The organism is Mucilaginibacter sp., from assembly GCF_039207105.1.
Classification (GTDB): domain Bacteria; phylum Bacteroidota; class Bacteroidia; order Sphingobacteriales; family Sphingobacteriaceae; genus Mucilaginibacter.
Genome location: NZ_JBCECK010000020.1, coordinates 1 through 57,671, shown reverse-complemented (window position 1 = coordinate 57,671; position 57,671 = coordinate 1). Strand labels below are relative to the sequence as shown.

Annotated in this window: 54 protein-coding genes and 1 pseudogene (1 of these 55 running past the window's edge); 33 read left to right on the top strand and 22 right to left on the bottom strand. The window is 43.1% G+C overall.

Annotation, left to right across the window (positions count from 1 at the left end):
• Together AAGC65_RS06600 and AAGC65_RS06595 are read right to left on the bottom strand one after the other, a co-directional pair.
• Positions 1-88: the beginning of an LLM class flavin-dependent oxidoreductase gene (locus AAGC65_RS06600; protein ID WP_343111632.1), read on the bottom strand. 959 nt of this gene lie to the left of the window's left edge; only the first 88 of its 1,047 coding nucleotides appear in the window; it begins with the start codon at positions 86-88; the stop codon falls past the left edge of the window.
• A 363-nt stretch (positions 89-451) separates the two neighbouring features.
• Complete coding sequence (locus AAGC65_RS06595; protein WP_343111631.1) at positions 452-826, bottom strand: DoxX family protein; 375 nt, start codon at positions 824-826, stop codon at positions 452-454.
• A 115-nt stretch (positions 827-941) separates the two neighbouring features.
• Between AAGC65_RS06595 and AAGC65_RS06590 the strand changes: the two genes are divergently transcribed.
• Positions 942-1,316 carry a helix-turn-helix domain-containing protein gene (locus AAGC65_RS06590; protein WP_343111630.1) on the top strand — a complete coding sequence of 125 codons (375 nt, stop codon included), beginning with the start codon at positions 942-944 and terminating at the stop codon, positions 1,314-1,316.
• A gap of 34 nt (positions 1,317-1,350) precedes the next feature.
• Here the strand turns inward: AAGC65_RS06590 and AAGC65_RS06585 are convergent, their stop codons facing one another.
• The gene (locus AAGC65_RS06585) at positions 1,351-2,526 is read right to left on the bottom strand and encodes an MFS transporter (RefSeq protein ID WP_343111629.1); all 1,176 of its coding nucleotides are present in this window, start codon (positions 2,524-2,526) and stop codon (positions 1,351-1,353) included.
• 95 nt (positions 2,527-2,621) lie between these two features.
• Between AAGC65_RS06585 and AAGC65_RS06580 the strand changes: the two genes are divergently transcribed.
• The 5 genes from AAGC65_RS06580 (at position 2,622) to AAGC65_RS06560 (ending at position 6,451) form a co-directional block, all read left to right on the top strand.
• Positions 2,622-3,005, top strand: a complete 384-nt coding sequence (locus tag AAGC65_RS06580) for a helix-turn-helix domain-containing protein (RefSeq protein ID WP_343111628.1) — start codon at positions 2,622-2,624, stop codon at positions 3,003-3,005.
• Between the two features lies 1 nt (position 3,006).
• Entirely contained in the window at positions 3,007-4,515 is a 1,509-nt protein-coding gene (locus tag AAGC65_RS06575) for an FAD-dependent monooxygenase (protein WP_343111627.1), read from the top strand.
• Positions 4,516-4,595: 80 nt separating this feature from the next.
• On the top strand, positions 4,596-5,009 hold the full coding sequence (locus AAGC65_RS06570) for a VOC family protein (RefSeq protein WP_343111626.1): 414 nt from the start codon (positions 4,596-4,598) through the stop codon (positions 5,007-5,009).
• Positions 5,010-5,119: 110 nt separating this feature from the next.
• Positions 5,120-6,022 (top strand): VOC family protein, encoded by a 903-nt coding sequence (locus tag AAGC65_RS06565; protein WP_343111625.1) that lies wholly within the window; start codon positions 5,120-5,122, stop codon positions 6,020-6,022.
• Positions 6,023-6,049: 27 nt separating this feature from the next.
• Positions 6,050-6,451 carry a DUF5655 domain-containing protein gene (locus AAGC65_RS06560; protein ID WP_343111624.1) on the top strand — a complete coding sequence of 134 codons (402 nt, stop codon included), beginning with the start codon at positions 6,050-6,052 and terminating at the stop codon, positions 6,449-6,451.
• On the opposite strand, the gene AAGC65_RS06555 is transcribed toward AAGC65_RS06560, so the two are convergent.
• Positions 6,439-7,785 (bottom strand): HAMP domain-containing sensor histidine kinase, encoded by a 1,347-nt coding sequence (locus tag AAGC65_RS06555; protein WP_343111623.1) that lies wholly within the window; start codon positions 7,783-7,785, stop codon positions 6,439-6,441. The two genes, AAGC65_RS06560 and AAGC65_RS06555, sit on opposite strands and share 13 nt — an antisense overlap.
• Before the next feature lie 113 nt (positions 7,786-7,898).
• On the opposite strand from AAGC65_RS06555, the gene AAGC65_RS06550 reads away from it, so the two are divergent.
• From AAGC65_RS06550 to AAGC65_RS06535, 4 genes are all read left to right on the top strand, one after another.
• Complete coding sequence (locus AAGC65_RS06550) at positions 7,899-8,399, top strand: endonuclease V (RefSeq protein WP_343111622.1); 501 nt, start codon at positions 7,899-7,901, stop codon at positions 8,397-8,399.
• Positions 8,400-9,191 (top strand): helix-turn-helix domain-containing protein, encoded by a 792-nt coding sequence (locus tag AAGC65_RS06545; RefSeq protein ID WP_343111621.1) that lies wholly within the window; start codon positions 8,400-8,402, stop codon positions 9,189-9,191.
• Positions 9,192-9,261: 70 nt separating this feature from the next.
• Entirely contained in the window at positions 9,262-10,815 is a 1,554-nt protein-coding gene (locus AAGC65_RS06540) for an FAD-dependent monooxygenase (protein WP_343111620.1), read from the top strand.
• 262 nt (positions 10,816-11,077) lie between these two features.
• Positions 11,078-12,892: a sugar-binding domain-containing protein gene (locus tag AAGC65_RS06535; protein ID WP_343111619.1), complete on the top strand. Its 1,815-nt coding sequence runs from the start codon at positions 11,078-11,080 to the stop codon at positions 12,890-12,892.
• Between the two features lie 71 nt (positions 12,893-12,963).
• On the opposite strand, the gene AAGC65_RS06530 is transcribed toward AAGC65_RS06535, so the two are convergent.
• From AAGC65_RS06530 to AAGC65_RS06520, 3 genes are all read right to left on the bottom strand, one after another.
• Positions 12,964-13,728 carry a hypothetical protein gene (locus AAGC65_RS06530; RefSeq protein WP_343111618.1) on the bottom strand — a complete coding sequence of 255 codons (765 nt, stop codon included), beginning with the start codon at positions 13,726-13,728 and terminating at the stop codon, positions 12,964-12,966.
• Positions 13,725-14,144 carry an ABA4-like family protein gene (locus AAGC65_RS06525; RefSeq protein WP_343111617.1) on the bottom strand — a complete coding sequence of 140 codons (420 nt, stop codon included), beginning with the start codon at positions 14,142-14,144 and terminating at the stop codon, positions 13,725-13,727. Before AAGC65_RS06525 ends, AAGC65_RS06530 begins: the two co-directional genes overlap by 4 nt.
• Positions 14,145-14,249: 105 nt before the next feature.
• Complete coding sequence (locus AAGC65_RS06520) at positions 14,250-14,834, bottom strand: Crp/Fnr family transcriptional regulator (RefSeq protein ID WP_343111616.1); 585 nt, start codon at positions 14,832-14,834, stop codon at positions 14,250-14,252.
• Between the two features lie 133 nt (positions 14,835-14,967).
• On the opposite strand from AAGC65_RS06520, the gene AAGC65_RS06515 reads away from it, so the two are divergent.
• From AAGC65_RS06515 to AAGC65_RS06495, 5 genes are all read left to right on the top strand, one after another.
• On the top strand, positions 14,968-15,558 hold the full coding sequence (locus AAGC65_RS06515) for a sigma-70 family RNA polymerase sigma factor (RefSeq protein ID WP_343111615.1): 591 nt from the start codon (positions 14,968-14,970) through the stop codon (positions 15,556-15,558).
• A 138-nt stretch (positions 15,559-15,696) separates the two neighbouring features.
• Positions 15,697-16,926 (top strand): FecR domain-containing protein, encoded by a 1,230-nt coding sequence (locus tag AAGC65_RS06510; RefSeq protein ID WP_343111614.1) that lies wholly within the window; start codon positions 15,697-15,699, stop codon positions 16,924-16,926.
• A gap of 252 nt (positions 16,927-17,178) precedes the next feature.
• The gene (locus AAGC65_RS06505) at positions 17,179-20,454 is read left to right on the top strand and encodes a TonB-dependent receptor (protein WP_343111613.1); all 3,276 of its coding nucleotides are present in this window, start codon (positions 17,179-17,181) and stop codon (positions 20,452-20,454) included.
• A gap of 20 nt (positions 20,455-20,474) precedes the next feature.
• Complete coding sequence (locus AAGC65_RS06500; protein WP_343111612.1) at positions 20,475-21,920, top strand: RagB/SusD family nutrient uptake outer membrane protein; 1,446 nt, start codon at positions 20,475-20,477, stop codon at positions 21,918-21,920.
• A gap of 75 nt (positions 21,921-21,995) precedes the next feature.
• Positions 21,996-23,192 carry an FN3 domain-containing metallophosphoesterase family protein gene (locus AAGC65_RS06495; protein WP_343111611.1) on the top strand — a complete coding sequence of 399 codons (1,197 nt, stop codon included), beginning with the start codon at positions 21,996-21,998 and terminating at the stop codon, positions 23,190-23,192.
• A 66-nt stretch (positions 23,193-23,258) separates the two neighbouring features.
• On the opposite strand, the gene AAGC65_RS06490 is transcribed toward AAGC65_RS06495, so the two are convergent.
• Positions 23,259-24,740, bottom strand: a complete 1,482-nt coding sequence (locus tag AAGC65_RS06490) for an MBOAT family O-acyltransferase (protein ID WP_343111610.1) — start codon at positions 24,738-24,740, stop codon at positions 23,259-23,261.
• A 30-nt stretch (positions 24,741-24,770) separates the two neighbouring features.
• On the bottom strand, positions 24,771-25,814 hold the full coding sequence (locus AAGC65_RS06485; RefSeq protein WP_343111609.1) for a hypothetical protein: 1,044 nt from the start codon (positions 25,812-25,814) through the stop codon (positions 24,771-24,773).
• A gap of 282 nt (positions 25,815-26,096) precedes the next feature.
• On the opposite strand from AAGC65_RS06485, the gene AAGC65_RS06480 reads away from it, so the two are divergent.
• The 3 genes from AAGC65_RS06480 to AAGC65_RS06470 all read left to right on the top strand — a co-directional run bounded on the left by AAGC65_RS06480 (position 26,097) and on the right by AAGC65_RS06470 (position 30,679).
• Positions 26,097-26,843, top strand: coding sequence for an SDR family NAD(P)-dependent oxidoreductase (locus tag AAGC65_RS06480; RefSeq protein ID WP_343111608.1), 747 nt, complete (start codon positions 26,097-26,099; stop codon positions 26,841-26,843).
• Between the two features lie 263 nt (positions 26,844-27,106).
• The gene (locus AAGC65_RS06475) at positions 27,107-29,482 is read left to right on the top strand and encodes a TonB-dependent receptor (RefSeq protein WP_343111607.1); all 2,376 of its coding nucleotides are present in this window, start codon (positions 27,107-27,109) and stop codon (positions 29,480-29,482) included.
• Between the two features lie 153 nt (positions 29,483-29,635).
• Positions 29,636-30,679 (top strand): DUF4097 family beta strand repeat-containing protein, encoded by a 1,044-nt coding sequence (locus AAGC65_RS06470; RefSeq protein WP_343111606.1) that lies wholly within the window; start codon positions 29,636-29,638, stop codon positions 30,677-30,679.
• 64 nt (positions 30,680-30,743) lie between these two features.
• On the opposite strand, the gene AAGC65_RS06465 is transcribed toward AAGC65_RS06470, so the two are convergent.
• Positions 30,744-32,030 carry a hypothetical protein gene (locus AAGC65_RS06465; protein ID WP_343111605.1) on the bottom strand — a complete coding sequence of 429 codons (1,287 nt, stop codon included), beginning with the start codon at positions 32,028-32,030 and terminating at the stop codon, positions 30,744-30,746.
• 306 nt (positions 32,031-32,336) lie between these two features.
• Between AAGC65_RS06465 and AAGC65_RS06460 the strand changes: the two genes are divergently transcribed.
• Together AAGC65_RS06460 and AAGC65_RS06455 are read left to right on the top strand one after the other, a co-directional pair.
• The gene (locus AAGC65_RS06460; RefSeq protein ID WP_343111604.1) at positions 32,337-32,969 is read left to right on the top strand and encodes an autotransporter outer membrane beta-barrel domain-containing protein; all 633 of its coding nucleotides are present in this window, start codon (positions 32,337-32,339) and stop codon (positions 32,967-32,969) included.
• 134 nt (positions 32,970-33,103) lie between these two features.
• Positions 33,104-34,624 (top strand): serine hydrolase, encoded by a 1,521-nt coding sequence (locus tag AAGC65_RS06455; protein WP_343111603.1) that lies wholly within the window; start codon positions 33,104-33,106, stop codon positions 34,622-34,624.
• Between the two features lie 76 nt (positions 34,625-34,700).
• Here the strand turns inward: AAGC65_RS06455 and AAGC65_RS06450 are convergent, their stop codons facing one another.
• Both AAGC65_RS06450 and AAGC65_RS06445 read right to left on the bottom strand, forming a co-directional pair.
• Positions 34,701-35,960, bottom strand: a complete 1,260-nt coding sequence (locus AAGC65_RS06450) for a condensation domain-containing protein (protein ID WP_343111602.1) — start codon at positions 35,958-35,960, stop codon at positions 34,701-34,703.
• A 96-nt stretch (positions 35,961-36,056) separates the two neighbouring features.
• Positions 36,057-37,286 carry a condensation domain-containing protein gene (locus AAGC65_RS06445; protein WP_343111601.1) on the bottom strand — a complete coding sequence of 410 codons (1,230 nt, stop codon included), beginning with the start codon at positions 37,284-37,286 and terminating at the stop codon, positions 36,057-36,059.
• Positions 37,287-38,071: 785 nt separating this feature from the next.
• Between AAGC65_RS06445 and modA the strand changes: the two genes are divergently transcribed.
• The 3 genes and pseudogenes from modA to AAGC65_RS06430 form a co-directional block, all read left to right on the top strand.
• Positions 38,072-38,824: a molybdate ABC transporter substrate-binding protein gene (gene modA, locus AAGC65_RS06440; RefSeq protein WP_343111600.1), complete on the top strand. Its 753-nt coding sequence runs from the start codon at positions 38,072-38,074 to the stop codon at positions 38,822-38,824.
• An 18-nt stretch (positions 38,825-38,842) separates the two neighbouring features.
• A complete protein-coding gene (modB, locus tag AAGC65_RS06435) occupies positions 38,843-39,514 on the top strand; it encodes a molybdate ABC transporter permease subunit (RefSeq protein ID WP_343111599.1) in 672 nt (223 codons plus the stop codon).
• Positions 39,511-40,000: pseudogene (locus tag AAGC65_RS06430) on the top strand (ATP-binding cassette domain-containing protein); the annotation flags it as partial. The gene modB and the pseudogene AAGC65_RS06430, both read left to right, overlap by 4 nt.
• Before the next feature lie 181 nt (positions 40,001-40,181).
• Here the strand turns inward: AAGC65_RS06430 and AAGC65_RS06425 are convergent.
• The 3 genes from AAGC65_RS06425 to AAGC65_RS06415 all read right to left on the bottom strand — a co-directional run bounded on the left by AAGC65_RS06425 (position 40,182) and on the right by AAGC65_RS06415 (position 41,378).
• Positions 40,182-40,424, bottom strand: coding sequence for a hypothetical protein (locus AAGC65_RS06425; protein ID WP_343111597.1), 243 nt, complete (start codon positions 40,422-40,424; stop codon positions 40,182-40,184).
• A 90-nt stretch (positions 40,425-40,514) separates the two neighbouring features.
• A complete protein-coding gene (locus AAGC65_RS06420; RefSeq protein WP_343111596.1) occupies positions 40,515-40,793 on the bottom strand; it encodes a hypothetical protein in 279 nt (92 codons plus the stop codon).
• Between the two features lie 12 nt (positions 40,794-40,805).
• Positions 40,806-41,378, bottom strand: a complete 573-nt coding sequence (locus tag AAGC65_RS06415; RefSeq protein WP_343111595.1) for a sigma-70 family RNA polymerase sigma factor — start codon at positions 41,376-41,378, stop codon at positions 40,806-40,808.
• 248 nt (positions 41,379-41,626) lie between these two features.
• On the opposite strand from AAGC65_RS06415, the gene AAGC65_RS06410 reads away from it, so the two are divergent.
• From AAGC65_RS06410 to AAGC65_RS06400, 3 genes are read left to right on the top strand one after another with little or no spacing between them, the layout of a single operon-like run.
• Positions 41,627-42,418: a DUF1223 domain-containing protein gene (locus AAGC65_RS06410; RefSeq protein ID WP_343111594.1), complete on the top strand. Its 792-nt coding sequence runs from the start codon at positions 41,627-41,629 to the stop codon at positions 42,416-42,418.
• 31 nt (positions 42,419-42,449) lie between these two features.
• Positions 42,450-43,157, top strand: coding sequence for a cytochrome b/b6 domain-containing protein (locus tag AAGC65_RS06405; RefSeq protein WP_343111593.1), 708 nt, complete (start codon positions 42,450-42,452; stop codon positions 43,155-43,157).
• Entirely contained in the window at positions 43,135-43,932 is a 798-nt protein-coding gene (locus tag AAGC65_RS06400) for a molybdopterin-dependent oxidoreductase (protein ID WP_343111592.1), read from the top strand. Before AAGC65_RS06405 ends, AAGC65_RS06400 begins: the two co-directional genes overlap by 23 nt.
• Before the next feature lie 10 nt (positions 43,933-43,942).
• On the opposite strand, the gene AAGC65_RS06395 is transcribed toward AAGC65_RS06400, so the two are convergent.
• The 4 genes from AAGC65_RS06395 to AAGC65_RS06380 form a co-directional block, all read right to left on the bottom strand.
• Positions 43,943-45,049, bottom strand: coding sequence for an alpha/beta hydrolase (locus tag AAGC65_RS06395; protein WP_343111591.1), 1,107 nt, complete (start codon positions 45,047-45,049; stop codon positions 43,943-43,945).
• A 42-nt stretch (positions 45,050-45,091) separates the two neighbouring features.
• Entirely contained in the window at positions 45,092-45,277 is a 186-nt protein-coding gene (locus AAGC65_RS06390) for a hypothetical protein (protein ID WP_343111590.1), read from the bottom strand.
• 100 nt (positions 45,278-45,377) lie between these two features.
• Positions 45,378-46,262 (bottom strand): sugar phosphate isomerase/epimerase, encoded by an 885-nt coding sequence (locus AAGC65_RS06385; RefSeq protein WP_343111589.1) that lies wholly within the window; start codon positions 46,260-46,262, stop codon positions 45,378-45,380.
• A gap of 81 nt (positions 46,263-46,343) precedes the next feature.
• Entirely contained in the window at positions 46,344-47,135 is a 792-nt protein-coding gene (locus AAGC65_RS06380) for an NIPSNAP family protein (protein ID WP_343111588.1), read from the bottom strand.
• 169 nt (positions 47,136-47,304) lie between these two features.
• On the opposite strand from AAGC65_RS06380, the gene epsC reads away from it, so the two are divergent.
• Together epsC and cysM are read left to right on the top strand one after the other, a co-directional pair.
• Positions 47,305-48,135: a serine O-acetyltransferase EpsC gene (gene epsC / locus AAGC65_RS06375; protein WP_343111587.1), complete on the top strand. Its 831-nt coding sequence runs from the start codon at positions 47,305-47,307 to the stop codon at positions 48,133-48,135.
• A 31-nt stretch (positions 48,136-48,166) separates the two neighbouring features.
• A complete protein-coding gene (cysM, locus tag AAGC65_RS06370) occupies positions 48,167-49,039 on the top strand; it encodes a cysteine synthase CysM (RefSeq protein ID WP_343111586.1) in 873 nt (290 codons plus the stop codon).
• Positions 49,040-49,156: 117 nt separating this feature from the next.
• Here cysM and AAGC65_RS06365 read toward each other — a convergent pair whose 3' ends face one another.
• Both AAGC65_RS06365 and AAGC65_RS06360 read right to left on the bottom strand, forming a co-directional pair.
• Positions 49,157-50,158, bottom strand: coding sequence for a glycoside hydrolase family 43 protein (locus tag AAGC65_RS06365; RefSeq protein ID WP_343111585.1), 1,002 nt, complete (start codon positions 50,156-50,158; stop codon positions 49,157-49,159).
• 1 nt (position 50,159) lies between these two features.
• Positions 50,160-51,389, bottom strand: a complete 1,230-nt coding sequence (locus AAGC65_RS06360) for a DEAD/DEAH box helicase (RefSeq protein ID WP_343111584.1) — start codon at positions 51,387-51,389, stop codon at positions 50,160-50,162.
• A gap of 378 nt (positions 51,390-51,767) precedes the next feature.
• On the opposite strand from AAGC65_RS06360, the gene AAGC65_RS06355 reads away from it, so the two are divergent.
• Entirely contained in the window at positions 51,768-52,166 is a 399-nt protein-coding gene (locus AAGC65_RS06355; protein ID WP_343111583.1) for an EthD family reductase, read from the top strand.
• 97 nt (positions 52,167-52,263) lie between these two features.
• Here AAGC65_RS06355 and AAGC65_RS06350 read toward each other — a convergent pair whose 3' ends face one another.
• Complete coding sequence (locus AAGC65_RS06350) at positions 52,264-52,692, bottom strand: CBS domain-containing protein (protein WP_343111582.1); 429 nt, start codon at positions 52,690-52,692, stop codon at positions 52,264-52,266.
• Between the two features lie 395 nt (positions 52,693-53,087).
• Here AAGC65_RS06350 and AAGC65_RS06345 point away from each other — a divergent pair, with 395 nt between their 5' ends.
• The 4 genes from AAGC65_RS06345 (at position 53,088) to AAGC65_RS06330 (ending at position 57,377) form a co-directional block, all read left to right on the top strand.
• Positions 53,088-54,026, top strand: coding sequence for a hypothetical protein (locus AAGC65_RS06345; RefSeq protein ID WP_343111581.1), 939 nt, complete (start codon positions 53,088-53,090; stop codon positions 54,024-54,026).
• A 154-nt stretch (positions 54,027-54,180) separates the two neighbouring features.
• The gene (locus tag AAGC65_RS06340; RefSeq protein WP_343111580.1) at positions 54,181-54,852 is read left to right on the top strand and encodes a DUF1080 domain-containing protein; all 672 of its coding nucleotides are present in this window, start codon (positions 54,181-54,183) and stop codon (positions 54,850-54,852) included.
• A 128-nt stretch (positions 54,853-54,980) separates the two neighbouring features.
• On the top strand, positions 54,981-56,714 hold the full coding sequence (locus AAGC65_RS06335; RefSeq protein ID WP_343111579.1) for a GMC family oxidoreductase: 1,734 nt from the start codon (positions 54,981-54,983) through the stop codon (positions 56,712-56,714).
• Between the two features lie 24 nt (positions 56,715-56,738).
• Positions 56,739-57,377: a gluconate 2-dehydrogenase subunit 3 family protein gene (locus tag AAGC65_RS06330; RefSeq protein ID WP_343111578.1), complete on the top strand. Its 639-nt coding sequence runs from the start codon at positions 56,739-56,741 to the stop codon at positions 57,375-57,377.
• The last annotated feature ends 294 nt before the right edge of the window (positions 57,378-57,671 follow it).

The following is a 57,671-nucleotide window of genomic DNA, read 5'->3' as shown; positions in this document are numbered from 1 at the left end:
CAATCCGTTCCAGCAGTTCATTTAAAACCTTAGCTGGCGATGATTGGTGCGATGCTATTACAGCAAAGCTGTCAATTCCTATTTCCATAAATTTTATGAATAATATTTTTTAAATACCCGAAGTGGGCTTGAAATTTCCTGTATTGATTTAATGTTTTATCCTTGAATGCCAATGGCGTGAAAATAGGAAGCCTTTTGAGAGAAACTTTGTCATAAACTAATGAATCATTGCTCGTGCAAAAACTTAAGGCACCTTAATTTTTTAATGACTCACAACCTGTTATATTGCAATCTTTTAGCTCTTGTATCACTAAAGACAAAATGCCATTAAAGAATATTTAAAAACACTAAGCTTATACAGATGGTTGCTTTGATTTGCTAAATAGCCCCTAATTACCGAGGCTATTTAACAGACCAAAAGCAATGAAAAAGAAAAGAGATTATTTCAGGATCATTTGATGATGATTCTGAAATTTTTATCAAGGTAAAGCATGATCGGGGTGGTTACGGTAACATACAACGCGTTGAAATAGTGGCTGAACTCGTGGTGAGCCATATGCGATGTGAAGGCACCAACGGCAAATGGGAACAATAGCAACATGCCCAGGTTTCTGAATTCGGCCTTATACAAACCGAAAAGAACAATAAGCCAGCCACCCAATTCGCCGTAACCGATCATTGTGGTCCAGAAATAATTAAAGCCCAGGAAATTCATGCCGTCCATCATTGATTTGGTATGAAATACTTTTTCAAGTGATGCGTAACCGAATACATAAATATAGTAAATGAGTAAAAGCCAGTAGGCTACTTTTTTGAAGGTTTCCATGATATTAAGATTATTAAATTAAGTTTTTATAAAATTGAAATTAGTTCCTATTCTTCTTATAAAGAAGTACTTACCAAATTGTAGGTGGCTAATCTAAAAGTAAGCTAACCCGATTATGAGAAAAGAAAATTCAACAAATAGCATAAACAAAAATTATTTAAATACGAACTGTGGTATAACCTATACCTTGTCGCGGATCTCCGGACGCTGGAAAATCAATATCCTGGCATTCCTGCTTAATGAAAAGCGATTGAGGTATGTTGAGATCAAAGAAAAGCTCGCCTGCGCCGGTGTGTCTGAAAAAGTTCTTGCTGCAAAACTTAAAGAACTGGAAACAGATGGTCTGGTTAAACGCGTTGTTCTTCAACAGGTGCCACCCAAAGTTGAGTACGAAGCAACCGGTTTGGCCTGTTCCCTTAAACAGATCCTTTTCTTGATGGATGAGTGGGGAGAGGCAAAACTCAGGGAGATTACGAAACCATTGATATAGATTCATCGCTTTTCTGATTAGAGGCCTTTATTAATTAATGTGCAAGAGCTGGTTTTACTGCTGTTTTACTACCGCTTTTGGCATCGGCAAACCTGACAAAACTGAGTACCAGTGTACCGCCCAGTAGCAGGATACTCAAAAGGGTAATATCCCGGGTACCCCAATTTGCGATCACCAGGCCGCCGAGAATAGTGCCTATGGTTACCCCTGCGTTTCCGAAAGACACCATTAAGCTGGCAGCGAGTTCCGGGGCATCGGGCGCTTCGGCTGTTGTCCTCAAATTTGATATCAGAAATCCGCCTGTATGTATAAATCCCCAAAGCGCGATGATACCTGTCATGGGCGCAAACCATCCGCCAAAGCTGAATGTCAAAACATTTACCATAGCCAGCGATATCAGGAAAACGCGGGTAGTAAGCAGCGCGTTCCTGCTCATTAAAATACCGGTAAGCCAGTTGCCTGCTATTCCCGCAGCGCCGAATATTAGCAGCATTACACTGATCTGTACGCCATTCATCCGGGTTATCTTTTCCAGAAAATCGGCCAGATAACTGTAACTTGAAAACATGCCAGCCAGCATCAGAACGGTAGCCGTAAGGTTTACCCACAGTTGCCTGCTTTTTAAACCATTTAGCTGTGCTTTCAGGCTTACATTTTCACTAACCGGCATAGAGGGTACACTGATCAGCAGTGCTATAAAAGCTACCAGGTTAATAATGCCGGATAATACGAACGAATAGCGCCAGCCCGCCAGGTCTGTTACATAGGTAGCCATCGGAACGCCCACTACCGTAGCAACACTTAAACCAGCCATGATCACAGCCACAGCTCTGGATGATTGCTCCGGAGCAACCTGGCGAGCTGCTGCAACGGTAGATACCGACCAGAATACCGGGTGTAATACCGCCGGAATTATCCTGGCGATCATGAGCATGGTAAAGTTATTGGCCAGAGCCGAAAATAAATTTGATAACACAAATAGGGCAAGAACAAACGCCATTGTGGTACGTCTGTTGACGCGTGATGTAGCGAGCATCGCGAATGGGCCGGTGATAGCTATGGTAAGTGCAAAACCACTTAACAGCCAACCAGCCCTTTCAATGGTGATATGCAGATCACGTGCTATAGAGGGCAGAATACCGATAACACCAAATTCGGTTGTAATGATACCGAAAGCGCCCAGGGCCATGATGTATATTGACTTTTTCATTTCTTTTTTTATTCTTTTCTTGAACAAATTTAAGTTGTATTTTATAATTTTGTATGTACTGATAAAATTGTCAAGTACTAACAAAAATGTAAGAAATGCGAAAAATTACATCTACGAACGCTTTTAATGAGAAGCTCATTAATGATAATTGTGGTATGGGCCGGGCTTTAAACATTATCGGAGGCCGCTGGAAGCCGGCGATCCTTTATAAGCTGAACAATGCCACCATGCGTTATGGCGAGTTAAAAAAATCTATTGAAGGAATTTCTGAACGAATGCTGGTAGCTCAGCTCAGAGAGCTGGAAGAGGATAAGGTGATTGAGCGCATCGTTTATCCGGAAGTACCTCCCCGTGTTGAATACCGCTTGACCGAATTAGGCAGAACTATGGGGCCGATGCTGGATGCCATGTCAGATTGGGGTGAACTACACCGGGAAAAAGTAGGTGACAATAGATTCCCGGAACCTGTGAAAGAGTAATATGGAAAATTTGCCGGTATTGATCGTTGGCGCCGGGCCAACAGGGCTAACCCTGGCTTGTGAACTGGTGCGCAGGGGCATCAATGTCAGAATAATTGATAAGGCTCCGCAATATCACCGTGGATCGAGAGCCAAGGGCATACAACCCCGTAGTCTGGAAATCATGAATGATCTGGGCCTTGCCGATGCGTTTGCGGAAGCGGGGATAAGCGACCTGATTATCCGGCAATATAATGGAGCTGAACTCATAGGAGATATCAGACGGGAAGTATTTTTAAGGTCTGATACACGCTTTCCGCAAGGGCTGATATTACCCCAGTGGAAAGTAGAAGAAATACTGAGAGGTAAATTGAAAACCTTTGGTATTGAAATAGAAACCGGTACCGAACTGTTAAGCTTTGATCATGACGATCAACATGTTATTGCATTACTCCGTAGTGATATTGGTAATGAAAAGCTGACTTGTGCCTACCTGGTGGGATGTGACGGCGGAAAGAGTACGGTTCGGAAAATGGCCGGGATAACATTTGAGGGAGAAACGCATGAAGATGAAAAGATGTATGTGGGAGATGTGGAAATTGAAGGCCTTGTACCGGATGCCTGGCATATATGGCTAAGCCCCGAACTGGGATTTGCCTATGCTTTGTGCCCGTTTAAAGGCACCGATAGCTGGCAGGTACAAGCGGTTGCCGTTCCGGATGCTGCAGGTGATCTGGCAGAGCCCGGCCTGGGTGTTTTCCGGAAACTATTTGCAGAGCGCACGGGGATGACTAACGTTGTTCTTAAAAACGAAACCTGGGCATCATTATATAGGGTAAATGTACGCATGGCTAACCGTTACCGCGAAGGCCGGGTTTTTATTGCCGGCGATGCCGCCCATGCACATACCATAGCTGGTGGTTTAGGCATGAACACCGGGATTCAAGATGCCTATAACTTAGGCTGGAAGCTGGCACTTGTATTACAACAATCTGTAGGTGAGTCACTTTTGAATACTTACGAGGAAGAACGACGGCCTATTGCCGCCTGGACTTTGAAAACGAGTTCGCAACGGCAGAAAATAACAGCAGATTCCATTAAATCAGGAGGTAACGGCAGGTTGCAAAAAATGGGATCAAGAGATACCACCCAATTGGATCTCAACTACCGTTCAAGCTCCTTAAGTGTCGATATCGCTAAAAACAGTAAAGCATTGCATGCCGGAGATCGCTCGCCTGATATGTTGTTATCAAGCGGAAGCTGGTTATCTGATTTTTATCGGGGCACACATTTTTCGGTTGTGCTATTTACCGAAGATCATGAACTGACACAGCTATTAAGCTTAAGATTCAATGATGCGGTTAAAACCATTTTATTAAATAGCGAACCTGCTGCATACTTCGGCGATACCCAAAATATGTATGTCATCAGGCCCGATGGCCACATCGGTATGATCGCTCCTTATGGTTTTAACGAAGAGTTGGTTGAGTATTTAGATAGTTTTCTCAGTAATAATACAGGTCGCAATTAGCCCCTTAATTTGTCGTTTTCAGGCATTTGAACGTAGGTGGCATTACTGTACCTTTGAGTAAACTAAATCAGAAAACACTTATGGCAACTCAAATTTTTGTGAACCTATCGGTTAAAGATCTCAACAGATCTGTAGCATTTTTTACCAAACTTGGTTACACATTTAACCCGAAATTTACCGACGAGAAAGCAACCTGCATGATCATCAGCGATACCATTTACATCATGCTGCTGACAGAAACTTTTTTCCAGACCTTTACTGAAAAACCAATTGTTGATGCTCATAAATCGATAGAGTGTTCGGTTTGTTTATCTGCCGATAGTAAAGATGAAGTTAACGAAATGGTAGACAAAGCAGTGGCTGCGGGCGCTACAGTACCTAACCCGGCCAGCGACTATGGCTTTATGTATCAGCATAGCTTTGACGATCTTGATGGCCACCACTGGGAATATGTATGGATGAACCCCGATGGCATGCCGGAGCATATGGCTTAAAAGTTGTAGCTTCAAAAAGCTGAGCAAATTTTAGCAGGAATAATTAATATATCAAACAATTAACGCCTGCGAGTTTTTAATGTCTACATCACCACCTAAATTATTTACTTATGTTACCTATAAAACCACACCTCTGGTTCGACCAGGATGCAAAACAAGCAGCTGAATTTTACGCATCATTTATGCCCGATTCAGTAGTCAATTATTCCACCCGTTTTCCAATGCCAGGCGGCGAATGTGAAGTAGTTGAGTTTACTATTGCCGGGCAATCATTCCTGGGTATCAGTGCCGGGCACAAGATGGGCATCAATCCATCCATATCATTTATGGTAAATTTTGACCCCTCGCGTGACCCAGATGCTGCCCAACATATTGATGAAATTTGGAATAAGTTAAGTGAAAACGGTAAAGTACTAATGCCATTGGATAGCTACCCTTTCAGTAAACGTTACGGGTGGATTGAGGATAAATATGGTGTGTCCTGGCAGTTGATCCTGACTAATCCAGAAGGAGAGGAACGGCCTGTGATTGTTCCAACATTGCTGTTTACCGAACCGATGGCTGGTAAGGCTGATGAGGCAATTGACTTTTACTGTTCAGTATTTAAAGATAGCAAACGTGGTACCACTGCGCCACGTCCGGAAGATATGGGGCCGGATAAAGCAGGCACGCTCATGTACGCAGATTATTATATTGATCAAACCTGGCTGGCCGCTATGGATAGCGCGCATCAGCATGGTTTCAGATTTAACGATGCTGTGTCACTATTAATCCCATGTGAAACCCAGGAGGAGATTGATTATTACTGGTCGGCGCTCACCGCTGGTGGCGAAGCCGGACAGTGCGGTTGGTTAAAGGACAAATACGGCGTATCCTGGCAGGTGGCGGCCACAGTGATGTTTGATGCGCTTAAAAATGGAACTCCTCAACAGGTTGAGCGGGTTACACAAACTTTTATGACCATGACAAAAACAGACATTGAAACCTTGCAGAAAGCATATAACGGTGAATGATCAATTCATTGAAAAAATAGATCACCAATGAGCTGGATTTGTCCGAAATGTGATCGGGAACTCCCTAAACCGGCGCAACCGCATTATTGCGCACGGGTTAGCCTTGATAGTTTATTTGCGGGCCGGCCACCAGAACTGGTGCTGGTATTTGATAGGATTCTGGCAGAAGTTGCGGATTGGGATGAGGTATTGGTAGGAACTACGCCAAATTGCATTGTTTTCACCAGGCGGCTAACCTTCCTGGTGGTGCGGCCAATGAAAAAGGAATTGGATCTGAAATTTTATTCTGAAGTTGCACACCCGGAAAAACCCTTTTTAAAAAGTGTAGCATTGGGCAATAAGTTTGAGAACCATATCCGTATTGCATTGCTGGATGATCTGCAGCCTGCTTTATTTCGCTATATGCGGGAATCCTATCAATTATTATGATCAGTAAATATCGTCTCGGCCGGTATAAAAATAAAAAAGCTGGAGCCTTGGCCCGGGGTACTTTCAAAACCAATCCTGCCGCCCTGGCGTTCAATAAATTCTTTACATAAAGGCAGGCCCAGGCCAACTCCTTTTTCATTATTGGTGCCAAAGTCAGGCTCGGTATTAATAGAAAATATTTTTTTCTGTTGAGTATGCACTATGCCCTTGCCATTATCATTAACCGTTATTTTACATTCGTGCTGCACCAATTGCGCGTCTATATTGATCGTTCCGCCATTTGGGGTAAACTTAATGGCATTACTGATCAGGTTGCGCAGCACCAGTTGCAGCATATTTCTGTCAGCCATAACTACCAGCTCCGGATCAATTTCATACGTCAGTACTATGAGCTTGTTATTAGCTTGTGTTTTGCCCATATCAAGGGTGCTTTTGATGATGTCAAGCAGGTTTGCCGGCGCCAGATCAACCGCGGGCCCCTCCATTTGCGATTTAGACCACAGCAACAAATTGGTAAGCATATCCATTGTGCTGTTGGTGGCTGCCAATAGCTCTGGCTCAATGGTGGCGCGCAATGCGCTGTCCAGTTCATTCTCGTTAAGCAGCTGCAGGTAGTTCTGTATATTGATAAGCGGCGTGCGCATATCGTGCGATATGATAGACATTAGCTTATTCTTTTCGGCATCGCTTTTTTCAAGTTGCTCTTTTTGAAGTGATATATGCCGGTTTTGCGCTTCTATGGCTATAGCCTTTTCCTCTACGGCAATACGTTCTCTGTTATAACTTTGGCGGATATATTTAATAACAATATAGATCGCGATAACGGGTAGCGGAAAAGCTGTGATCCTGTCTATCAGCTCCCCCCTGCCTGCGGTAAACGGATGTTTAACTAAAGCCGGATTATAATATGCTATTACGTGCAAAGTCAGAAAACAGCCGATGTAAGCTATAAGCCAGGGCAGTTGCTGCCGGTAAGGAGAAATCGCGAATACTAAAAGCAGGTAAGCAGGCCATATAATATCAGTTGAGCCATTAATGCCTGAATTAGCGAAATAATTAACAGAAAAAACAATGATGCCCGTAATACCAAATAAAAGACTGTTGTGCGGTTTGCGTTTAAATCGTGAGTTATAATACTGGTATAAAAAAAATAAACTTAACAGAAAGCTGGATAGGGAAGCTACATAAAGACCGGCAAAAAAATTATAAGGAACATAAAAAATGGCCAGTACAGTTACACCGAGACTGATAGAATGAAATATTCTGCCTTCTAACGGAAAATCGGAAAAACAACCTATTAGCTTACCCCAAAGCTCGTTTATTTTTTTTACCATAGCCAATAGCTGCGGTTAAAATTAATAATTTAATGTTGTAAATAAATAAATTGCATTAATGTGGGTATGGTAAGAGCTAATTTTTTATCTAATTTACCTGCTTAATTTTTACGATGATATTAGCTATAGATGTTTATTACAGAAGTAATGATGCCAAAGCTGTAGCGGTTTTATTTAATTGGGATGACGCCGCCAATCAGCAGGTGATAGTGGAAATAATTGATGATGCCGCGGAATATATACCCGGAGAATTTTATAAACGGGAGTTGCCCTGTATCTTAAAACTGCTTGAAAAGATTGATTTAAATTTAGTTGATGCTATCATAGTTGACGGCTACGTTTATGTTGATAATAATATGCAGTATGGATTGGGCGGTAAACTATGGGAAGCATTATTAGAAAAAGTGCCAATTATTGGTGTTGCCAAAACATCGTTTTATAGAAATAAGGAAACCGTTAACGAGTTGAGGCGAGGCGAAAGTTTAAATCCATTATATATTTCTTCAATAGGTATTGATGTTAATGAGGCAACCCGTTTGGTCAAAGCTATGAAGGGTAACTTTAGAATACCGGATATATTAAAAAATCTTGATCAGATAACTAAGCAACCTTAAATGCATCATCAAGAATTTGAACCTCCCGAAGAGCTGAGAGATGCCATTAAATGTTTTTGGCATAACAGGCAGGATTTTGGAGAAGTACAATCGAGTTTTGAGGTACAGCCGGATGGCTACGTTGAAATTATTTTTCATTTCGGAGATGATTTAAGTATTGCTAACAAGGGGAGCTTACAGGTATTGGAATCACCATTTATGATGGAGCTGCTTCATCAGCCAGCTATTTTTTATACCCAAGGCCGTTTTGAGATCATCGCCATCAGATGTTATCCCTGGGCGGTGTTTGATCTGCTCGGATTGCCGGCCGGTAAAAACAAGGCTCGCCTATCAGGGCACTCTATAGTCTTGCTTCAACCCGAATTAAAAAGCCTGGTCTTAGCCGGCAACATAAGTGAAGCGCTGGCTTTGGTGAAACAATATCTTCTGAAAGCTCACTCGCAAATCGATCCCAGCAGTATGCTGTTTAAGGCAGGAGTTGCCATGCGCAAGGCAAACGGAACCATGCCGGTAAGTGAGGTTGCAGCGGCGGCCCATGCCACCGTGCGTACATTGGAGCGAAACTTTAAACAATCTTCCGGCCATACGGTTAAAGATGTGTCGGCCCTCATACGTTTTGAACAGGCGCGTAACTATTTATGGCTCTATCCGGATTGTAATCTTGCCGGCCTGGCTCATGACCTGGGATATGCCGATCAATCGCATCTGAGCAGGGAGTTTAAGCGGTACAGCGGTACCACACCGGCCGCCTTTGCCCGAAAAGCACGGCAGGGATTGGGCCGCAGGATTTAAGCAATTTTGTCGTGTTTGTACAATCCTGAAACCGGAGCTATCCGGAGTTTTGTAGCTCAATTTATTTAATATGAAAGCTACAATTGAAAATAATAAAGCCATACAAGATCAACCTATTTACAATGCCATCATTTCTGGTGCCGGACCTGTCGGATTATTCCTCGCCTGCGAACTGGCCCTGGCCAAATGCTCGGTACTGATACTGGAAAAGGCGAATGATGCATACTCTCCTTTGAAACAACTCCCTTTCGGCATACGAGGCCTCTCTGCTCCTACCATCGAGGCGCTTTACCGCCGGGGCCTGTTGCAAGAACTCGAGATCCGTAAGCGATTGAAAAATCCTCACCTAAACGCTATACAGGGGCCGCGCCGGCAAGTGGGACATTTTGCAGGTATACCCTTTCATGAGGGTGATGTAGATACCACGCAATGGATGTATCGTTTGCCTGGTTCAACGGAAACCAGTTTAATTTCTGAAATGGAAGAATTGGAAACCGTTTTGACCCGCCGTGCAGAAACTTTGGGCGTACAGATCAGGCATGGTGTTTCCGTTACTGGTTTTACGCAAACCGATAATGGAGTTACCGTTCAATCGGGCGATCTATCGTTTCAAGCTCAGTGGCTGGTAGGTTGCGACGGAAGCCGGAGTGTTGTGCGTAAAGTGGGCGGGTTTGATTTTGCCGGCACCGAACCGGAATTTACCGGCTATACCGCTAAAGTAGATATTGCTGATCCCCAAAAGCTCAGTCCGGGACGAGTCGTGACGTCAACAGGGATGTACATTCAATCGCAGCCCGGTTATGTTGTGATACAGGATTTTGATAACGGGGCATTTCATAATTCTGGAAAGCCCATTACGCTTGAACATTTGCAGGGTGTGCTGCGTTACGTATCCAACACCGACGTTACCATCAGTGCCCTGCATGCAGCCACCACCTGGACCGACCGTGCCCGCCAGGCGACAGCCTATCGTAACGGACGGGTACTTTTAGCCGGTGATGCCGCCCACATTCATGCTCCGCTGGGAGGCCAGGGTCTTAACCTTGGCCTGGGCGATGCTATGAACCTGGGTTGGAAACTTGCCGCGACCATTCACGAAAAAGCTCCCGATGACTTGTTAGATAGCTATTATAATGAGCGGTACCCCATTGGAGCTCAGGTGCTGGATTGGTCTCGTGCACAAGTGGAGATCATGAAACCTAATCCGCATGCCCGTGCGCTGAATGCCATCATCCATGATTTGATCAATACGCCAGATGGTGCCACTTACATGGCATCAAGGATTTGGGGTATTAACATCCAGTACGATCTCGGCGGATATCATCCTTTAGTGGGCCGAAGCGTGCCGAACTTTGAGCTGGAAGATGGTTCAAAAATTGGCGAGCTCATGCACAATGGGCAGGGGCTGCTGATTGATTTTGAAAGCAACATCACGCTTAAAGCCCTGGCTGCTAATTACGGCGATCAGATCAAATATGTTCCTGGCTGTGCAAAAGAACAATTGGGTTTAAATGCCGTGCTGGTACGCCCGGATGGCATCATAGCTTGGGCAACTGATAGCAATCCTGATCGTGATCAACTCCAAAAGGCGATGGATCGGTGGTTTGTTGGCGTTACGATATGAATTCTGGGTAAGCAAAACCTCCTGAATAAATTTATTTTTATATGTTTGGGCATCCTCATTGGTGTTCCTTAAAAAGAAAATACCAGAGTTGTCATTTCGATAGAGCGAGGGATGGAATGTGTGATAGTGCAAAAGAGAAATCTTATATAATATGCCCGCAGATTTACTGCTTGTATAAGATTTCTCCTCGTTCCTCGTCGAAATGACAACCGTTTTTTTCTTCTGAATACTTATGGGGCTATCCTCCAACAAACCCATACTCATGAATAAAAACCGCATCATCCCTGCACTATTTTTGCTCTTATTTATTGCTAATTGTTCAAATCTATTTGCCCAGGTAGCTGCCCTGCCTACGCAATGGACAAAAACGGCCGCCGATGCCGCTGTTCCTTTTCCTGAATACCCCAGACCGCAGTTGCAACGCAACGATTGGCTGTGCCTGAATGGTAAATGGGATTATCGTGGTGGTAAAGACGTCGCTAACGCGCTTGACCCGGAAAAAGCTATTGCCTTTGACGGTAAGATCGAACAAATACTTGTTCCCTATTGCCCGGAATCGGTAATATCAGGTATTCAGCGGAAACAGGAGATCAATATGTGGTACCGTCGTAGTGTTGAGATTCCTGCGGATTGGAAAAACAAACAGGTAATCATTCACTTTGACGCGGTGGCCCATCATGCAACCCTGTTTGTAAACGGGCATAAAGCCGGTAGCCACGCCGGTAGTTATGATGGCTTTAGCTTTGATATTACACCTTATTTAAACAAAGGTAAGAATACACTGGTTGTTGCCGTTCAGGATTTAAATGATGGCCGCGTACCGTCAGGTAAAAATGGCCCGCGCGGCGATTATACCTTCTGCTCAGGAATATGGCAAACCGTATGGTTAGAGCCCGTAAGCAAAACATACATCGAGAATATCCGCTTACTACCCGACCTGGCTAATAATCGCTTAAAAGTATTGGTAAACACCAAAGGCGAAGGAAAGGTAACGGCTACAGCTCTTGATGGAAACAGCGTGGTTGCTGAGGCAAAAGCAGCCAATGGAACATCTTTTTATCTTCCTATAAAATCGCCAAAACTATGGTCGCCGGATAGCCCTTTTCTGTACGACCTTACCATCAGCCTGGAAGATGCTCATGGCAAGGTTACTGATAAAGTAAAAAGCTATTTCGGTATGCGCGATATTAAACTGGGTAAGGTTAATGGAGTTAACAGGCCGTTGATCAATGGTAAGTTCATGATGCAATTAGGACTGCTCGATCAGGGCTACTGGCCCGATGGCATATTGACCGCCCCTACAGAAGAGGCCCTTAAGTTTGATATCCAATTTACCAAAAACGCCGGATTTAACCTGATCAGAAAGCACATGAAAACCGAGCCTCAGCGTTTTTACTATTGGGCCGATAAATTGGGTTTATTGGTTTGGCAGGATATGCCGGCAATATGGTATCAAAATGAGGATACCACCAAAACCAGGACTCAATTCAGGAAAGAGTTAAAAACACTTATTGATCAACATTATAATTCGCCATCCATCATTACCTGGGTTCCTTTTAATGAAAACTGGGGCGCGTTTGATGTGAAGAATATAACCGATTGGGTTAAACAATACGATCCATCAAGATTGGTTAATGGTAACTCGGGTTTTAACAATAACCCCAGCTATCAAAAAGCTTACGGCGATCCGAAAAACGGCGACTATGTAGATACACATATTTACGTAGGCCCGTATGGCGCTTCGGTACCCGATGAGCACCGGGCAGCCTCATTGGGCGAGTTTGGCGGTGTTGGCTTATTTGTGCGCGACCATATGTGGCCGGTAGCTAACAACGCTTATGCGTATGAACCCACCAAGGCCAGGCTAACAGACCGGTACGTGTTTTTGCTGGATGAAGTAGAACAGCTAATGAAATACAAAGGACTGAGCGTAGCCATCTACACGCAAACAACCGATGTGGAGCACGAGGTAAATGGCATGCTTACTTATGACAGGGCTGTTGAAAAAATGGAAATGGACAGGGTTAAGGCGGTAAACGAAGCTGTTATTAAAGAGAGCTTCAAAATGAAGCCGTAGTTAGCTGCTCATCAAATTTAAAAAGCCTCAGATCTTTTGGTCTGAGGCTTTTTGCTTAATAGGTATCTTCGTTAAAATAATGGCCGGCCTAACATAGCGTTAGTGAGCAACAGAGATACACCAACAAAAAAAGCGAATGAAAAAACAATGGCTGGTCTGGCGTTTTTCGTTCCGCTGATAATAACAAACAGAGGGACTATTTGCAGGGCATGCAGACCCATAAAGTGGGCTATCCGTAAATCGCCGGCAATGCGGCTCCAGTTAAAAAATGGCAGACCCGGGCCGCCATCGGCAGCGCCAACTGTATGTGCCAAACGCGAGGCCATTAAACCACCCTCCAACGAAAAAAAGCACGCAATAATTATTCCCAGCCTGATGGCCCATAACAAAGCCGGACTTATTTGCACCGGTTTCACTCTAAAAAAGCGGATACCCATATACAGCGCAAAAAAAGTTTGTGAAACAATCACAATACCCATCGCGCTAAACAGGAGCGGATTATAAATACCCGAAGTATTGTAGTGTGATAATTGTCCCCTTGCGGCTTGTGAAGCGATAGCTACCATTTCAAAGGTCATGGCAAATGCGGTGAACCGGGCAAATCTTCGTTTTAGTTGCTCAAATGGGAAGTACTGCAAAAAAAGCGGCCAGGTTAAACAATATATAGCAATGGATATGGCAAATTTAATGGGCTTGGTCCACAGGTTAATGCCCATCAGCTGGCGGTGATCAAATTGCGCAACAATGATCAGGAGCACAAATAATACTAAATGCGCTACGCCGCAATAATACAGAGCCGGGCTAATATTCTGGATACGGGCAAATAAGGTTTTCATATGTTAATTGTTTTGATTTTTTGAATGGCCTGGTAAAGCAGGTAACCAACCGGGCCGAACATAAAGGTTAATAACAGACAGGGAATAATCAGCCAATGGGATATGGCTTTTTCCTGTGCCGATTTAAGGATAGAAAAGCCGATGAGCAGATCAAAGGCGAGGTAATGTACCCAGCCAGCTAACAACAAGCCATCATCAGCAAAAAGGCGGCGTACTTCCTGTATGGAGTTAAAGCCACCTCCCTGAATACTAAAAAAGCCGGTAATGTATACGCAGTAAATAACCGAAAGCAACAATGGAACAACACGATTGCGAATGAGCCATTGTGTCACCTGCCATTTAGGAAATATGATTAACAGCACCCACTGCAAAGCAGCGATGGTACTAACAATTGAAAATATCTGTGCCGGAGCCATATCATTTTTATTTTGATGACGCGTGTAAATGCGCAATACAAAATTGGCCTGATTAGCAACGTTTAAAAATGTTATGGAGTTAAGAAAGGAAGGTGTTTTATTAACCTATGTTAATTTGATACCGGCAACCTTAGCCCTAATACGGCTGAGGCTTTGGGGTTGGATGCCCAGGTATGATGCAATTAAGTGCTGGGGTAGTCTTTCAAAAATATGAGGTTGGTTAGTCAGTAATTCCAGATATCGCTCTTCGGCCGATTGAAGCATTAAGTTACGTTTGCTTTTGGCGGTATCAATAAACAATTTTTCGGCCATGAGGCGGCCAAAACGTTCAAAACGCTGGCTGTGCTGGTACAGAGCCTGCATGTCGGAATAGTTCAGCGTAAAAAGTTCGCAATCATCAAGAGCTTCAATAAAATCCGGCGATGGCGCCTGTAACAGAAAGCTTTCATAATCGCCTATCCACTCCCCCTCAAAGGCGAACCCGATGGTATAATCACCTTTTTCACCTCTCGAAAAATAGCGTAAGCCGCCTTTATACACTACGGTCATGGCCTTACAAACCTGGCCTTCTTTTAAATAAAAAGCATGTTTTTTGAGGCTCACCGGTTTAAGCTTTTGCATAAATAAAAAAAGCTCTTCGTCGGTAAAATCAACCAGGGTACGTAACGATTGGGTGATAACTTCGTACATATTCAAATATACAGCATAATAACTATGAAGGCATGGCTTGCCTTACGCTATTTTACTAATGAACATTGTTACAATTACTTAATACTCCCCTAATGTATAAACAATATTATTGCGGGCATATCGGTACTTCGTGATGACCAAAGAAAATGTTAATGTATTCATCGATGCCTGGATCAATGGTGATGAGGAATCGTATACAAACATTTTTGACTATTACTATCCGCGTTTATTATCCGCCGCTTTAAACCTGGTGAAAAATACCGATGATGCCGAAGAACTGGTGATGAATGTGCTGTTAAAGGTGTGGCAGCTTAAAAACCGCATTCAGGATATCCGCGATCTGGATACTTATTTGTTTGGTATTCTGCGGCAGGAGATCTCCGGGCTTTCCAGGAAAAAAATATTACTGACCGAAACTATAGATGGGATACCGCTGCAAAATCTGGGTTCAGTTGATCATCCGGAATTTTCATTAAGAGATCTGCAGTTACAATACCAGGCAGCACTTAATAAACTTACCCCTAAACAGCGCGAGGTTTTTCTGTTAAGCCGTGATGAGCAAATGAGCCAGCAGGAAATCGCTGATCATACGGGCCTTTCGGTAAATACCATCAATAACCATATTACCTCCTCCCTTAAAATTATCCGTAAAGAATTACAGAGTTATCCCGATGCTGTTGTTGTGGTGCTCATTACCAGTAGTGCTGCGCTGTTACTCAGTTAAGCCAACTAATAAAGTCTTGAATTTTTCCACCTCATCATTAACGCAGGGTTAATTCGATATTAAATTTCCGGTTTGCTTAGTTGTTGCCTTTAGTTTTCGCATTGTTATATGCGAGGGACACTGTTAAAGTCCTGCTAAATGAAAATGGAAAGGCCTTCGCGCGAAGTAATGATCAGGTATTATAACAACGAATGTTTGCCACAAGAGGAACATCTGATCGACCTGTACTTGTCTATGGATATAGACCATGAGTACATAGAATCATGCTTAAAAGAGGCCTGGAATAATTTAAATGATAAGCCTCATCATTTGCTAAGCGAAGAACAAAGTGTCAAAGCCAAAGAACTGTTTGCACGCCGGAAGAAGGTGTTGGAACAACATCCGGCAGATGAATCTGAGTTTTTGGATGAAAACAATAATGTGATTAATAAACGGAAGCTCCCGGTGTTTGTCCGTTTTGCCGCTGCCGCCGCCGTTTTATTATTTATCGTTGCTGGCGGTTATTTAATGCTCAAAAAGCAACCTGTGCCCGTGCAACTGGTTAAAAACAAACAAAAAGATATTCAGGCCGGTAAAAATCAGGCTATCCTCACGCTGAATAACGGTACTAAGATTGATTTGGATGATGCCTCAAACGGACAAATTGCCAAACAATCCGGAATGGTGATCAGCAAAGCCAGCAATGGTCAGTTGGTTTATACGGTTACTGGCAATACGCAAAACGGCACCAAGCCCGAATTAAATATCATTGAAACGCCGCGTGGTGGCCAATATCAGGTAACCCTGCCCGATGGTACCAAGGTCTGGCTGAATGCGGCCTCGTCGATAACCTTCCCTACAGCTTTTTCGGGCAGCGAGCGTAAGGTAATCTTAACCGGCGAAGCCTATTTTGAAGTAGTACATAACGCCAAACAGCCTTTTAGTGTGGATGCCGCGGGAGTTCAGATACATGATCTGGGAACCCATTTCAATGTAAACGCCTATCCTGACGAAACAGCGGTAAAAACAACCCTTGTACAAGGCGCGGTAAAGTTAGATCATCAGGGAGCGACAGCTTTGTTAAAACCCGGACAACAAGGCAGAATCAAAGTTGGCACCGGCAATATCGAGATAGCACAGGTAGATACAGACCTGGCTACAGCCTGGAAAGATGGCGTGTTCAGGTTTGATAATACCGATCTGCACTCGTTGATGCGTCAGCTTTCCCGATGGTACAACATAGAGATAGTGTATGAAGGTAATGTGCCCAACGATGTGTTTTTTGGGAAGATAGAACGTAGGGCTAATCTTTCAAAAGTGTTAAAAGTGCTGGAGCTGGGCGATGTGCATTTCAGAATTGAAGACAGGAAACTGATCGTAATGCCATAAACATTAAATAACAATCATTAAAGCTTAAAGAAAGGATCTTATAGACAGAAACAACAACAGAAAACCCATTGGTTGCCTGTAAAAAAACCGGAAGCGCTTGCAACACTTCCGGCAAAATGATAGGCAATGTCAATTAAAACGCGTGAACATTTTTTAGACTTATTAACCCCTTTTTACAAAAATATGAATTTAAACTTATGTTTTAAGGCGGCTTATTTTAAGCGGCTTATAACATCTAAACCTTTTATGGTTATGAAACTCGTCATTATTATGCTAACCGTATTTTGCGTGCAGGCCTCGGCCCGGAGCTATGCGCAGCAAATATCGCTTTCAGAAAACAACGCCTCGTTGGCTAAAGTATTTTCGAGCATTGAAAAACAAAGCGGGTACGACTTTTTTTACAAAGGCAGCCTGCTGCAAAACATAAAAGTATCAGTACACCTGAACAACGCTACACTACAGCAGGCTTTGAGTACCATCCTTAAAGATCAGCCCCTGAGTTATACCATTTATGAACACATGATCATTATTAAAAATAAAGAACGTGTGGCTACTGAACCTGTTAAGGAAAGCGCGAATATCATTGCGCCGGTTACGGGTAAGGTAACGGATAACAAAGGTCAGCCATTGCCGGGTGTAACCGTAAAGCTTAAAGGATCATCAAGCGTAGAAACGGTAACAGACCAGGCCGGAAATTACACCATAAACCTGCCCGATAATTCAGGTACCCTGGTATATAGCTTTCTGGGTTTTGTGAGCCAGGAGATAGCCGTAAATCAGCATACCAACATTGATGTAAAACTGTTGGAAGATATAACCGGTCTGAACCAGGTTGTGGTTATAGGCTACGGAAACGTACGAAGGAAAGACCTTACCGGCGCAGTCTCCACTATTAAAGGCGAGACTTTTGAAAACACGCCCATCATCAGCATTGAGCAAATGTTGCAGGGTAAAGCTCCCGGCTTGCAGGTTACTTCTATAAGCGGGCAACCGGGAGATGGGGTATCTGTGCGCATCCGTGGCGGAAACTCTATTAATGCTACCAATGAGCCTTTGTATGTGGTTGACGGTATTATTGCCGGAACCGATTTTAATACCAGTTTGCTGAATCCGGAGGATGTGGAATCCATTGACGTTTTAAAGGATGCCTCATCAACCGCTATATATGGCGCGCGCGGTGCAAACGGCGTTATTATCATTAACACCAAGGCCGGAAAAGCAGGAAAAGACCATATCACGATCAACTCCTATTCGGGCTTTCAGCAATTGCCGCATGAAATTCCTATGATGACAGGCCCGCAATACGCCGCTTTGGTTAATGAGCAGTACATCTCGCAAAAAAAAGCTCCGTATTATAAAAATGTTGATTCTGTGGCCAATACCGATTGGCAGAAAGAAATAACCCGGGTTGCCCCTATCAGCAGCATTACCATGCAGGCATCCGGAGGCGATAACAGATCAACCTATCTGGTTTCTGCAAACTATACAGATCAGGAGGGTATTATTTTAAACTCAGGCTATCGCCGTTATCAGTTCCGATCGAATTTTAGCAGGCAGGTATTACCCACGGTTAAAATTAATACTACATTAAACATTGGAAATTCACTTACCCGAAATAACCCGGCATCATTAGGTGGGTTAGATTATTATTCATCGGCATTGGGTGTTGCTCCATCTATGCCAGCGTATTTGCCCAATGGCGACTTTTCGGTTAAACGCGAGGTAAACTCAGGCAACCTGGATAACCCGCTGGCCCAGGCCACCCTAAAAACCAACACCACCAACAGGAATAACGTTTTAGGTAATTTTGGTGTGGAGTGGACTTTAATTAAAGGTCTGGTTTTTAAAACATCATTCGGTGTACAGCTCGATTTCTCTAAAAACAATGTGTATACTCCGGGCTCATTGCCGGTTGAAAAGGTAAACTCTACAGGCGGAACCGCAAGCGTTTCTACCGCGCAACACACCAACTGGACAATCGAAAATACCTTAAACTATACTAAAACCATAGCCAAGGTTCACAGCATAAGCGCCCTGGTGGGTATGACTTACCAAAACGATGTGGTGGAAACCTTATCAGGTTCATCCTCAAAATTCCCGAACGATACCTATACCTATAACAACCTGGGCGCTACAGACCAAACCACATTTGGTGTAGGCTCTGGCTATACCAAATACGGTATTGTATCGTACCTGGGTCGTATCAATTATAGCTTTAATGATAGGTATCTGTTAACCCTTACCGGCCGTGTTGATGGTGCATCAAACTTTGCGGTAAATAAAAAATACGCGGTGTTCCCGGCTGCGGCATTTGCATGGCGCGCGTCTGACGAGGATTTTATGAAAAATCAGGATGTTATTTCAAACCTGAAATTTCGCCTGAGTTATGGGGTTACAGGTAACCAGGGTATCAGCCCATACCAATCACTGCAAACCTTAAATACGGCACGGTACATATTGGGTAATAATAATACGCTGGGCTATATACAGGGTAACTATGGCAACCCGAGCCTGAAGTGGGAAACCACCGGCCAGTATGACGCGGGTGTTGAATTTGGCGTATTGCATGACCGCCTGAGCTTTGAGGTTGACTGGTACAGTAAACACACCAGTAATCTGCTTTTGTCTGAGCAGTTGCCTGTTCAAACCGGGTATGGCAGTTTAACCACCAACATTGGCTCAATTAACAACAGAGGTGTTGAGGTGATGATCAACTCGGTTAACATTAACAAAAAAAGCTTTAACTGGACATCATCTTTCAACATTGCTTTCAACAAAAATAAAGTGCTGGATTTAGGTGGTGTAAATTCAATTTTTACACAAAGCATAACCTATGCTGGTAACGTGAGCAGTTTAAACGTAGGCGGGCCGGTGGGTACATTTTATGGCGCAACCTATTACGGTACCAGGAAAACACTTGACCCCGTACCGGGAGTCGTTGGTAAAAATGCTACGCCTACTTTGGGCGAAGCATTGTATTTAGATAAAAACGGTGATGGCAAACTGGGTACTGATGATTATGGCGTTATAGGCGACTCGAACCCGAAATTTTTTGGCGGATTAAACAATACCATCAGTTATAAAGGCTTTCAGTTAAGCACCTACTTCTCATTCTCATACGGTAATAAGATCATGAACATTGCCGACGCCTTTTATGCCTCGGGCGATCCGTTATCAAACAATTATGCTTACATGGTCAACCGTTGGTCGCCGTTAAATCCTAACTCCAACATTCCAACACTATCCCGCGATTATGTGCCTAATACCAGGTGGATCTATAACGGATCGTACCTGCGTTTAAAAACGGTAACGCTGGGTTATAACATTCCGGGCAGCAAGTTTCATGTAAGGTGGTTTAAAAACATCAATGTTTACGCGTCAAGCTCAAACCTGTTTGTGATCACCAAGTACCCTTATTATGATCCGGATACTAACTACTATGCCAAGAGTTCAGTTTCGCGCGGGTTCGATGCTACCAACTATCCACAAAACCGCAATTATGTACTTGGGTTAAAAGTTGATTTTTAATTCGCCATCAATAAAACACAATGAAAAAGATATTTATCATATTAACCGCAATCAGCATATTAGGCGCTGGTTGCTCCAAGCAGCTGGAAGAAAACCCTAAAAATAAAATTAGTACCGATAAGTTTTTCTCTACAGATGCAGAGGCCATACAGGGATCAACCGGTGTGTATTCATGGCTCGCTACAGCTGGGGGCTTTGGGCAATCACTTTGGCGGGGGCTTGATGAAGGTACGGATGTTAGCCGTATCCGGGCATTGATTGATGTGGTTCCCAGCTATACGCTAACCGCTTCAAATTCGGGTTATACAGCATCTATCTGGACAACCATGTACCAGGGCGTTTACAATGCTAATCTTTTTATTGATAAGGTAAGTAAGTCTAACGGTATAAGCGCAGCCACCAAAACCAGGGTATTAGGCGAGGCAAAATTCTTAAGGTCATTATATTACTATTATCTGACCGGCCTATTTGGCGATGTGGTGTACTATGATGAAAAGAGCTACACCATTGATGCCACAAAAAACCTCGGCCGCACATCTGCCGATCAGATCAGGGCTAACCTGGTGCAAAGCCTGAAAGAGGCAGAAGCAGCACTACCAGCAAAATATACTGGTGCCGATGTAGGCCGGGCAACAAAAGGCGCGGCGCAAACACTGCTAACCAAAATTTATCTATGGCAAAAGCAATGGAAACTGGCCCAGGACGAGGCACAGGCCATTGTGGATAGCAAAACCTACACCCTGCAACCCAACTACGCGGATATTTTCACAGATGCCAATGAGTTTGGTCCGGAAGTTATTTTTGAGGTTGATTTTGAGCCGGTTTTAAATGGTAATAACCACCATACCTGGTACCAGCCTAATAATATAGTGGGTGTGTCGCCGTTTAGTGGCAGGTCATGGTATGGCTATCCTATCCCCTACCAATGGTTTGTAAACAGCTTTGACGCGGCCGACAAACGTAAGACATCTATCCTGGCCGATAGTTATAATGGCACGCCTTTTAAAATTGATCCGGTTCAAAAGATCACCATGTGGATGGGCCCAAAATTCTGGAGGCTGACTTATCCATCTGACAGCGACGGAGGCATGGATGTATACGTTTTCAGGTATGCCGATGTATTGCTGATGCTGGCCGAGGCTGCTAATGAAAATAATGATATGACCACAGCTATCAGTAATGTGAACCTGGTACGTGCACGTGCGGGTTTAACAAACATGACCAGCTCAACCCAGCAGCAAATGCGCGATTACCTTTTTGCAGAGCGTGCAAAAGAACTGGTGGGCGAAGGTCAGCGCAGGCTTGATTTAATCCGCTGGGGTAAACTTGTACCATCGGTAAAAGCCGCTGCCGCTGTTGAAGATCCATTTGTGACATCTAACATTCAGGATTTTCATGTGCGCTACCCTATTCCTGCTGCCGAAATACAAAAAGACCCGGCATTAACGCAAAATACAGGATACTAAATATTATTTAATCAGGGTTTTGCCATTGGTAAAACCCTGATTAATCTTGATATATTAAACCAATAATCACGATATATGAATTCAATTAACAGGCGTAAGTTTGTATCATCCTTAGGTCTTCTGAGCGTGGCGGGTGTTTGCCCGGCAAAACCGTTTACATTAAGCAGTTTTCCGCTAAATGATGATAAAAGCATACTTAAAGCCGGACCCTACCTGCAATCGCCGGGCACAGATCAAATTACCATACGCTGGCTTACCCATGTACCCTGCTACAGCTGGGTAGAGTATGGTGACAGTAAAGAGCAACTGGATAAAAAGGCCCAGCGTGTTGATTATGGCCTGATACAGGCATACAATACCGTGAACGCGATTACTATTAGCGACCTGCATCCCGGAAAAACCTATTTTTACCGTATCTGCTCCAAAAAGATAGACGATTTTAAGCCTTATAATATCACCTATGGCGATACCTATATGAGTGATGTTTATACTTTTGAAACCGTAAATCATGAAGCCCAAAAGGTATCGTTCCTGATATTTAATGATATACATGACCATCCGGAATCATTTCCGCTATTGATGCAGTATCAGGGTGATGATAAAAAAGACTTTGTTTTTTTGAATGGCGATATGTTTGATTTTCAAACGGATGAAGATCAGTTGGTCAATCATTTGTTACAGCCCTTTGCCGGATTGTTTGCAACGGTGCCTTTCTTTTTTTCAAGAGGAAACCACGAAACACGGGGTAAGTTTGCGAGACACCTGCCGGAGTATTTTAACAGCGAAGAGCCTAAGTTTTACTTCACATTCCAGTATGGCCCCATGTACGCGATAGTACTTGATTCGGGTGAGGATAAAACAGATGACAGCAAGGAGTACTACGGCATTGTTGATTTTGATAATTATAGAGAGCAACAAGCGGTATGGTTAAAAAAAGAAGTCCAAAAAAAGGAGTTTAAGAAAGCTAAATATAAGATAGTGTTTAGCCACATCCCGCTGTACCATGCAGGCGAGTGGCACGGTACGCAGCATTGCCGTAAGGTTTGGGGCGATATTTTGAATGATGCCCATATCGACCTTCTCATATCAGGCCATACGCATGTATACGGCATACACCCTCCGGTAAAAGGCGAGCATAACTACCCGGTTGTTATTGGCGGCGGCCCAAATGATACTAAACGTACTATTATGCGGGTAACCGCAGATCATGAGGCGTTTAAACTGGATATGATTGATGACAGGGGAAAATTAGTAGGATCAATTAAAGTTTAATGCGTGTATAAATCACTAAAAAGCCTCTCATGATATCATAAGAGGCTTTTGATATTTAAAGAATCTTTAAAACTGAAAATAAATAAATGACCGGCTTGATTCCTGACTTAAAATGATCAGAATCAGCATAACCGACCATATCACGGCAACGCTCCAGGTGGGGATTCTGCCGGCAACTTTGAGTACCGTAGTGTCGCGCATCATCCAGTGAAAAATCAGCATTAGGGTTATCACCACACCAACTTTAATAATGGCAATGGTGGTTAACAAAGGCGGATTGCCTCCCTGCCCTCCAAACATATCGCCTAATAATTGCCAGGCTCCGGCAAAAGTGGCCGACCGGAAAAACACCCAGGTAATACAAACCAGTAAAAAGGTAAGCAGCGCTTTTAAAAAGCCATTATGGTGTTTGGCTCCGGATAGTCCAGGAACTATAGAGGCCGTAGATATTACCGGCTCTTGTGAGCCGCCCATTAATGATGATGGGGACGATTTATGATAGTTGAGCGCCCGCTCAGCCCATAGATATAAACCATGCAAACCACCCCAGGCAACAAAGGTCCAGTTGGCGCCATGCCACAGGCCCCCTATCAGCATGGTGATCATGATATTGATATAGGTTTTAAAATTACCTTCCCGGTTACCGCCCAAAGGGATGTAAAGGTAATCGCGTAGCCAGGATGATAGTGTGATATGCCACCTGCGCCAAAAATCAGAAAAGCCAATAGCCGCGTAAGGGTATAAAAAGTTTTGCGGCAACACAAAGCCGAGGGTTAAGGCCACCCCAATGGCGGCGGTAGAATACCCGGCAAAGTCAAAAAATATCTGGCCAGAAAATGCCAGGACACCCGCCCAGGCATCCAACGCGCCAAGTTTGCCCGGAAAGCCAAATACGGCGTCGGCGGTTGCGGATAACAGCGAATCGGCCAGTACTACTTTCATGAACAGGCCAAGCGTTAGCAATAACAGCCCATTTGTAAATTGCTGCCTGCTGGCCTTACGCGGAGTTTCAAACTGCGGCACCAATTGCGGCGGCCTTACAATTGGCCCGGCAACCAGGTGTGGGAAAAAGGTAACAAATAATGAAAAATCAAGTAATGATTTAACGGGTTCGCTTTTCCGTTTATACATATCAACCGTATAGCAAAGCGTAGTAAAGGTATAAAAGGATATGCCAGCTGGTAAAATGATATTGGGGTGCGCCGGGTGATAATCAAAGCCGAGGGCGTTGCAGATGATCACAAAGTTATCTAACAAAAAAGTTCCGTATTTGAAAAAGCACAGCATGCCCAGGTTGCCAATAAGGCTGATCACCAGGAGCAGATGCCGCTTATGCTTATTGGGCTGAACATATAAAGCTTTGCCCACAAAAAAGTCAACAATGGTTGATAACCAAAGCAGCAGAATAAAAGGAGGGTTCCAGGCGGCGTAAAATATATAGCTTGCCAATAGCAAATTGATCTTTTTAACCCTCCACGGAAATGGCAGGTTATGCAGTATCAGCATAATGATGAAAAATGCTATAAATGTGTAGGAATTAAAAACCATGATTCAAGGGGTTTTACATGTTAATTAATATTACCTGACAGATGAGATTATAGTAGCCATCTGGTTCTCCTTCTTCAAAATTTGAATAATGCCTTTGGTATATAATACAGCATCATGCGGGCTCAGATGAGAAAACTCGGGGCACATTAAGTTATTTAATGAAGCATGCTCGCTAAAGTGGATACCCTTACATTGAGTTACAGCCAGCAACTTGTCCCAATACTTCTCTTTCGGATAACCCATTTTTTCGCCCATTAAAAATGGTCCGGTTGATGGTGTGCGCAAAAACAGCACAGTGCCTCCCCGGGCCCGGATGAGGTCAACATCGTGCTTAACAGAAAATAAAATGCTATCCAGGGCCTTACCGCTAACAGGAGGCGGTCCTTTGAGCCTTCCCAGGCCTCCCCAAATGGCTCTTACCTTATTTATGCGGACGGTATCGGCCAAAAAGGGATCCGTCATTTTGTTTTGCCGGCTATAAAGCGTTTGGTGAAAGCCAATAGGAAAATCAAGTCCGGCGTATACGCCATCCCGGTTTGGCACATACAAATGATCGAGCAAACCATTTAGGGAATAGAAATCTTTATCGAGCATGACCAGCCTTGGTTCAAGCAGCTTATCAAGCTCAAAACTTACTTTTTGGGCCGGGGTGCGTTTATGATAAAAGTTTATGGCTTCATTGGGGGTTAAGTTTACCTGGGGAGCCGGGTTAAAAAACAGGATCTCGGTTACATCAACTATGAGGTTCCCTTTAAAATTGGGGTCGCTGGCCAGGTCGCTGAGCATGGTACGCGGCGATGAACCAACCATAGCCAGTTGTATGGCATTGGTGCCAGCCATATTTTGCCAGGTATCCACATCCAGATCATATTTAATTCGCGAGGAACCGATGAAAACGGTGGTTTTATCGGCCGGTTCATAAACCCTGGCGCGTTTGTCTGCCCACAGTTCCGGGCTGTCATCATAATCAGGTTTTAACCCTTTGCCGCGCAGGAATAGTTCCCAGCAAATGGTGGCGCCGGTTACCAGCACCAATGTAAGCACAATGAGGGTTAGTGGCCGGGGTGTTCTCATATTGGTTTATTAAAATGGAACGGTCAATTGGCAGAAATTAATCAGATATTCTAATATAAGTAATTAATTATCAGAAAAACAATATGTTATGATGTTTGTGGTGTGTTTTATAAAATTTTGTACACTTATTTAACATGGTTAAGCAAATAGGTTAATCATCAATTTTGGGACACAAGCCAGTTGTTTGAATTTTGTAAATAATAGTTTGATGTTTGTAAGCTCCGGAATCGGTTTTCTGCTGATCTTTATTTGAGTATATCAACAACAACAAATCTGATTAATATGAACATTACAGGAAACACCATATTAATAACCGGCGGAACCTCGGGTATCGGGCTTGCCTTTGCCGAAGAGTTTATAAAAGAAGGGAATAAAGTAATTATTACCGGCCGCCGGGCTGATAGGCTGGATGCTATCCAAAAACGCCTGCCTGAAATCATCATTAAACAATCTGATATTGCAGATGCCACACAAAGGACAGAACTGGCAGCCTGGATTACTGAAAACCACCCGGATACTAACGTACTTATTAACAACGCGGGCGTTCAGTATATAACAGACTTTAACAAAACCGTTGATTTTGGCAAGGTGCATAATGAAATTGAGACCAATTTAATTGCACCGGTTCATTTGGCGTCGCTGTTTATACCTCATTTAAAGGGTAAACAAAATGCCACCATCATCAACATAACTTCAGGTCTTGCGTTTGTGCCCATCGCGTTAATGGCTATCTATTGTGCCAGCAAGGCCGCTATGCATTCTTTAACCATGTCGCTCCGGTACCAGCTTAGGGATACGGGCATTAATGTATTTGAAATAGCGCCGCCATCTGTTGATACAGAGCTGGGACACGACAGGCGCCAAGATAAAACCCAGACTCACGGAGGTATCCCAGTCGCCGAATTTATTGAAGACGCAATAGCTGCCATTAAAAATGATGAGTACGAAGCCGCGGTTAGCCATGCTGCAGGCCTGCGTGCTAAAGGAGAAGAACTATTTGAGCAAATGAATAGCCGGTTTAGCCACTAATATTCAATTTAACAAACAAAAAAGCTTCCCGAATTTTTTCGGGAAGCTTTTTTGTTTGTATACGATATCCGTCAGACATAAAACATTTATTCCTCTTTAAAAAAATCGCAGCATATAGGTCATATTGATAGGAAATTGATCATAAAAATGGTGTATTTTATTCGTTTTGATTTTATTTATAATAAATCTAATTAAAAATAATGTTTATTCTTTGAGCTTTTTTGTGTTTCTTCGCCTCATTATTTAGAATCATTCAAAATAGCATGAAGAAAATCCTTACTTTTTTATCACTCTTTTTAATAAGCTTTATAAGTTTTGCGCAGCAAAACGGAAGCATTAGTGGCCAGGTGAGTGCCCGCGACGGAAGCCCGGCTGCCTATGTGGCGGTTGGTGTTAAAGGCCAGCAAGCCGGTACATTAACCAATGAAAAAGGTGCTTTCCACATTAAACAAATAAAACCGGGAACTTATACGCTAATAGTAAGCGCGGTTAATCTTACTCCCGAAGAAAAACAAGTTTTAGTTAAACCTGGTGAAAATACGGTAGTAAATTTTACACTGAATATCAATACCTCGCAGCTACAGGAGGTGGTGATCAACGGAAGGCAGAATAAAGTGAAGGTTGACAATCCATCACCTTCTTTGCGTTTGCAGGAACCTCTGCTGGAAGCGCCACAAAACATACAGGTTGTAACCTCACAATCACTGGCTGAGCAGCAGGTGATCAGTATGAGCGATGGTGTGATCCGTAATGTGAGCGGTGCGGTAAGGTTAGAGCATTGGGCCGATATGTACGCCAATATCACCATGCGTGGCTCGCAGATACAGGCATTTCGTAACGGGTTTAATGTAGTTAACTCCTATTGGGGGCCGCTTACTGAGGATGCCAGCTTTGTTGACCATATTGAGTTTGTAAAAGGCCCGGCCGGCTTTATGCTGGCCAATGGCGACCCAAGCGGTTTGTATAATGTGGTTACTAAAAAGCCTACCGGCCAGGAAAAAGGCGAGTTTACCCTAACCGGCGGCAGCTATGGCTTATACCGCGCCACGCTTGACCTGGATGGTAAACTCAGTAAAAATGGCAAGCTGCTTTATCGTTTAAATTTGGCCGGTCAAAACAAAGGCTCTTTTCGCGCCAATGAATATAATGATCGCTTCAGCATAGCTCCGGTAATATCATACCAGGTTGATGATCAAACCAAGCTAACAGTGGAATACACATTGCAACATGCGAAGATGTCTGACGTAGGCTCTTATTATGTTTTTGGCACGGGCGGTTACGCAACCCTGCCTGCAAACTTTACCATGACCCCTCCGGGGTTGGCACCAACTGTCATTAATGATCATAGCTTGTTTCTGAACTTGCAGCACCAGTTAAACAGCCATTGGAAACTAACGGCTCAGGCAGCCTATTTTAACTATGGCCAGCAGGGCTCAGATATGTGGCCAAGCGCCGTTAACCCCGATGGTACTATATTGAGGGCGATAAGCATCTGGGATGCTAAAAGTACAATGGCTTTGGGACAGGCATTTTTAAATGGCGATGTAACTACCGGCAGTGTTCACCACCGCATTTTAGGTGGTATTGATATAGGCAACAAAAAATATGATGCTGACTGGAGCCAGGGCCACGAACTGGATACAGCAGGCGCGTTGTTTAATACCAAACTTCCGGTTTACGGTCCGCCGGTAAACGGCTATCCGGTTTGGGATCGCAGCCAAAATATTGAAGCCCGCTCGGCTTTGGGCGGCGGTCACATCGAGCAGCAGTATACCGGTATTTATGTGCAGGACGAGTTAGGTTTCCTGAACAATAAAGTTCGCCTTACATTGGCAGGCCGTTATACTTATGTACAGCAATCTGAATGGGGTGGTTCACCATATAATGCCAAAAAAGTTACACCCCGTATTGGTTTAAGCGTATCTGTTGATGATCAAACCTCGGTTTATGGCTTACGTGATGAGGCTTTTATACCACAGGCGGGCCGTGTTGCCGTAGGTACGGTAAAACCTATCACGGGTAACAATACAGAGTTCGGTATTAAGCGCGATTGGATGGATGGGCGGTGGAACACTACCCTATCGGTTTACCGCATCATGAAAAACAATGAGCTTACCGCCGACCCGAACGCCTCGCCAAACTCTGGCCTTAGCGTAATTCTGGGACAAAAACGTTCACAGGGTGTTGAGTTTGATATTCGCGGTGAAATTGTTAACGGACTTAACTTAACGGCCAACTATGCCTTAACCGATTCAAAGGTTACCAAGGTTACACCAGGAGTGCCGGATATTAATGTAGGCGATGTGGTGCCGGGTTTTGCCAAGCATGTTGTTAATACCTGGTTAAGCTACCGCCTGCAACAAGGCCCGCTTAAAGGTGTTGGCGCTAATGCTGGTTTTACCGCCTATCTTAAACGCGCTACAGATACCTGGAGCGATTCGGACGTAAGATTGCCTAATTACTTTAAGGTTGATGCCGGTTTGTTTTGGGAAGGCAGCAAAATGCGTATTGCAGCCAATTGCTTTAACGTGCTGAATAAATACCTGTATAGCGGTTCTTATTATTCATACCTCAACGCTTTTTACTGGCAGGCCGAGGCTCCAAGAAACTATCGTTTGTCTATCGCTTACAAGTGGTAAAAGATCTTTTATTTGGTTTAATTTCTGCGAAGTCTCCGGGTGAAAGCCCGGGGGCTTTTTTGTTAATGGGCATCGTTTTTAAATAAATATTGGTGTTGCTGCAACGAATGTGTTAAAAAGGCTGTCTATTCAATAAATCAATTTTAAAGCTATATGAAAACTTACCTATTACTATTTGTACTGGCCTGCACAACTGTTACAAGCATGGCGCAGGATAATGATAACAGAACGCCTTATATGACCAAATCACTGGCAAACGATGCTATTAACAGTGTGATTGTAAACACATCGGCAGGAGGCATTACCGTAAGCGGCCGGAGCGGCGAGGCTGCCAGGGTTGAAGTATATATCAAGGGAAATAATAACCGGGAACTCTCAAAAGAAGAGATCAAAAAACGTTTAGATGAAGATTATGATCTAAACATTAACGTTGCTAACCATGAGTTGCGTGCCGAAGCAAAAAACAAGCGTAACAATAATAACTGGAGACAATCAATCAGTATTTCCTTTAAAATATATGTTCCGCAGCAAACATCAACCAAGTTGCAAACCAGCGGTGGTGGCATCCGTTTGGATAATTTAAAAGGTAACCAAAACTTTACCACCAGCGGCGGCGGTTTACAGGTTGACAGGCTTAGCGGTACTATTCACGGTGTAACATCAGGTGGTGGCATACAGGTTTCAAACTCCGAAGAGGATATTAACCTGGAAACCAGCGGCGGCGGTATCATCGCCAAAAACTGCTCTGGTAAGATCAGGCTGGAAACATCGGGTGGTGGCTTGCAGCTCGACGACTTAAAGGGCTCCATCAATGCAAATACCAGCGGTGGCGGTATTCGGGGCAATAATATTACCGGCGAACTGGTAACCAGTACCAGTGGCGGAGGCATTGATCTGAATCAGATGGCTTGCAGCCTAAGTGCTGAAACCAGTGCGGGTGGTTTACATGTACAAATGAAACAGGTTGGTAAATATTTAAAATTAGAGGCCAGTTCCGGGAATATCGATTTGCAGTTACCTTTAAAACAGGGGCTTGATCTGGATATAAGTGGCGATAGGATAAATCAAAACCCCAGAACAGTAAGCAATTTTAGCGGTCAATGGGAAAAAGACCGTATCAAAGGAACGGTTAATGGCGGAGGTATCCCGGTAAAGGCCGAAGCCTCAAGCGGAAACGTAAATGTTAGCTTTAATTAAGCAAATTAATCATATCAAAAACGCCCTGGTTCTACAAAAGAGTCGGGGCGTTTTTGATTAGGGTTTATTGGCTTGCTTTTGTTGTATATGGGCCAAATATGCTTTTTACAGGTATAGATGGTACGCTATCATCAAGGATAATAACATAGTATTGCTTACCGCCGGGTAGTACTCGTACCACAATATGCCCCTGCAGGCTTCTGTATGATTGTTTGATCATGTCGCCTATCACCAATTCGTTGGCTTCCATCATGTTTGTGGCAAATAGGTCGCGTTTGGCTGTGTACAGGTAGGGTGAGGTTATTCTGATGAGTGTTTCATGGCCGGGATGGTCGGCTGTCCAAACCTGCTCAAGCCATACGCTTGGTTGTAAGGTTTTGATTAGGTTTTCGTTCACCGCGTCGCGGTTGCCGTGATGGTCCATTGTGGCCACATCTACCGGGCCCACAGTTTTAGCTATAGGTGTTTCCACATCGCGCCAATCGGGATCGCCCAAAAAAACATTGCCCGGGCTATCACCACCGTTGTAATAGGCAAAAGGGCCGTAGTGGATTACCAATACATTACTCAGCGCGTTTTCATCAGGCCAGGTTTTGCGGTTAAGTGAATCAATAGGCGGGAAATGTTGTACTACCGAACTGTCTTTGCCCGTCCAGATCCACCCATTTGACTTTACATTTTGCACATAAAAGTTAGGGTAGCTATTAGCATGGTGCTGTAACCTGATCTGCGAGGCAGAGCCAGCTTTAAAAAACAGTGCCTGCATCCCTTTTTTTGACTCGTCACCAATAAAAGTTTGGTAGTTGGTCCAGGTTTTTTTATAGTTCATTTCTGCAGGCAGGCGTTTTAATGCCGCTGTAAGATTTACCGGGTAATTATAATCGCGCTGTAACAGGTAATGTATAGGTAGCAGGCTTCCAACGCCGGTTATGCCGGTTAATGCATATTGCTTATCGGCAGATAGCGGAGCATCGGGGTAATAACTGCCAAAGTGGTCATCATGAAAGTGGGTGATCAGCGCGTAATCAATTTTGGTTTTTTCTTTCTGCGGAGCTACCTGTTTAATATAATTCACTATCCACTCGTAAGGATGTTTGCTATCATTGGGCCGCATTGGGGTATTGCGCTTAGATGTGGTACGGGCATTGGTTGGATCAAGCTCGCCGGCATCCAGTACCATAGTGGTACCATCCGGAAAAATAAAGAAGGAGGCATTTCCGCGGCCGGTATTAATGTGGTGCAGATCCATATAGCCATCTTTCCATTCAGGTAGTGGTTTACCTACGGTTGCTACCTGGGCCCAGCTAGTAAAATGCGCGAGTAACAGGCAGCATAAGATCAGTTTTTTCATGTGATGAGTTAGAGATATTTAAGGTGTGTGCTTTTAAGTGCCCTAAATTAAAAATATGGATTGGCTAAAAGCCGGCTAAACAGAATTTTCAGCTAATGTTAACAGACGCTTGATATTTTGTTAACGAGCATCCGGTAGGCATCATCCGGAAAAAACATTTTTTAAGTAACAATATTATTGCTGGAATACTTAAGCTAAGAAAAGTGTGTTTTTAAATATTATAATATTTATTTAGTTAAACCACGTGATATTATTTTAGTCAAACCGATAATAAACAACAATTATTTAACCTTTTAACACTACTTTATGTACAAAAAACTTATGCTGATAGTATTATCAGTTGTTACTATTCAGGCGGCTGAGGCCCAAACAGAAAAAGGCAGTCAAAATTTAGGAGCCACATTTGGCGTATCGGTCACCAACTCAAATACGCGTTATGATAACATTAGCAATAACTCAAACGGCAAGCTTACAACTTATTCAATCGCGCCAAGCTATAGTTATTTTATCGCCGATAAATTGGATATTGGAGCGTCAATAGGTTATTCATACAGTAATCAAAAATATGACCCAGTTGTTAACGGCCAAATACAGCAAAGAAATGAAAGCTATGCTGCTGATATTTTTCTAAGAAAGTATTTTTTATTTGATAATAAGATCGGGATACGTACAGGCCCTTATTTAGACTTCCAAAAAATGAAACAGAAATATACTTACACCAGTAGTCTGAATAATAATGGCACTGATTCTTACGGCGGTGGTTTAAAGATGGACTTTGTTTTTTATCCGGCAAAAAATATAGGCTTGGCCGCTACAATGGCCAATCTGGGTTATCGACACGATAAATATAATGGAGATACATTGGGTGATGCTAATTCATTCCAGTTGAATTTTGTGAATTCAATATTATTTTCTGTCTACTATGTGTTTGGTAAATAATACCAGATGCATTTTTAATAAAGCGCTTAAATCTTGCCAAGGTTTAAGCGCTTTATTTTTTATAGATTAATCATGTTCAGCGCCTTGATTTTTTTGCAACATCATATTTTTCCTATCTTTCGTTTTTTTTAACAATGAAACGATTACTCTTATTGGCGCTGTTTAGTTTTTTTACAGCCGCGCTTACCTTTGGGCAACAGCCTCAATTTATTGAAAACAGCCTTGATGCGTATATTAAACAAGGCCTGAAAGACTGGAACTTGCCCGGCTTAGCCATTGCTATTGTAAAAGACGGTAAAACCGTTGTAATGAAGGGTTATGGCGTAGCCGACATTAAAACACAAACACCCGTTGATGAAAACACCTTGTTTATGATAGCCAGCAACAGTAAACTTTTTACCGGCACGGCACTTGCTCAGTTGGATGTTGACAAAAAGCTATCACTTGACGATAAAATAACCAAGTACTTTCCTGATTATAAGGTGTACGATGCTACTACTACCTCATTACTTACTATTAAAGATCTGTTGGGCCACCATTTAGGAACTAAAACATTTCAGGGCGATTTTACCTTCTGGAACACTACCCTATCGCGCCGTGAGATCATGGATAAAATGAAACTCCTGAAACCCTCAATGGAGTTTAGACAGGATTTTGGTTACTGCAACAGCTGTTTTTTAACAGCAGGGCAAGTAATTGAGCAGGTTACCGGCAAGCCCTGGGAAACCTACGTTCAGGACAGCATACTTACGCCGCTTGGCATGAGTAATACCTATCCGCTTACTGTAGGTATAGCTGAGCGTAAAGGAGTTTCAAAACCATATACCAATGCCTTTACCGGTACCATGACCGAGCTGCCTTATGATCAGGTAGATAATCTTGCTCCTGCCGGCAGTATTGTGAGCAATGTAAAAGATGTTGCCAAATGGCTAACCATGCAGCTGGATAGCGGCAAATTTGAAGGAAAACAGATCATATCATGGCAAGCGGTTCAAAAAACCCGTGATCAGAATACTATTTTAAGCAGTAGGGCATCTACAGCCTATCCTACCCATTTCAGAGGATACGGACTGGGTGTTTTTGAGGCCGATTATAACGGTAAACAGATATTTTGGCATACCGGCGGCGCCAATGGTTTTGTTACCAACACCTGCTTTGTGCCCGAAGAAAACCTGGCCATTACTATTTTAACTAATAATGATAATCAGAGCTTTTTTGAGGCCCTGCGTTATCAAATACTGGATGCTTATCTAGGTGTTAAGTTTGTTGACCGCAGCCAGGCCATGCTAAGGGGCTTTAACAGAGAGCAGGCAGAAACCGTAAAGAAAACCAATAACATGAAGGCTCGTGTAAAAGGAAAACAACCGGAATTACTGCTTACTGCCTATGCCGGACAATATCAGAACAACCTGTATGGAAACATTGAAATTTCGGTGAATAAAAAAGACCTGCTTATTAAATTCGATCAGCATAAATTCCTTACCGCTACATTGCAGTATATGGATAGTAATGAGTGGATGTTAACTTACAATAACGGGGCATATGGTATTTTTCCGCTGAAGTTTAAAATTCAAAATAATAAAGTAGTATCAACAGAAACTAAAGTGAACGATGGGCTGGAGTATGATCCGTATCTTTTTGTGAAACAGAATTAGTTCTAAGTATTATTATTAAAATAAATAAAAAGCCAGCCTCATACAAGGACTGGCTTTTTGGTTATAATGAGGGGGCTTATAGTATATTTTGTACTTGTTTTAAATTGCTCATAGGAGAACACGCCATGATCAGGATCTGCTCCATAAACTCAAGCACCTGGTTAACCTGCTGGTGACCGAGCGACAGGAGCGTCATGTGTATAACGCCATCAATGGTAGCGATACTAACGCTTTCACTGTCTTTGTAGCCGGTTATGGTTAATGGCCCCCAAAAAGCTTCCAGTTGCAGCTTGCCGAAATCAGTGCTAAAAGGCAACACCCCTATATTGGTTAGCATATATTCATTGGCCAGAGCAGTGTCTGTAAACTGTTCAATACCTTCTGCGTTAATTCCGCTTTGGATTAGCCCTGATATAGATTTGGCAAATCCAAGAATTTCATCTTCCAAATTGATGCCGATCAGTTTTTGTTTAGCGTAACGGGCAATATCCCAGAATGAGCTGCCTGTTTCAATATTAAAAGGAATTACGCGGCCGGCTGTACACAAGTTTAGGGTTTCAGCGGTACCCAATGTTTCACGGGCTGATGATGGTGTAAATATGCGTATTGGCTGTGGTTTCCAGGCATTACCAGCCAGTATCAAAGCTGCGCTAAAAGCGCCGTGAACAGTAGTGCCTTCTTCTTTAGCACGTTGGATTATATGACGTGAAAGCTCTGGCGGTAATTTTAAAAGCTGGATCTGCATCTTTGTATTAAGAACCTCAGGCGCCTGGTTGTGCAATGCAATGTCTCCATCACCTGCCGGGAATTGGCTAAGTGTATCTTTAGGCAAGTCGGTAAAATCATCAATAGATGGAGGCATAGCATAAGGGCTGCCGTATATACCATTTGTTGCATTCAATAAATCGCGCATAACATAAGATAACGACCGGCCATCGGCTATTGCATGGTGTGCCCATAGGGCAATTACAGTTTTGTTCTTATATTCATACAGCACCACTCTTGTAAGAGGAGCCGATGCAGCATGAAAGCGATTAACAGCTTCTTGTTCCACATCTGTTATCCATGCTGTTGCTGACGTAGTTGTTACTATCCTTAATGGTATTTTTATTGTTGACTGGGTTACAAATTCAGGCGCCTTATTTTCATTAAGCTGAATACTTACCGAAAGCAAGGGGTGCTGTTGTTGTACAGCTGTCAGGGCATTTTCCCAGGTTTCAACAGGAAGGGTACCCGAAACTTCTGCAACTACGGCAAAATGTACAGGTCTTTTTTGATTCAATAACCAAAAAACTCTTTCAAATCCACCCAGGGGACGACGGATCTGTGTACTCATAGTATTATTTTGTAAAAGCAATGTATGTTGATGTGGGTGCAAATTATAAACGGAAGCACCTGCTTTATATCTCTAAAAAGTTGATTCAACATGATGCTATATTTGTATATGAGGTAAATTACTTACCGGAGCGCATTCCATGCTCAGGATCTGTTCTACAAATTCAAGTACCGGTTTAACCTGGATATTACCTGCAGAAGTGAGCGCTATGCGTATTGAACCATTGATAGTTGCAACCCCCAGTGATTGACAGCCCTCATATCCTGTTAAAATGAAGGGGCCCCAAACAGCATCTAATTGTAGTGGGCCATAGTCAGTGTTAAAAGGTAATACACCAATATTGCTCATCATATATTCACTTGTCGGTACTGTATCTATTGCATGATTTTTTACGAGGTTAAACATAATGTTTATAATCCTTGAAGCTTCTTCTACAGAATTTGCACCCGTTAAAGTCTCTTTAACAAAACGTGCGGTTTCCCAAAAAGATCTGGAAGCATTCTTATCTAAAGATATTGTACGGGCAGCTATTGATACACAGGAAGTGTCGCTCATACCTAATGCCTGGCGTACTGAAGAAGGTGAATATATCCTGATCGGGTTGGGTTTCCAGCTTCTGCTGGCCAGCTCAAGGGCCGCGCATAAAGCACCATGAACTGTAGCACGTTCCTGTTTTGAACGGTTGATGACCTGCGCGGAAAGCTCTTTTGATAATTCCATCAGGTGTATTTGCGGTTTGGCCCTGGCTGCCGGTGGTTGGTGTTTGAAATCGGCAACAATTTCATCTGGTATGGAAATCTCATTTAACGCGTTTTCAGGCAGGTCTGTATATAAGTCCATTGCCGGGGGCATGTCATAAGGTTGGGCGTATTTACCGTTCAGGGCATTCAGCAGATCGCGTAATGCGTATGTTAATGAACGGCCGTCGCTTATAGAATGATGAGCGGTTAAGGCAATAACTGTTTGATTTTCATATTCATATAAAGCAGCTCTTACAAGAGGTGCCGAGGTGCTGTCAAACCTTTGCACCATATCCTGCTCCAGTTCTGATACCCATGCGGTTTCACCGGTAGTTTTTACAACTTTTAACGGAATCGGGCAGCCCACTTGGGTTATAAATTCAGGTACTTTATTTTCGTTAAGTTGGATAGCTACAGAAAATAATGGGTGCTGTTGCTGTACAGCAGCCAATGCCCTGTGCCAGTTTTCAACGGGCTGGGTTCCAGTAACTGATGCTGCCATCGTAAAATGCAAAGGTCTGTACTGATCAAGCATCCAGAAAAATCTTTCACGGGCACCTAACGGACGACGGGTTTGTGTATTCATAATACTGTTTTGTGAGTGAAACGTATTTAATAATGTGGTGCAATATTATGAACACCCGCGCTTGGCTCATATCCCCAAAACAGGTGATAATTATACCCGGGTTTAGCACATAGATAGATATAATATAAAGTAGCAGAGATTGTTGTAGCCTTAAAAGATCAACCCCACCCCACCCTACAAATTGAATCCTTGCCGCACGGCTGCATTCAATTGGCCATTGCTCAGGTAAAGCCCATCGGTGCCATTGCCGCTTTACTATCTGTAATAACCAGCTCCGGAGTATTAGCAGAAAAGTTTAAGCTTTTAACAATGAAAATGGTTGAAGTTATTTTTTAAAACGGCATTTTCCATCGAGGGTAATAAGTACTGTTAAGATCAGGAAAACTTCCGCTCCGGTCAAATACATGCAGCGATTGTCTGCTGATACCATAACCTGCAAAAGAATAAAGCACGACAATAACGCCACATGGGCATTAAAAATCTCAGGAAAATTTAAACATGCGTTCAAGCAGGTAAGAACTTTCGTACCCATAGGGGCTACAGGCACGAAAGAGGGTTAAGTTTTTGGTTAGCGTCAGGCCGGATACAATAATAATATTTTTCTTTTTATATTCCTATTAAAAGTAATTCATACAGTTATTTAATCAGTTGTAATTAAGTGTAATATGCCGCGTTTTTAGCTGTTTTAGGTATAATAAGCTAAAAAAAGCCCTTCCGCATTTACTAACAATGTATATTAGTATGCTGTTATTTTAATAACAGCAGGTTTAAATTGATTTAATGCCATGAATAAAAGAGTGATCGCGTTTTTAACGCTTACTGTTTTTCTGATCCACCATAACCTGCTTGCACAAAATTTAAGGGTGGCCGCGGCCGCCAACCTGCAAACGGTAATAGAGGTTTTGCAAAAAGATTTTAAACAAAAAACGGGTATAGTAATTGAACCGGTTGTTGGCTCATCGGGCAAATTAGTAGCACAGATCAGCAACGGAGCTCCCTTTGATCTATTTTTGTCGGCAGATATGGGGTTTCCCGAAACCTTGTTTAAAAACGGATTTGCTGTAAAAAAGCCGGAGGTATATGCCGCCGGCAGCCTCATTATTTGCAGCTCGCAAAACATAGGCTTTAATAACTGGGAACGCCTGTTGATGACCGCCAGGGTTAAAAAAGTAGCCATCGCCAACCCTGCCATAGCGCCTTATGGCAAGGCTGCTATCGAATTATTGCAAGGCAAAGGCATTTTGGATGATATGCAATCAAAAATTGTTTATGGCGAAAGTATATCGCAGGTAAACACTTACATTACCACAGGCGTGGTTGATATAGGCTTTACCACCCAGGCCCTGATAAAGGAAACAGGCGGCAAAACAAAAATTTATTACCAGGTTATATCGCCCAGTCTGTATGAGCCTATTTTGCAAGGCATGGTACTGCTAAAGCACGCTGCCGGTAACCCAAATGCCGAAAAGTTTTACCAGTATATTTTAGGTCCATCGGCCAGGAAGATATTTGCGGAATATGGCTATCGCCTACCCTAAAAACAGTTAATTTTAATCATGGACTTAACCCCAATTTGGCTTACCTTAAAATTAGCAGGCATCACCACCCTGTTGCTGCTAATTATCGGGCTGCCGTTTGCCTGGTGGCTTTCCCGGGGGCGATCGTTTTTTAAGATCATGATTGAAACCATTATTACCATGCCCCTGGTATTGCCACCATCGGTGCTGGGTTTTTATTTGCTGCTGGCCTTTAGTCCGCAGCATGGTGTGGGTAAATGGCTGCAGGAGGTATTTAATGTGCAGTTTGTATTCTCGTTTCAGGGTTTAGTGCTGGCCTCGGTACTTTATAGTGTGCCGTTTATGGTTGGCCCGGTAAAATCCGCTTTACAGCAATTGCCGCCGGCGCTGGCAGAGGCTTCCTACACTTTAGGCAAAACGGAATGGCAAACTTTCAGGTATGTATTGTTGCCCAATATCAAACCTTCATTGTTAACCGCAACCGTGCTTACTTTTGCCCATACCCTGGGCGAGTTTGGCGTGGTGCTCATGATTGGCGGCAACATACCGGGAATAACCCGTGTGGCATCCATCGCCGTTTACGACTCCGTTGAGCGGCAGGATTATGCTATGGCCAATAACTACTCGCTCATTTTGTTTGCCATCACATTTGTGTTGGTGATAACTGTTTTTGTGTTTAATAAATATCAGGCCAAAAGCCCCCTGGAATGATCAGTATAGCCATTGAAAAAAAACTAAAGGCCTACCAGGGCCAGCAAGTGTTGCGGATTGAAAGGCAGTTTGCCGGGGGAAGCATAACCAAAATATATGGCCCTTCTGGCTCCGGGAAAACTACTTTTTTAAAGATCATAGCCGGACTGATAACACCTGAACGCGGAACTATTGTAGCCGATGGCGTTACCTGGTTTAATGCAGAAGCCGGTATAAACATGCCCGTGCAAAAAAGAAATACCGGTTTTGTTTTTCAGCAGTATGCCCTGTTTCCGAATATGACGGTTAAGCAGCAACTGGAATATGCCACCACCGATGAACTATGGATAAAACGCCTGCTGCTTTTAGGCAAGCTTGATACACTACATGATCATAAGCCCGAACACCTCTCGGGTGGGCAGCAGCAACGACTGGCTATACTGCGGGCGCTGGCTACAAAGCCTAAGGTACTTTTAATGGATGAGCCATTCTCGGCACTTGATATTAAAATGAAAACGGAGTTAATAGCAGAATTAACCATTGTTTTAAAAGAGTTGGGTACTACAACCCTTATTGTAAGCCACAACCCATTGGAGCTGGAGGGACTTACCGATGAGGAAATGACCTTTGAGCAATAGCATAAAAAAGGGAGCACAAAGTCTCCCCTTTTTCAAAAACAAAAACAAACTTACATTTTATTTGAAGTGTCTTTCGACATCTTCTTTTTATCCATTTTACCTTTAGACATTTTGTCCATCTTTTTCTTCTCCATTTTATCCATTTTGTCCATTTTGCCTTTTGACATTTTACCGGTATCGCTTACAGCAACAGTGGTAGCTTTCAATGGAGTTAATGATTTGGCCTGTACGTTGGCAGTTAAACAAATGGCTACTAAACCTGCGGCTAAAACGCCTGAAATAATTGTTTTCATACTTTGATTTTTAGTTTTTACGTTTGGTTCTTGCGAATATTTAACCATTAGTCGGGCCGGTTTGCCAAACCTTACAAAGTATTTAAGTTTTTACTTGTTTAGCTCGTTCTCGATCTTTTCCTGCAGCTCTTTTTTGAAATCGTCGTCAAGTTTAGCACCTGAGGTCTGCTGCATGGAATCATGAAACAGCTGCAGTACCATTGTACTGATCACGTGGCTTTGTTTATTATATAATTTACACATGGAGCAACCAGCCAAATGTATCCTTAGCTCTACGCTTTCGCGGAAACTTAGCCGGGTAAGCTGCTTTTTCTCGATCAGTAAAGTAGCCTGCCTGCAATTGTATATAACCTTTTTAAGATGATTCATAGCTAATTTTTTTTAGATCCAGTTTTTTTGAAGACAGGCCCTCAAACTCAGTTTGGCCCGGTGAATAATAACCCAAAAGTTTGCCTGCGTAACCCTGAGCTCTGTACAGATCAATTCGGTAGTGGCATCGTCCATATGTTTCATCGTAAACACCGACATCCATAAGGCGGGGAGTTTTTGCATGCACATTTGCAGTATATTGTTAAACTCCTTGCCCCTGAGCGGGTCATGGTCTTCAATACCAAATGGCAATGGCTTATTGCTATCATTCCAATGGCCGTTGTCTTCATCAAAAAAGTCCTTTTGTTCATCTTCAGCCTGTCGCTCGGTTGGGTTATTCAACCCCGATGATTTTTTACGATAAACATCAACGATCTTATTTTTTAATATGGCGGTAAGCCAGGTGCGTTCAGAGCTTTTACCTTCAAACTTATCTGCCCGCTGCAGAGCTGCTAAAAATGTTTCCTGCACCAGATCTTTGGCTTGCTCCTCATTATTTATGCGCGATAGCGTGTAGGCATACAGATAATCGGCATGAGTATTAACCCATTGTTGAGGGTTTAACAATTGATTTTCAGTTATCATTGATAAAGATGTTTCGTAACGTTTTATCTGTTAGTCGGTATTGTGCGCAAATCCTTACAAAAAAAGGGAAGTTTTTAGCTTTATTTTACAGGGCTTGGTTTATTGATTAAATTTACATATACCGGGTTGATTATAAATAATTTATGTAAATCAGATGTCACCCGCTTCCTAATGAAAATAAAATATGTTGTAAGGTTATTCAAAGCAACCCGACTAAGCAGGAAATACGTATATCTGATAATTAAAATATGAGACCCATTAAAATATTTGAACTTACCACGGGTATTGCCATAGCGGCAGTATTTTTTGCAGCAATAATTAATTTCAAAACTGTTGAAGGGGTACAAAAGGGAAATATAACTGATAATAAAGGTTTTGCTGTTGTTGAACTTTTTACATCAGAAGGTTGCTCAAGTTGCCCTCCAGCCGATGAGTTAGTAGCCAGGATACAAAAGGAAGACAAGGATAAACAGGTTTATATACTGGCTTACCATGTTGATTACTGGAACCGACTGGGCTGGAAGGATGTTTTTAGCAGCGCCGATTATTCTAAAAGGCAAAATGAATATGCTAAATGGTTAAACCTGCAGTCTGTTTATACGCCGCAAATTGTCGTTAATGGCAAAAAAGAATTTGTTGGTTCTGAGGAAGGTACCTTGCGCAATGCTATTACCGCGGGTCTGCGTGTACAACGAGCCGGTGTACTGACACTCAGCGTGCGAACAGATCAGGGACACGCCACTATACAGTATCATGCAAACGGAACTGGAAAAAATGCCAGCCTGTTGTTGGCCCTGATTCAGCAATCAGCTCAAACACAAGTGAAAAGTGGTGAAAACGGTGGCCATACCCTATCGCATGTTCAAATTGTGCGTAAGGTGCAAACCCTGCCATTGGACTCGAGTGGAAGTGGCAAAATAGCTATTACCCTGCCTGATGGCTTTAATACACAAGGCTGGCAGGTAATTGGATTTATACAGAACAATGCTAATGGTGGAATTTTGGCTGCTGCAAAATCTGATTTTACTATAAACAAGTAATTTGGCTTGGCTTTTTAAAGAAGATCAAAAAATGAAAGTTATCAAAGAAAAACATCCGCTGGTTATGCGGTGGACGCATTGGGTCAACTTCCCGATACTCACCATCATGATATGGAGCGGGATGCTGATCTATTGGGCAAATGACGAATATAAGATAACCCTGTTTGGGCATACCTATTTTATGTTTTTTCCGCAGTGGTTTTATAATCAATTGCATATACCCCACCGCCTGGCCGAAGGGATGGCTTTTCATTTTTTATTTATGTGGTTTTTTGTGCTGAATGGTATTTTATATGTGCTATATACCATCATATCGGGCGAGTGGCGCGAACTTGTGCCTCAAAAAAAATCATTTAAAGAAGCCTGGCAGGTGCTGCTGCACGATCTGCATATCCGCAAAATGGCTCCCCCTCAAAATAAATATAACGCGGCCCAGCGTATTGCCTATACCGCCATTATAGTAATGGGCATAGGATCGGTAATAACCGGGTTGGCCATTTACAAGCCGGTACAGTTTTATTATTTAACATGGCTTTGTGGTGGTTACCATCTGGCCCGTATCTTTCATTTCGCACTAACTATAGGTTACGTACTGTTTTTTATCATACACGTTGTGCAGGTAATACTCGCCGGGTGGAATAATTTCAGATCGGTTATTTCCGGATTTGAAATTATAAACGAAAAACCTAAGCCAATTATTGAAACTAACACCCCAAATGATGAAAAACCAGTTCAGTAAAAAAACTATAAAAGCTAAAAGGCCGCTTACGGTTGAGCAAAAGATAACGAGGCGCAACTTTATATCTTTTGGTACATTCATTGTATTTGGGAGTGCCGCCTATGGCGGGTGGAAGTGGCTGTATAATTCGCCCCAGGAAACTGCTACGGTTACAGCGGGAGCCCGCAAACCATTGCGCCGTGCCCTGAATAAAACAGAACTGGCTTTCAGGCGCTTGTTTAGCAATAATAACCTGGTTAAAACTTATCCTAAAGAAATGGCCGCTAAAAATGTGCGCCATAACAGCGATATAGGGTCGGCCGGCAAAATAGATACGGCTGCCTGGCGCTTGCAGGTAAAAAAACAATCAGGGGAGGTATTGAATATATCTATCGATGAGATCAAGACACTGCCTAAAACTGATATTATTTACGATTTTAAATGCGTGGAGGGTTGGGATCAGATATCACACTGGGGCGGTGTAAAGTTCAGCGATTTTATAAGTCATTACAAGCTTGATGATCATGCCCAGCTGGAATATGTTGGTCTGGAAACTCCGGATAAAAACTACTATGTAGGTATTGATATGCCCAGCGCCATGCACCCGCAAACATTACTTGCTTACGAGGTGAATGAGCAACCACTACCGCCAAAACACGGCGCCCCGTTAAGATTGATCATTCCTGTTAAATATGGTATCAAAAACCTGAAACGCATTGGCAGCATCAGCTTCAGCAATAACCGCCCGCGCGATTATTGGGCCGAACAGGGGTATGATTATTACTCGGGATTGTAACTGGGGTTTATTATTGGGTGACTACTTTTAAAAAGCGTTCAACAGCATATGTTGATAACTGCCCGCCGGGGCCATGCAGGTTATAGTCAAAACCATGCGTAGCCCAGGGAAGTTTAAGCAGGAAATGTTTAATGCCGCTTTGCTGAAGTTTTAAGTTTAAGCGCGTGCTATGCTCTGGAGAAACCAGTACGTCATTGTCGCCGTGAAGGATTAGCGTTGGCAGCGAGTGGCTATTAACAAATTCAATTGGTGAGCTATCGGCGTATTGTTGAGGTACCTGCCTATATGTTCCGCCCAGATAATTCTCCATCACCTTGCGCGAATCCATGACCAGCGGACTGGCCGGTGCCGAATAGCCCCAAACCATATCTGCCGGTCCGTAAAAATCAATGACCGCTTTTAAGCCGGGTTGTTTATGCGCATAAGCGGTAAGGAGTGCTATCTGGGCCCCGGCCGACCGGCCCAGCAAAACGAAATTCCCGGTGTCTATGTGCAAAGCAGCCGAATGCTTTTTCAGATAACTTATAGCTTCCAGCAGATCCTCAACCGGAGCAGGATTTTTGTAACCGGGTGCCAGGCGATAATTGATAGATGCTACATGATAACCAATAGTGGCGAGGTAGCTGTTTAATTCGGGTAATTGTTTACTATCGCCGCTGCTCCATGAGCCGCCGTGTACCACCACAACACAAGGCCTGTTCCCGCTTATGGACGAGGGGTAGTAATCAAGCATTAGGTTGTTGTTGTACGGTAACGTCTGAAAAGCTACCTTTTTTGTCGGGCTAAATTGTTTCCAAAAGCTGAATGGGGTTTGGCTGTTCTCGCTGTCAGGGCTAAAGGCATGGCTAAGTTCTTGCTTTAGGTTTGATGCTACGCTGTAAGCCCTAACTATGGGCGTGGTAAATAATATCAAAGCAACTAAGCCCGCAATGGAGCCTGCCAGTTGATATTTATCAACATAAAAACCACTTAAAAGTGAGGCTAAACTAAGTAGCATAAATATCCAGGGGAATTCGGTAACTAGGATAGCCAGCATCCACAAATAATATTCAGGGGCTTTAAAAATGGCGAGTAAGGAAACAAGCAAAAGCGCAATGCTAATGATAAAACGGATCATGCGGCAATTTAAAAATTATATGCTGATACGTGGTTATGATTATTAAAGCGCCATGTCCTCGTTGGTATAAGGTAAAGCTGATTCTTTATGTACAAGGATGGAATGAACCGGAAAAATATAGGCGGCTGTGAGATGTTTATTGGTTTGCGCTTCGGCAACGCATGAAAACACAAATGATGCGGCCAAAATAAAGAGCATATATTTTATTATCCTGATATCAGTTTCCATACCTGTAAAAATTAGGGCGATGGGGCCGTATCATTAAATAAAAAACCACCGCTTTATGTTAAAACGGTGGTTGGTGTATTATGTGTTAATGTAACAAACTTTAAACAAGGTTCTTTTTAATGTAGGTGATACTTTGCGTGATGCTGTCAAAAGGATCGCCAGGGCATTTATCCTGTTCTACAAAGAAATATTGCAGACCGGCTTTTTTTGATTGCGCAAATATCTTTTTAAAGTCGATTATACCATTACCAACTTCGGTAAAGTTTCTTTCCGGGGTTTTGTCCAGATCTTTCACGTGCCAAAGGGGGAAACGGCCTGGGTTTTCGTTGAATAACGCAAATGGGTCCTGGTTTGCTTTGGTAATCCAGTACAGGTCCATTTCAAACTTAACCAGGTTTTTATCAGTATTCTTCAAAATGGTTTCATATGGATATTTGCCATCTTCTTGAATAAATTCAAAATCGTGGTTGTGGTAGCAAAGTTGTATGCCTGCTTTTTTACAGGTTTCGCCTGCTTTGTTAAAATCGTCGGCAATTTTTTTGTAGTGGTCAAGGTTGCCGCGCTCCGGTTGCGATAAGTAAGCGCAAACCATGTATTTGATACCAACCTCGGCAGCGTCGTTCACTGCTTTTTCCCAATCATTCAGGATTGTTCCTTTTTGCGATGCGCCGTTCACCTGCTCTTCGCCCAGGCGGTAGTGCGCGCTTGGCATAACAAGGCCATTTTGTTTTAAAAGCGCCTTAAATGCTTTGGCATCCATGCCGTAAAATAATTCAGAACCGGTGTAAGTAGCGCCCTCAACAGAGTTGTAACCTACTTTTGCAACTTTAGCCAGTGTTGAGGCAGGGTCTTTAGCCATAGCATCACGCACGGTGTATAATTGCAGGCCGATGTACTTTTTGTCGTACGCAAATAAGTTTGGCGCTGCTAAAAGTCCGGCCGAAAGCAATGCCGAAGTTTTGAGAAATGAACGTCTGGTAGTCATTGGTTTACTTTTAAAATTGGTTTACGTAAATATAGTGTAATATGAACACCAAAGCAAATGACGTAAATTTAATTGAATGGTTTAAACCTGCGATGCCGCAACCGGTTGTAACAATGTTGATGTAATGTGCGATACCAACTTGGCATCGGAGTAATCAGGATTGCCGCTTATCTTTTTCCATTCCGGGTCAGATCCGAAAGCTTTCCAGTGAGCTCCCTTGGCGTTCAAATCATCAAAAGTGATCATGTAAATCAGGTTTGGGCGATGGTCGCCTATGATGGTTTCGCCAAAAAATACAGGGTTAAATCCAAGACGTTTAAACACATCAATCTCGCCGGCGTCATTAAACATTTCCAGCTTCTTTTTGCCGGCACTTTCCGTAGCATGCTCGTATCGCCTAAGTTCAAAAATGCGTGGACTTTGCTTAGGCACCTGCATTTTGGGCATATGGGCAAAGGCTTTCAGTAATGAACTTTCAATACGTTCGTAAGCAGGTTCAGATGCCGGGGCGGTTAAGTAAGCTGCACCTTTGGTCTGATAATCAGCATCTTTATCCAGTTTTTCCTGCGCGTTTAAAAAATCGGCCAGGCTGTTAAAAGGTATCAACGCGTAAATTTTGGTTTGGCCGGTTGGTTTAAGCTCGGTAAATACGCCAATGTTTTTGCTGCCCAATTTATTGAGCGCGGGGATGGCCGCGTTTTGAAAATAATCTTCAACCAGTTTTTGCTGTGCTTCGTTTTTTAAGGTATATGTACGCAGTTCATAAAACTGGGTACCTGTGTCTTTAGCTGATGCTGCCATGCTGCTGAGAGGTAATATGCTTGCCGCGGCACCGCTTAAAACAGATGCCTTTACAAATGATCGTCTTTTCATTGATTGAAGGTTAATAATGCTAAAGGTAATAAGTAAACCTTAAAGCGCAATAACATATACGCTTAGGTTATCTATCAATTAAGTAGTACTTTTTACATATAAAACACATTCTTTTATATAAACTTGCAATTGTAAAACAGTTACCACCCTTGGTAACCAAAAGTAAAACATGAGTCAGGAGTTTTATCAGCAAATTTTTAACAAGCAGCAAAGGCTTGAGGCTGTGCCATCTAACAAAGAGATTACCAAATGGGCTCTGCAGGTTATTCATTTGCTGTTCCCGGAACAAACAGGAAAGGTATTTGGTAATGTTGACGACCTGAAGGCCGAGTTTAAAATGCTGGAGAACGAGCTTTGCCATATTATGGAAACTACCAAAGCCTGTGCAAATCATGATAACCGGAAATGCGCCAGTCAGTTTTTTGAAGAGTTGCCGCAATTATACCTGGTATTGAATACCGATATACAGGCCATATTTAACGGCGACCCGGCCGCACGCAGCGAGTTTGAGGTAGTACGTACCTACCCTGGTTTTTTTGCTATATCGCTTTATCGCCTGGCGCATAGTTTGTATCAAAAAGATGTGCCTTTGATACCCCGGATATTAACAGAATACGCGCATTCCAAAACGGGGATTGATATACACCCGGCGGCAGAAATTGGAGAGTATTTTTATATCGATCACGGCACTGGCATTGTAATAGGTGAAAGCTGTAAAATTGGCGATCATGTGAAACTGTATCAGGGGGTTACCTTAGGTGCCCTGAGTGTTGATAAAAGCATGGCCAATACCAAACGGCACCCCACCGTTGAGGATCATGTGGTGATCTATTCTGGCGCTACTATTCTGGGTGGCGGAACCATTATTGGGCACAATAGCATTATTGGTGGTAACGTTTGGCTTACCAAAAGCCTTCCGCCTAATTCAAGGGTGTACCATACCCCAAGTCACCGGGTACTCAAAAGCCTGAGCCGTCGCATATTTGGCACTAAAAAATAAAGCATACATCTACATATAAAAACAACATATAATGGCTGGTATAATTGATATAATAGGAAATACGCCCCTGGTTGAGATCAAAAAGCTAAACCCCAACCCTAATGTTAAAATTTACGCCAAGCTGGAGGGCAACAACCCAGGCGGCAGTGTAAAAGACCGTGCTTCGCTCAACATGATCCGTAGCGCTATTGAGCGTGGTGATATTAAGCCGGGTACTAAACTGATTGAGGCTACCAGCGGAAATACCGGTATAGCCCTGGCCATGATAGCTCGTTTGTTTGATCTGGAAATTGAACTTATTATGCCTTCCAGCTCAACCCGCGAACGTACATTGACAATGGAAGCCTACGGAGCCAAAGTAACATTAATGGAAAGTATGGAAGCTGCCCGCGACTATGCCGAAGAAAAAGGTGCTACCGAGGGTTATTTTTTGCTGAACCAGTTTGCCAACCCCGACAATTACATGGCCCACATAAAAACAACCGGACCCGAAATATGGCGCGATACCGAAGGAAAGATAACCCACTTTGTGAGCGCTATGGGTACTACCGGCACGATTATGGGATGTTCAAGGTATTTTAAGGATCAGAATAAAGACATACAAATTGTAGGTTGCCAGCCTACTGAAGGTTCATCCATACCGGGCATTCGCCGCTGGCCCGAGGCTTACCTGCCTAAAATATTTGATGCTACCCGGGTAGACAGGGTAATTGATATCTCACAATCTGATGCCACACAAATGGCCCGCGATATGGCTAAAATTGAAGGCATTTTTGCCGGTATGAGCAGCGGTGGCGCGCTTTCTGCAGCTGTAAAAGTAGCGAAGGAAATTACCGAAGGTGTAATTGTTTTCATTTGCTGTGATCGTGGCGACCGTTATTTGAGCAGCGAGTTGTTTGGATAAACCTCGTTTAATATTAAAATGTCATTGCGAGGTACGAAGCAATCGCAAACTTTACAGGGAAAACTTGCATAGTTCGCGATTGCTTCGCTACGCTCGCAATGACAAAAGTGTTTATAACTATTTCAACTTCCTCGCCGCCACCCCTTCATTGGTGATTTTTACGGGCTGTATGTTGCCATCGGCGTCAAAAAACATCTTATCTATGCACATTACACGGTGGTTGGCGCTGGTTTCTGTTAACGGGCGGCGGTGGTAAACAATATACCATTCATCGGTTCCAGGAACGTTGATCACCGAGTGATGGCCCGCGCCTGTGGCTATACTGGCATCCTGTTTCAGAATGGTAGCAACACGTTTAAAAGGCCCAAAAGGCGAATCGCCAACAGCATAAGCTACGCGATAATCGGGGCCTGTCCAGCCGCCTTCGCTCCACATAAAGTAATATTTACCTTTGCGTTTAAACATCACCGGCCCTTCTACGTAACCTTCGGGGGTTATTTTTTTATAGGTTTCGCCATCTTTAAAAGGCACTAAACCCTTAAAATCATCTTTTAGCTTTACAATGTTACACTGACCCCATCCGCCGTATATCATATAATATTGCCCGTCGTCGTCTTTAAAAACAAATTGATCAATTGGCTGGGCTTTGTTAATGATCTGGTCAATAAGGGGCTTGCCTAAATAATCTTTAAAAGGACCTTCTGGTTTATCGCCAACGGCAACGCCTATCCCACCCTTTTCATTATTGTTCTGGATATCATTAGCGCCAAAAAAGATGTAATACTTGCCTCCCTTTTCGGTAACGGCAGGCGCCCATAAGGCACGTTTTACCCATTTTACACCAGCGGTATCAATTATATGCGGGTGCTTGGTCCAATGAACCAGATCGGGTGATGAAAAGGCATCCATAAATACCTGCTCGTTGTATTTGGCAGAGTAAGTTGGGTATAACCAGTATTGATGGTTAAATATTTTAGCTTCCGGGTCGGCATACCAGCCTTCAACAACGGGGTTGCCCGATGTTTTTTTGTCTTGTGCAAAAGTATTAACGGCAGGCGCGGCCAGTGCGGCACCTAATAGTACCTGCAAAAGCAGCTTTTGGGCTACATTCTTTTTCATTTTATGGCTGGATGTTCTTTTTAGGTTTCTTTTTATTGAAGCGTCTGTTGGGCTTTCTTTTGCCGTCTGATTTTTGGTCATGCTGACCAGGCAACGGTTGTATAGCGGCAAGTTCATCAGGCAAACCAACCAGGCGGATAGGTTTTTCAATCAGCTGCTCAATATTTTTCAGCTTGCGCTCATCGCGGTGGTTTACAAAGGTGATGGCGGTACCGGTGGTGGCAGCACGTGCCGTACGGCCAATGCGGTGAATATAATCTTCAGGGTCGCCGGGCACATCGTAGTTGATCACGAGGTCTATTCCCTCCACATCAATACCACGCGATAAGGCATCAGTGCCAATGATTACCGGCAGCTGCTTGTTTTTAAACTTGAGCAGTATCTCTTCGCGCTCCTTTTGCTCCAGATCAGAATGGAAGGACATAGCGTTGATCTTGGCAGCCTTCAATTCTTTGTATAGCGATTTTACGATCTCTTTGCGTGATGCGAATATGATGGTGCTGGTATAAGCCGAATCGCGCAGGATAAGCTGTAGTAAAGGTGTTTTCTGCTGATCGTGCAGGCGGTATATCTGCTGATCGATACCCACGGCAGGCTGTGATATAGCGATGTTGATCTGTTGAGGATCTTTCAGCACCGATTTGGCCAGCGAGCGGATGCGGCCCGGCATGGTAGCTGAAAACAACAGGGTTTGCCTGGTTTTGGGTAGATAGCTGATGATCTTCATGATATCGTCAGAGAAACCCATGTCCAGCATGCGGTCGGCCTCGTCCAGTATCAGGTGGGTTAAATGGTTAAGCTTTAAAACGCCCGATATAAGGTGGGCAATTAAGCGGCCAGGGGTGGCAATAATAATGTTTACATTGTTTTGTATACCGCGGCGTTGCTGCTCGTAAGCCATGCCATCGCCGCCGCCAAATACGGCTATGGAACTAACGCCGGTAAAGTAGGCCAGGCCTTCAACCTGTTGATCAATTTGTTGGGCAAGCTCGCGGGTTGGCGCTAAAATAAGGGCGCTGGTATGATGTTTATTGGTACTACTGATGTGGTTTAAAACAGGTAGCAGGTATGCGCCGGTTTTGCCGGTACCGGTTTGTGCGCAGGCAATAAGGTCCTGCCCGCTCATAATAACCGGGATGGCCATTTCCTGTATAGGCGTAGGGGTAGTAAACCCCATGCTTTGCACGCCTTCAAATAATTGTTCGTTGAAATTAAAATCCTGAAAGGTCACTATATGTTTCTGGTAAATTATGCAAGGTATGAAAAATTTGTTGTTTAAATAGCAATTGAGCGGGGTAGTAAGTGTGGAAGTGTTGACTGATGCAGAAATTGAGATTGTACTCCGGAGGAGTATCGTGTTTATAGCAAATGTTATTTTGTATTTATAGCTCCATAGGAGCTTCCTGAAATTATTCGATTTGACCTAAGGAAGCTCCGATGGAGCTAAGAATTTTATATGCTGAAGTGCTATAAATAGGGTGCATCCGATGGGGCATTGATCTATAATTATGTAACTAAATAAGAATAGCTTAATATGGTACAAGTTGTTGATTATGAGATTGCAAAATAATTTTTTGCTATCTTTATTTTAACCTTAAAACAAATAGCAATGAAAACAACTATCCTGCTGCTTCTACTATTCGGACTTTCTTTAACCTGCCTGCAAGCTCAAACAAAAGATGCTTCTCAAATTAAAAAGGGGATGATCAAAGTAACTGTTCTTTACCCCAATGGGGAGGGCAAAACATTTGACATGGATTACTATACCAAGAAACATATGCCTCTGATGGCGAAGTTCTTTGATCTGAAAGTTTACAACATTGATAAAGGAATAGCCGGCGGAATATCTGATGCCCCCGTTCCGTTCCTGGCCATTGGTTATCTGTATTTTGACAAGCTTGCTGATTACGAAAAAGCCCTTGCCCTGCATGTAAAGGAAATCAGGGCCGATTTTCCGAACTACACCAATAGTACGCCACTCATACAGATCAGCGAAGTGGTTGAATGATATGCGCAGTAAAACAAATGCCCTGTGTTTTACAGGCACAGGGCGTTATGCAGGATCTGTGATCCATTGTCTTTTATCTTCATCAACAGAAATGCTGTTATGAATGTATGTAAGTTTTCAGTTGCTCAATGGTTTCCAGTTGCGATAGTATGGTTTCGGTAACCAGGTCATTGATGGATATGATGCCGCACAGCGTATCGTCTATAAATACAGGCAGGTACCTGATATTACTTTCGCTCATGATGTGCATACAGGTTTCAATAGAGTTATCCGGCAGTATGCGCGGCAGGCCCGTGCTCATGATATCTCTTACCAGTGTTTCATGTGATGATTTACCCTTCAGTATAACTTTGCGGGCATAATCCCGTTCGGTTAGTAAACCCACATAATCACTGTCTTCTAACACTACAACCGAACCGATATTTTTTTCGGCCATTAATTTTAAAGCATCTAAAACAGACGAACCGGCATCAATAGTAATTAAACGGCCACCCTTGCGTGCAAGGATATTTGAAACTTTTATCATGGTACTTAGATTAAAATTGGCGAATTGGCTATAAACAAATATAACCAAACAGAATTGAAAAACAAACTAAACGAACGCTATAAAAGCCAAACGTTCAGTATTTTAATTGATGTTGTAACAAAGAAATCCGCATTTTTTAACAGTCAGCTTTTACGTTTGCTTGACACGGAGTATAGCTTATGAAAAAAGAATAATATCTAATATTGCCAACTCAATTCTTAACAGTATTTTAACATGGTATTGTTAAATAAATTGATCATAAAATTCAAGTACTATCGGATAAAATAATACATACTCAATTGACTACTTTACCCCTGAGAGCCATATTAAAAAACACTGCTCGATACATTAAATTTTTTGCCCTCATCAGCTGCCTTAGTTTACCAGCTAAATTAATGGCGAAGGCTGCGGCATCAAATCAACCTTACCATTTGGCCACAGATTCTTTGGCCGATTCTGCTTTGCTAAAAAAACGCCTCATCAACAATGCTTTTGATGATATTTTTGTGCAAAACCTAAGAGCATCTGAAGGTGGTAACGATTATTTTAACAAAGTAAAAACGTTGCTTACAGCTGATTTGCAGCCTAATTTTATTTTATTCAGTACACCTAAGTCAAGGTTTTTTGCGGTGTTTACGCCAAGGGTGAAAATACGTTTGTTGGATTCAAGGGGTGCTCCCGTGAAATCGCCAAGCTTTATGCCCGGGTTAACCGTTTATTATCGCCTAAATGAGGATACCTATAAGCCCAAATTTCTGTCGTTTGGATATTCACACCATTCTAATGGCGTGCGTGGGCCGTCACTGAATCCGGATGGTAGTTTTAACCGCGACAGCGGTAAGTTTACCACTAACTTTTACACCCTTACCTACTATATGGGTAAACGCGTTGATAAAAATGACCTGATCATTAACCGATATGATAACATTGCGCTCGAAGTGCATTCGGGCCTGTTTGGTTTAGGCATGTCTGAAGGGTTGAAAGATCATTATGGCTTTATCAGGGTTAATGGCAGCCGTATGTATAACTTTGCCAAAGCCTACGAAGATCCTTTGGTAAAAGGGAAAAAGACCTACAAAAACTGGCAGCAGGTGAGGTTTGATTTTACCTATATTGCTGATAAGTACGATAACTATTCGGCTGCTGATATTAAAAAGCGGCTTAACGTAAGCTTACGGTATTACTACCAATTTCCTTTTATGCCAAGCGCGGCGCTGATGGTTGGCGGAGGCTACCGTGGTCAGGATGATTATAACCAGTTTTTTGAGGATAGTTATGGATATATAACCATAGGGTTGGCCTCGAGCCTGGCATTTAACTTCCACCAGCACTAAGCTAAAAAAGCACCTTATTTTTGTATAACCATATTTTTACATTGCCGTACATAGCTACGGCAATTTATTTTTCATAGAATCGTTTTAGCATTAAAAAAAAGCCAATATATTAGCCCGAGCTAATGGTATATCTTAATTAATTCTAAAACTTTAAATGAAGAAGATCTTTTTAGGCCTTATGGCTATCCCTGTGCTGCACTTTGGTGCAATGGCGCAAACCAAGGGATATAAGCCATTGTTTGATGGTAAAACCACCACAGGCTGGCACACCTATTTAAAAACCAACGTTACCGCCTGGAAAGCTGTTGATGGCGCATTACAGCTTGACCCCAATGCGGAAGGCCAGGGAGATCTGGTTACCAACGACGAATACGAAAACTTTGAACTGAAACTGGATTGGAAAATTTCTGAAACCGGAAACAGCGGAATTATTTTTGGAGTGCACGAAGATCCTAAGTTTAACGAAACCTATTTAACAGGTGTTGAAATGCAGGTGCTTGATAACAAAAAAGCTACCGATAATAAGAAAGCCAATCACCTTGCCGGTTCTTTATATGATCTGAAAGCCCCATCGGCTGATGTAGCTAAGCCGGCCGGCGAGTGGAACGCGGTTGTGCTGCGCAAAAAAGATGGTCACCTTACTTTTTCGCTAAATGGTACTAAAATAGTTGAGATACAAATGGGTGGCGACGAGTGGAAGGAATTGCTGGCTAAGAGTAAGTTTAAGGATTGGGCGGATTTTGCCAAATATCCAAAAGGACACATTGCCCTGCAGGATCATAACCATGAGGTTGCCTTCCGTAACATTTATATAAAACAATTATAAAATTTAAAACATAAATCTATTTAACGGTCAACGTTTACATATATTTATGCCATAAAACCAATTTAACGCAAATGCATGGTAACGTGCGTTTTTCTTCTGCTAAAAACAGAAGATACATTTGACATTATATGAGCGATCTACAAATCAAAAAATCAACAACTACTTACGATGTGGTAATTGTTGGTTCTGGTGCCGGTGGCGGTATGGCAGGCTATGTATTAGCCAACGCCGGTGTAAAAGTGTTAATGCTGGAGGCAGGTGCCTATTTTGACCCTGCTAAAGATTCACAGCAGCTAAAATGGCCTTGGGAGTCGCCTCGCCGCGGTGCAGGTACTACCCGCCCATTCGGTGATTTTGATGCTGCCTTTGGCGGCTGGGAAATTGACGGCGAACCCTACACTACCAAAGACAATACAGAGTTTTCATGGTTCCGCTCACGTATGCTGGGCGGCCGTACCAATCACTGGGGGCGTATCTCTTTACGTATGGGCCCGGCAGATTTTCAACCTAAAGATGGCCTTACCGATAAATGGCCTATAACTTATGATGATGTTAAGCCATATTACGATAAGGTTGACCGTTTAATAGGTGTATACGGTACCAAAGAAGGTTTGGAAAACGAACCAGATGGTATCTTTTTACCTCCGCCAAAGCCAAGATTAAATGAATTGTTCATTGTTCAGGGCGCTAAAAAAGCGGGTGTAAAAATTATCCCTGGTCGTGGAGCGGTTTTAACGGAAGCTCTGCCCGGCAATAAAGATCGCGGCGCGTGTTTCTTCTGCGGACAGTGCGGTCGTAGCTGTAAAATTTACGGCGATTTCTCGGCTTCATCATGCTTAGTTATCCCGGCCCTTAAAACAGGCAACTTAAAGGTAATTACCAACGCTATGGTGCGTGAAGTAATCACCAATAAAGAAGGTTTGGCTACCGGTGTATCTTACGTTAACAAAGAGGATATGCAAGAGTACCAGGTAAATGCCAAAACGGTAATACTGGGTGCAAGTGCCGGCGAATCTGCACGTATCCTGCTTAACTCACGTTCGGCAGAGCATCCGGGTGGTTTAGCTAACAGCAGTGGTGTAGTAGGCCGTTACCTGCATGATTCAACCGGATCAAGCGCTGGTGGCTTTTTACCGCAATTGATGGACCGCAAACGTTATAACGAAGATGGCGCGGGCAGTGTGCACATTTACTCACCTTGGTGGTTAGATAATAAAAAACTGGATTTCCCTCGTGGTTACCATATTGAGTACGGCGGTGGTTTACATATGCCATCATACGGTTTTGGTCATGGTATTCATGTTATGAATGGCATGGTACCTGATCGTAACGGCAAAATGAAAGATGGCGGAGGTTACGGTGCTTCATTGAAAGATGATTACCGCAGGTTCTATGGCACTCAATTCGGTATGGCCGGTCGTGGTACTGCTATTGCCCGTTATGATAACTATTGCGAAATTGATCCTAACGTTGTTGATAAATACGGTATCCCGGTATTACGTTTCCACTACAAATGGGCACCTGATGAAATTAAACAGGCTAAGCACATGCAGGAAACCTTCCAGGAAATTATGCACAATATGGGCGCAATTTACGGTCCGCCGGCAGGTCCTGAAACCAATTACGGTTTAGAGGCTCCTGGTAAGATCATTCACGAAGTGGGTACTATCCGTATGGGCGACGATCCTAAAAAGTCGGCCTTAAATAAATGGTGCCAGGCGCATGATTGTAAAAACCTGTTTGTGGTTGATGCCGCGCCGTTTGTACAACAAGGCGATAAAAACGCTACATGGACAATATTGGCCATGTCTATGCGTACAGCAGAATATATTTTACAGGAAAGAAAAAAATTAAACGTTTAACAAGCCCATCCATAACAATTTATTATGAACAGACGTGACTCCCTTAAAGCCATAGGCTTTGGAACACTTTCGGCAGGATTATTACTGGAAGCCTGTAAAACCGAAACTAAAAAAGCTGAAGAAACCGCTGCCGCGGGTACAGGCGAAGTGCCTGCTGGCCGTCAGCCTTTTGAAGTTGAGCGTGATAAAAAACTAAATGCAGACAAGTTTTTTACCGCTGCGGAAATGGCCACTATAACCGTTTTGGGTGATATCATTATCCCTAAAGACGAAAAATCTGGCAGTGCATCTGATGCCAAAGTGCCTGATTTTATTGAGTTTATTGTAAAAGATATTCCAGAGCACCAAACCCCAATGAGGGGTGGTCTGCGCTGGCTTGACCTGCAATGCTTAAACCGTTTCGGTAAAACATTTACCGATAGCTCAAAAGCACAGCAAATAGAAATGGTTGACCTGATAGCTTATCCAAAAAAAGCTACGCCAGACATGGCTCAGGGTGTTGCCTTTTTTAACCGCATGCGCGATTTAACCGCATCGGGCTTTTTCACCAGTGAAATGGGTGTTAAAGATGTTGGCTACGCTGGTAACGCCCCAAACAAATGGGCTGGTGTACCTGCCGATGTGTTGAAGCAATACGGTATGGAAAACGTAAGTTTTTCATAAAACAGATTTTTAGATAGTCTTAAACGGCCTTGCAGGTTTACCTGCAAGGCCGTTTTGTTTTAAAATTAATCATCTTTTGAAAATAAATCCCGATAAAAACTTTCTTTAAAGTAAATATTAAATTGTTGATTATGAGGCGTTTGTTTGTTTTTTGCTGATGAATTATCATTTTTTTGTCAATTACAGATACCTCTATATACCAATTAGGCAATTTGATACGTTTATGTACTTTGTAGGTACACACCTGCAAATAGTGATAAGGTTTAGGTTTAAAGCCCCCAAGCAGCGAGTGCA

What these genes read in the sequence shown, in the direction of transcription:
- AAGC65_RS06595 (WP_343111631.1), bottom strand. Translation starts at nt 826, where the DNA reads ATGGAAACCTTCAAAAAAGTAGCCTACTGGCTTTTACTCATTTACTAT.
- AAGC65_RS06590 (WP_343111630.1), top strand. Translation starts at nt 942, where the DNA reads ATGAGAAAAGAAAATTCAACAAATAGCATAAACAAAAATTATTTAAAT.
- AAGC65_RS06585 (WP_343111629.1), bottom strand. Translation starts at nt 2,526, where the DNA reads ATGAAAAAGTCAATATACATCATGGCCCTGGGCGCTTTCGGTATCATT.
- AAGC65_RS06580 (WP_343111628.1), top strand. Translation starts at nt 2,622, where the DNA reads ATGCGAAAAATTACATCTACGAACGCTTTTAATGAGAAGCTCATTAAT.
- AAGC65_RS06575 (WP_343111627.1), top strand. Translation starts at nt 3,007, where the DNA reads ATGGAAAATTTGCCGGTATTGATCGTTGGCGCCGGGCCAACAGGGCTA.
- AAGC65_RS06570 (WP_343111626.1), top strand. Translation starts at nt 4,596, where the DNA reads ATGGCAACTCAAATTTTTGTGAACCTATCGGTTAAAGATCTCAACAGA.
- AAGC65_RS06565 (WP_343111625.1), top strand. Translation starts at nt 5,120, where the DNA reads ATGTTACCTATAAAACCACACCTCTGGTTCGACCAGGATGCAAAACAA.
- AAGC65_RS06560 (WP_343111624.1), top strand. Translation starts at nt 6,050, where the DNA reads ATGAGCTGGATTTGTCCGAAATGTGATCGGGAACTCCCTAAACCGGCG.
- AAGC65_RS06555 (WP_343111623.1), bottom strand. Translation starts at nt 7,785, where the DNA reads ATGGTAAAAAAAATAAACGAGCTTTGGGGTAAGCTAATAGGTTGTTTT.
- AAGC65_RS06550 (WP_343111622.1), top strand. Translation starts at nt 7,899, where the DNA reads ATGATATTAGCTATAGATGTTTATTACAGAAGTAATGATGCCAAAGCT.
- AAGC65_RS06545 (WP_343111621.1), top strand. Translation starts at nt 8,400, where the DNA reads ATGCATCATCAAGAATTTGAACCTCCCGAAGAGCTGAGAGATGCCATT.
- AAGC65_RS06540 (WP_343111620.1), top strand. Translation starts at nt 9,262, where the DNA reads ATGAAAGCTACAATTGAAAATAATAAAGCCATACAAGATCAACCTATT.
- AAGC65_RS06535 (WP_343111619.1), top strand. Translation starts at nt 11,078, where the DNA reads ATGAATAAAAACCGCATCATCCCTGCACTATTTTTGCTCTTATTTATT.
- AAGC65_RS06530 (WP_343111618.1), bottom strand. Translation starts at nt 13,728, where the DNA reads ATGAAAACCTTATTTGCCCGTATCCAGAATATTAGCCCGGCTCTGTAT.
- AAGC65_RS06525 (WP_343111617.1), bottom strand. Translation starts at nt 14,144, where the DNA reads ATGGCTCCGGCACAGATATTTTCAATTGTTAGTACCATCGCTGCTTTG.
- AAGC65_RS06520 (WP_343111616.1), bottom strand. Translation starts at nt 14,834, where the DNA reads ATGTACGAAGTTATCACCCAATCGTTACGTACCCTGGTTGATTTTACC.
- AAGC65_RS06515 (WP_343111615.1), top strand. Translation starts at nt 14,968, where the DNA reads ATGACCAAAGAAAATGTTAATGTATTCATCGATGCCTGGATCAATGGT.
- AAGC65_RS06510 (WP_343111614.1), top strand. Translation starts at nt 15,697, where the DNA reads ATGAAAATGGAAAGGCCTTCGCGCGAAGTAATGATCAGGTATTATAAC.
- AAGC65_RS06505 (WP_343111613.1), top strand. Translation starts at nt 17,179, where the DNA reads ATGAAACTCGTCATTATTATGCTAACCGTATTTTGCGTGCAGGCCTCG.
- AAGC65_RS06500 (WP_343111612.1), top strand. Translation starts at nt 20,475, where the DNA reads ATGAAAAAGATATTTATCATATTAACCGCAATCAGCATATTAGGCGCT.
- AAGC65_RS06495 (WP_343111611.1), top strand. Translation starts at nt 21,996, where the DNA reads ATGAATTCAATTAACAGGCGTAAGTTTGTATCATCCTTAGGTCTTCTG.
- AAGC65_RS06490 (WP_343111610.1), bottom strand. Translation starts at nt 24,740, where the DNA reads ATGGTTTTTAATTCCTACACATTTATAGCATTTTTCATCATTATGCTG.
- AAGC65_RS06485 (WP_343111609.1), bottom strand. Translation starts at nt 25,814, where the DNA reads ATGAGAACACCCCGGCCACTAACCCTCATTGTGCTTACATTGGTGCTG.
- AAGC65_RS06480 (WP_343111608.1), top strand. Translation starts at nt 26,097, where the DNA reads ATGAACATTACAGGAAACACCATATTAATAACCGGCGGAACCTCGGGT.
- AAGC65_RS06475 (WP_343111607.1), top strand. Translation starts at nt 27,107, where the DNA reads ATGAAGAAAATCCTTACTTTTTTATCACTCTTTTTAATAAGCTTTATA.
- AAGC65_RS06470 (WP_343111606.1), top strand. Translation starts at nt 29,636, where the DNA reads ATGAAAACTTACCTATTACTATTTGTACTGGCCTGCACAACTGTTACA.
- AAGC65_RS06465 (WP_343111605.1), bottom strand. Translation starts at nt 32,030, where the DNA reads ATGAAAAAACTGATCTTATGCTGCCTGTTACTCGCGCATTTTACTAGC.
- AAGC65_RS06460 (WP_343111604.1), top strand. Translation starts at nt 32,337, where the DNA reads ATGTACAAAAAACTTATGCTGATAGTATTATCAGTTGTTACTATTCAG.
- AAGC65_RS06455 (WP_343111603.1), top strand. Translation starts at nt 33,104, where the DNA reads ATGAAACGATTACTCTTATTGGCGCTGTTTAGTTTTTTTACAGCCGCG.
- AAGC65_RS06450 (WP_343111602.1), bottom strand. Translation starts at nt 35,960, where the DNA reads ATGAGTACACAGATCCGTCGTCCCCTGGGTGGATTTGAAAGAGTTTTT.
- AAGC65_RS06445 (WP_343111601.1), bottom strand. Translation starts at nt 37,286, where the DNA reads ATGAATACACAAACCCGTCGTCCGTTAGGTGCCCGTGAAAGATTTTTC.
- modA (WP_343111600.1), top strand. Translation starts at nt 38,072, where the DNA reads ATGAATAAAAGAGTGATCGCGTTTTTAACGCTTACTGTTTTTCTGATC.
- modB (WP_343111599.1), top strand. Translation starts at nt 38,843, where the DNA reads ATGGACTTAACCCCAATTTGGCTTACCTTAAAATTAGCAGGCATCACC.
- AAGC65_RS06425 (WP_343111597.1), bottom strand. Translation starts at nt 40,424, where the DNA reads ATGAAAACAATTATTTCAGGCGTTTTAGCCGCAGGTTTAGTAGCCATT.
- AAGC65_RS06420 (WP_343111596.1), bottom strand. Translation starts at nt 40,793, where the DNA reads ATGAATCATCTTAAAAAGGTTATATACAATTGCAGGCAGGCTACTTTA.
- AAGC65_RS06415 (WP_343111595.1), bottom strand. Translation starts at nt 41,378, where the DNA reads ATGATAACTGAAAATCAATTGTTAAACCCTCAACAATGGGTTAATACT.
- AAGC65_RS06410 (WP_343111594.1), top strand. Translation starts at nt 41,627, where the DNA reads ATGAGACCCATTAAAATATTTGAACTTACCACGGGTATTGCCATAGCG.
- AAGC65_RS06405 (WP_343111593.1), top strand. Translation starts at nt 42,450, where the DNA reads ATGAAAGTTATCAAAGAAAAACATCCGCTGGTTATGCGGTGGACGCAT.
- AAGC65_RS06400 (WP_343111592.1), top strand. Translation starts at nt 43,135, where the DNA reads ATGATGAAAAACCAGTTCAGTAAAAAAACTATAAAAGCTAAAAGGCCG.
- AAGC65_RS06395 (WP_343111591.1), bottom strand. Translation starts at nt 45,049, where the DNA reads ATGATCCGTTTTATCATTAGCATTGCGCTTTTGCTTGTTTCCTTACTC.
- AAGC65_RS06390 (WP_343111590.1), bottom strand. Translation starts at nt 45,277, where the DNA reads ATGGAAACTGATATCAGGATAATAAAATATATGCTCTTTATTTTGGCC.
- AAGC65_RS06385 (WP_343111589.1), bottom strand. Translation starts at nt 46,262, where the DNA reads ATGACTACCAGACGTTCATTTCTCAAAACTTCGGCATTGCTTTCGGCC.
- AAGC65_RS06380 (WP_343111588.1), bottom strand. Translation starts at nt 47,135, where the DNA reads ATGAAAAGACGATCATTTGTAAAGGCATCTGTTTTAAGCGGTGCCGCG.
- epsC (WP_343111587.1), top strand. Translation starts at nt 47,305, where the DNA reads ATGAGTCAGGAGTTTTATCAGCAAATTTTTAACAAGCAGCAAAGGCTT.
- cysM (WP_343111586.1), top strand. Translation starts at nt 48,167, where the DNA reads ATGGCTGGTATAATTGATATAATAGGAAATACGCCCCTGGTTGAGATC.
- AAGC65_RS06365 (WP_343111585.1), bottom strand. Translation starts at nt 50,158, where the DNA reads ATGAAAAAGAATGTAGCCCAAAAGCTGCTTTTGCAGGTACTATTAGGT.
- AAGC65_RS06355 (WP_343111583.1), top strand. Translation starts at nt 51,768, where the DNA reads ATGAAAACAACTATCCTGCTGCTTCTACTATTCGGACTTTCTTTAACC.
- AAGC65_RS06350 (WP_343111582.1), bottom strand. Translation starts at nt 52,692, where the DNA reads ATGATAAAAGTTTCAAATATCCTTGCACGCAAGGGTGGCCGTTTAATT.
- AAGC65_RS06345 (WP_343111581.1), top strand. Translation starts at nt 53,088, where the DNA reads ATGGCGAAGGCTGCGGCATCAAATCAACCTTACCATTTGGCCACAGAT.
- AAGC65_RS06340 (WP_343111580.1), top strand. Translation starts at nt 54,181, where the DNA reads ATGAAGAAGATCTTTTTAGGCCTTATGGCTATCCCTGTGCTGCACTTT.
- AAGC65_RS06335 (WP_343111579.1), top strand. Translation starts at nt 54,981, where the DNA reads ATGAGCGATCTACAAATCAAAAAATCAACAACTACTTACGATGTGGTA.
- AAGC65_RS06330 (WP_343111578.1), top strand. Translation starts at nt 56,739, where the DNA reads ATGAACAGACGTGACTCCCTTAAAGCCATAGGCTTTGGAACACTTTCG.